48 protein-coding genes and 3 pseudogenes (1 of these 51 running past the window's edge) are annotated in these 55847 nt (G+C 73.4%); 30 read left to right on the top strand and 21 right to left on the bottom strand.

Annotated elements, in window-relative coordinates:
* A protein-coding gene (locus ACFQZ6_RS28215; protein WP_381614337.1) for a helix-turn-helix transcriptional regulator crosses the window boundary here: on the bottom strand, positions 1–695 show its 5' portion. 286 nt of this gene lie to the left of the window's left edge; 695 of the gene's 981 nt are visible here — the first part of the coding sequence; the start codon lies at positions 693–695; the stop codon falls past the left edge of the window.
* Between the two features lie 131 nt (positions 696–826).
* Between ACFQZ6_RS28215 and ACFQZ6_RS28210 the strand changes: the two genes are divergently transcribed.
* A complete protein-coding gene (locus tag ACFQZ6_RS28210) occupies positions 827–1558 on the top strand; it encodes an NIPSNAP family protein (protein WP_381614334.1) in 732 nt (243 codons plus the stop codon).
* Between the two features lie 90 nt (positions 1559–1648).
* Positions 1649–2383 (top strand): class I SAM-dependent methyltransferase, encoded by a 735-nt coding sequence (locus tag ACFQZ6_RS28205; protein ID WP_381614331.1) that lies wholly within the window; start codon positions 1649–1651, stop codon positions 2381–2383.
* Here the strand turns inward: ACFQZ6_RS28205 and ACFQZ6_RS28200 are convergent.
* Positions 2380–3006 carry a VOC family protein gene (locus ACFQZ6_RS28200; protein WP_381614329.1) on the bottom strand — a complete coding sequence of 209 codons (627 nt, stop codon included), beginning with the start codon at positions 3004–3006 and terminating at the stop codon, positions 2380–2382. The two genes, ACFQZ6_RS28205 and ACFQZ6_RS28200, sit on opposite strands and share 4 nt — an antisense overlap.
* A gap of 62 nt (positions 3007–3068) precedes the next feature.
* Here ACFQZ6_RS28200 and ACFQZ6_RS28195 point away from each other — a divergent pair, with 62 nt between their 5' ends.
* Together ACFQZ6_RS28195 and ACFQZ6_RS28190 are read left to right on the top strand one after the other, a co-directional pair.
* The gene (locus ACFQZ6_RS28195) at positions 3069–3764 is read left to right on the top strand and encodes a hypothetical protein (RefSeq protein WP_381614326.1); all 696 of its coding nucleotides are present in this window, start codon (positions 3069–3071) and stop codon (positions 3762–3764) included.
* A 14-nt stretch (positions 3765–3778) separates the two neighbouring features.
* Positions 3779–4432 carry a ThuA domain-containing protein gene (locus ACFQZ6_RS28190; RefSeq protein WP_381614323.1) on the top strand — a complete coding sequence of 218 codons (654 nt, stop codon included), beginning with the start codon at positions 3779–3781 and terminating at the stop codon, positions 4430–4432.
* A gap of 80 nt (positions 4433–4512) precedes the next feature.
* Here the strand turns inward: ACFQZ6_RS28190 and ACFQZ6_RS28185 are convergent, their stop codons facing one another.
* Positions 4513–5559, bottom strand: coding sequence for a LacI family DNA-binding transcriptional regulator (locus tag ACFQZ6_RS28185; RefSeq protein ID WP_381614320.1), 1047 nt, complete (start codon positions 5557–5559; stop codon positions 4513–4515).
* 291 nt (positions 5560–5850) lie between these two features.
* Here ACFQZ6_RS28185 and ACFQZ6_RS28180 point away from each other — a divergent pair, with 291 nt between their 5' ends.
* Positions 5851–7218 carry a DUF4190 domain-containing protein gene (locus ACFQZ6_RS28180; protein WP_381614317.1) on the top strand — a complete coding sequence of 456 codons (1368 nt, stop codon included), beginning with the start codon at positions 5851–5853 and terminating at the stop codon, positions 7216–7218.
* On the opposite strand, the gene ACFQZ6_RS28175 is transcribed toward ACFQZ6_RS28180, so the two are convergent.
* Positions 7191–8204: a hydroxyacid dehydrogenase gene (locus ACFQZ6_RS28175; RefSeq protein ID WP_381614314.1), complete on the bottom strand. Its 1014-nt coding sequence runs from the start codon at positions 8202–8204 to the stop codon at positions 7191–7193. The two genes, ACFQZ6_RS28180 and ACFQZ6_RS28175, sit on opposite strands and share 28 nt — an antisense overlap.
* Before the next feature lie 172 nt (positions 8205–8376).
* Between ACFQZ6_RS28175 and ACFQZ6_RS28170 the strand changes: the two genes are divergently transcribed.
* Positions 8377–9987, top strand: coding sequence for a carboxylesterase/lipase family protein (locus tag ACFQZ6_RS28170; protein WP_381614312.1), 1611 nt, complete (start codon positions 8377–8379; stop codon positions 9985–9987).
* Positions 9988–10115: 128 nt separating this feature from the next.
* Here ACFQZ6_RS28170 and ACFQZ6_RS28165 read toward each other — a convergent pair whose 3' ends face one another.
* From ACFQZ6_RS28165 to ACFQZ6_RS28155, 3 genes are all read right to left on the bottom strand, one after another.
* Complete coding sequence (locus ACFQZ6_RS28165) at positions 10116–10733, bottom strand: hypothetical protein (protein WP_381614310.1); 618 nt, start codon at positions 10731–10733, stop codon at positions 10116–10118.
* Between the two features lie 46 nt (positions 10734–10779).
* Entirely contained in the window at positions 10780–11382 is a 603-nt protein-coding gene (locus ACFQZ6_RS28160; RefSeq protein ID WP_381614308.1) for a matrixin family metalloprotease, read from the bottom strand.
* Between the two features lie 203 nt (positions 11383–11585).
* Positions 11586–13025: an endo-1,4-beta-xylanase gene (locus tag ACFQZ6_RS28155; protein ID WP_381614305.1), complete on the bottom strand. Its 1440-nt coding sequence runs from the start codon at positions 13023–13025 to the stop codon at positions 11586–11588.
* Positions 13026–13322: 297 nt separating this feature from the next.
* Here ACFQZ6_RS28155 and ACFQZ6_RS28150 point away from each other — a divergent pair, with 297 nt between their 5' ends.
* Positions 13323–13721: a VOC family protein gene (locus ACFQZ6_RS28150; RefSeq protein WP_381614303.1), complete on the top strand. Its 399-nt coding sequence runs from the start codon at positions 13323–13325 to the stop codon at positions 13719–13721.
* Here ACFQZ6_RS28150 and ACFQZ6_RS28145 read toward each other — a convergent pair.
* Together ACFQZ6_RS28145 and ACFQZ6_RS28140 are read right to left on the bottom strand one after the other, a co-directional pair.
* Positions 13707–14390, bottom strand: coding sequence for a helix-turn-helix domain-containing protein (locus ACFQZ6_RS28145; RefSeq protein WP_381614300.1), 684 nt, complete (start codon positions 14388–14390; stop codon positions 13707–13709). The two genes, ACFQZ6_RS28150 and ACFQZ6_RS28145, sit on opposite strands and share 15 nt — an antisense overlap.
* Before the next feature lie 10 nt (positions 14391–14400).
* Positions 14401–15339, bottom strand: a complete 939-nt coding sequence (locus ACFQZ6_RS28140) for an AraC family transcriptional regulator (protein WP_381614298.1) — start codon at positions 15337–15339, stop codon at positions 14401–14403.
* 80 nt (positions 15340–15419) lie between these two features.
* Between ACFQZ6_RS28140 and ACFQZ6_RS28135 the strand changes: the two genes are divergently transcribed.
* Complete coding sequence (locus ACFQZ6_RS28135; protein ID WP_381614295.1) at positions 15420–16292, top strand: NmrA family transcriptional regulator; 873 nt, start codon at positions 15420–15422, stop codon at positions 16290–16292.
* A gap of 12 nt (positions 16293–16304) precedes the next feature.
* On the opposite strand, the pseudogene ACFQZ6_RS28130 reads toward ACFQZ6_RS28135, so the two are convergent.
* Positions 16305–17359: pseudogene (locus ACFQZ6_RS28130) on the bottom strand (YihY/virulence factor BrkB family protein).
* 306 nt (positions 17360–17665) lie between these two features.
* Here ACFQZ6_RS28130 and ACFQZ6_RS28125 point away from each other — a divergent pair.
* The 15 genes from ACFQZ6_RS28125 to ACFQZ6_RS28055 all read left to right on the top strand — a co-directional run bounded on the left by ACFQZ6_RS28125 (position 17666) and on the right by ACFQZ6_RS28055 (position 32464).
* The gene (locus tag ACFQZ6_RS28125; protein WP_381614293.1) at positions 17666–19300 is read left to right on the top strand and encodes an acyl-CoA dehydrogenase family protein; all 1635 of its coding nucleotides are present in this window, start codon (positions 17666–17668) and stop codon (positions 19298–19300) included.
* Between the two features lie 281 nt (positions 19301–19581).
* Positions 19582–20865: a GAF domain-containing protein gene (locus tag ACFQZ6_RS28120; RefSeq protein ID WP_381614290.1), complete on the top strand. Its 1284-nt coding sequence runs from the start codon at positions 19582–19584 to the stop codon at positions 20863–20865.
* Positions 20866–21029: 164 nt separating this feature from the next.
* Positions 21030–22325: a hypothetical protein gene (locus tag ACFQZ6_RS28115; RefSeq protein ID WP_381614287.1), complete on the top strand. Its 1296-nt coding sequence runs from the start codon at positions 21030–21032 to the stop codon at positions 22323–22325.
* A 51-nt stretch (positions 22326–22376) separates the two neighbouring features.
* Entirely contained in the window at positions 22377–22949 is a 573-nt protein-coding gene (locus ACFQZ6_RS28110; protein ID WP_381614283.1) for a GNAT family N-acetyltransferase, read from the top strand.
* Positions 22950–23076: 127 nt separating this feature from the next.
* Positions 23077–23160 carry a putative leader peptide gene (locus ACFQZ6_RS28105; protein WP_309486338.1) on the top strand — a complete coding sequence of 28 codons (84 nt, stop codon included), beginning with the start codon at positions 23077–23079 and terminating at the stop codon, positions 23158–23160.
* Between the two features lie 127 nt (positions 23161–23287).
* Positions 23288–24985 (top strand): nitrite/sulfite reductase, encoded by a 1698-nt coding sequence (locus ACFQZ6_RS28100; protein ID WP_381614280.1) that lies wholly within the window; start codon positions 23288–23290, stop codon positions 24983–24985.
* Entirely contained in the window at positions 24982–25164 is a 183-nt protein-coding gene (locus ACFQZ6_RS28095; RefSeq protein WP_381614277.1) for a hypothetical protein, read from the top strand. The genes ACFQZ6_RS28100 and ACFQZ6_RS28095 overlap by 4 nt, the downstream gene beginning before the upstream one ends.
* Positions 25161–25874 carry a phosphoadenylyl-sulfate reductase gene (locus tag ACFQZ6_RS28090; protein WP_381614274.1) on the top strand — a complete coding sequence of 238 codons (714 nt, stop codon included), beginning with the start codon at positions 25161–25163 and terminating at the stop codon, positions 25872–25874. The genes ACFQZ6_RS28095 and ACFQZ6_RS28090 overlap by 4 nt, the downstream gene beginning before the upstream one ends.
* A 65-nt stretch (positions 25875–25939) precedes the next feature.
* Entirely contained in the window at positions 25940–26476 is a 537-nt protein-coding gene (gene cysC / locus ACFQZ6_RS28085; RefSeq protein ID WP_381614271.1) for an adenylyl-sulfate kinase, read from the top strand.
* Positions 26473–27423, top strand: a complete 951-nt coding sequence (cysD, locus tag ACFQZ6_RS28080) for a sulfate adenylyltransferase subunit CysD (RefSeq protein ID WP_381614268.1) — start codon at positions 26473–26475, stop codon at positions 27421–27423. The genes cysC and cysD overlap by 4 nt, the downstream gene beginning before the upstream one ends.
* A 2-nt stretch (positions 27424–27425) precedes the next feature.
* A complete protein-coding gene (locus tag ACFQZ6_RS28075) occupies positions 27426–28760 on the top strand; it encodes a sulfate adenylyltransferase subunit 1 (protein WP_381614265.1) in 1335 nt (444 codons plus the stop codon).
* A 136-nt stretch (positions 28761–28896) separates the two neighbouring features.
* Positions 28897–30000 (top strand): aliphatic sulfonate ABC transporter substrate-binding protein, encoded by a 1104-nt coding sequence (locus ACFQZ6_RS28070; RefSeq protein ID WP_381614262.1) that lies wholly within the window; start codon positions 28897–28899, stop codon positions 29998–30000.
* Positions 30001–30037: 37 nt separating this feature from the next.
* A complete protein-coding gene (locus ACFQZ6_RS28065) occupies positions 30038–30826 on the top strand; it encodes an ABC transporter ATP-binding protein (protein WP_381614259.1) in 789 nt (262 codons plus the stop codon).
* The gene (locus tag ACFQZ6_RS28060) at positions 30813–31706 is read left to right on the top strand and encodes an ABC transporter permease (RefSeq protein WP_381614256.1); all 894 of its coding nucleotides are present in this window, start codon (positions 30813–30815) and stop codon (positions 31704–31706) included. Before ACFQZ6_RS28065 ends, ACFQZ6_RS28060 begins: the two co-directional genes overlap by 14 nt.
* Positions 31707–31714: 8 nt before the next feature.
* Positions 31715–32464, top strand: coding sequence for a sirohydrochlorin chelatase (locus tag ACFQZ6_RS28055; RefSeq protein ID WP_381614253.1), 750 nt, complete (start codon positions 31715–31717; stop codon positions 32462–32464).
* Positions 32465–32471: 7 nt separating this feature from the next.
* Here ACFQZ6_RS28055 and ACFQZ6_RS28050 read toward each other — a convergent pair whose 3' ends face one another.
* Entirely contained in the window at positions 32472–33029 is a 558-nt protein-coding gene (locus tag ACFQZ6_RS28050) for a DUF1697 domain-containing protein (protein ID WP_381614250.1), read from the bottom strand.
* A gap of 286 nt (positions 33030–33315) precedes the next feature.
* On the opposite strand from ACFQZ6_RS28050, the gene ACFQZ6_RS28045 reads away from it, so the two are divergent.
* Together ACFQZ6_RS28045 and ACFQZ6_RS28040 are read left to right on the top strand one after the other, a co-directional pair.
* Complete coding sequence (locus ACFQZ6_RS28045; RefSeq protein ID WP_381614247.1) at positions 33316–35580, top strand: MMPL family transporter; 2265 nt, start codon at positions 33316–33318, stop codon at positions 35578–35580.
* 230 nt (positions 35581–35810) lie between these two features.
* Complete coding sequence (locus ACFQZ6_RS28040) at positions 35811–36083, top strand: hypothetical protein (RefSeq protein ID WP_381614244.1); 273 nt, start codon at positions 35811–35813, stop codon at positions 36081–36083.
* A gap of 23 nt (positions 36084–36106) precedes the next feature.
* Here the strand turns inward: ACFQZ6_RS28040 and ACFQZ6_RS28035 are convergent.
* Positions 36107–37430, bottom strand: a pseudogene (locus ACFQZ6_RS28035) (glycosyltransferase).
* A 23-nt stretch (positions 37431–37453) separates the two neighbouring features.
* Between ACFQZ6_RS28035 and ACFQZ6_RS28030 the strand changes: the two are divergent.
* A complete protein-coding gene (locus ACFQZ6_RS28030) occupies positions 37454–38329 on the top strand; it encodes an aminoglycoside phosphotransferase family protein (protein ID WP_381614242.1) in 876 nt (291 codons plus the stop codon).
* 167 nt (positions 38330–38496) lie between these two features.
* Here the strand turns inward: ACFQZ6_RS28030 and ACFQZ6_RS28025 are convergent, their stop codons facing one another.
* The 4 genes from ACFQZ6_RS28025 to ACFQZ6_RS28010 form a co-directional block, all read right to left on the bottom strand.
* Positions 38497–39219, bottom strand: coding sequence for a 3'-5' exonuclease (locus tag ACFQZ6_RS28025; protein ID WP_381614240.1), 723 nt, complete (start codon positions 39217–39219; stop codon positions 38497–38499).
* 157 nt (positions 39220–39376) lie between these two features.
* A complete protein-coding gene (locus ACFQZ6_RS28020; RefSeq protein ID WP_381614237.1) occupies positions 39377–40624 on the bottom strand; it encodes an SAV2148 family HEPN domain-containing protein in 1248 nt (415 codons plus the stop codon).
* A gap of 103 nt (positions 40625–40727) precedes the next feature.
* Positions 40728–42074, bottom strand: coding sequence for a copper amine oxidase (locus ACFQZ6_RS28015; RefSeq protein ID WP_381614234.1), 1347 nt, complete (start codon positions 42072–42074; stop codon positions 40728–40730).
* Positions 42075–42133: 59 nt separating this feature from the next.
* Positions 42134–42943, bottom strand: a complete 810-nt coding sequence (locus ACFQZ6_RS28010; protein ID WP_381614231.1) for a Tat pathway signal sequence domain protein — start codon at positions 42941–42943, stop codon at positions 42134–42136.
* 184 nt (positions 42944–43127) lie between these two features.
* Between ACFQZ6_RS28010 and glgX the strand changes: the two are divergent.
* The 3 genes and pseudogenes from glgX (at position 43128) to ACFQZ6_RS27995 (ending at position 49125) form a co-directional block, all read left to right on the top strand.
* Positions 43128–45265: pseudogene (gene glgX / locus ACFQZ6_RS28005) on the top strand (glycogen debranching protein GlgX).
* A 92-nt stretch (positions 45266–45357) separates the two neighbouring features.
* On the top strand, positions 45358–47730 hold the full coding sequence (gene treY, locus ACFQZ6_RS28000) for a malto-oligosyltrehalose synthase (RefSeq protein ID WP_381614228.1): 2373 nt from the start codon (positions 45358–45360) through the stop codon (positions 47728–47730).
* A gap of 144 nt (positions 47731–47874) precedes the next feature.
* Entirely contained in the window at positions 47875–49125 is a 1251-nt protein-coding gene (locus tag ACFQZ6_RS27995) for a M14 family zinc carboxypeptidase (RefSeq protein WP_381614225.1), read from the top strand.
* 84 nt (positions 49126–49209) lie between these two features.
* Here the strand turns inward: ACFQZ6_RS27995 and ACFQZ6_RS27990 are convergent, their stop codons facing one another.
* The 3 genes from ACFQZ6_RS27990 to ACFQZ6_RS27980 form a co-directional block, all read right to left on the bottom strand.
* A complete protein-coding gene (locus ACFQZ6_RS27990; RefSeq protein ID WP_381614222.1) occupies positions 49210–49620 on the bottom strand; it encodes an SSI family serine proteinase inhibitor in 411 nt (136 codons plus the stop codon).
* Positions 49617–50966 carry a M14 family zinc carboxypeptidase gene (locus tag ACFQZ6_RS27985; RefSeq protein ID WP_381618697.1) on the bottom strand — a complete coding sequence of 450 codons (1350 nt, stop codon included), beginning with the start codon at positions 50964–50966 and terminating at the stop codon, positions 49617–49619. Before ACFQZ6_RS27985 ends, ACFQZ6_RS27990 begins: the two co-directional genes overlap by 4 nt.
* 163 nt (positions 50967–51129) lie before the next feature.
* Entirely contained in the window at positions 51130–51684 is a 555-nt protein-coding gene (locus tag ACFQZ6_RS27980; protein ID WP_381614219.1) for an FHA domain-containing protein, read from the bottom strand.
* 185 nt (positions 51685–51869) lie between these two features.
* Between ACFQZ6_RS27980 and treZ the strand changes: the two genes are divergently transcribed.
* Positions 51870–53615 carry a malto-oligosyltrehalose trehalohydrolase gene (gene treZ, locus ACFQZ6_RS27975; protein ID WP_381614216.1) on the top strand — a complete coding sequence of 582 codons (1746 nt, stop codon included), beginning with the start codon at positions 51870–51872 and terminating at the stop codon, positions 53613–53615.
* Positions 53616–53687: 72 nt separating this feature from the next.
* On the opposite strand, the gene ACFQZ6_RS27970 is transcribed toward treZ, so the two are convergent.
* On the bottom strand, positions 53688–54632 hold the full coding sequence (locus tag ACFQZ6_RS27970; RefSeq protein ID WP_381614214.1) for an aminoglycoside phosphotransferase family protein: 945 nt from the start codon (positions 54630–54632) through the stop codon (positions 53688–53690).
* 45 nt (positions 54633–54677) lie between these two features.
* Positions 54678–55805 (bottom strand): aminopeptidase P family protein, encoded by a 1128-nt coding sequence (locus ACFQZ6_RS27965; RefSeq protein WP_381614211.1) that lies wholly within the window; start codon positions 55803–55805, stop codon positions 54678–54680.
* Positions 55806–55847 lie beyond the last annotated feature (42 nt).

Raw genomic sequence — 55847 nt, 5'->3', positions numbered from 1 at the left:
GCCTGGAAGTCGTCGACGTACGACGCCCAGTGGGCGCGCAGGTCGAAGTCGTCCGGCCGGTCGAAGTGGTCGTCGGTCAGCCGGGCGTCGAGGACCTGCCCGGCCCGGTAGGTCGCCACTCCGCGGTCGGTGGCGGCGACGACGTACCAGACGCCGGACTTGAGCACCAGACCGTAGGGCCGCAGACGGCGGTCGACCTCCCGCGGCTCCCGCCATCTGCGGTACCGCACCTGAACCGTACGGCGGTTGAGCACCGCGTCGACGAGGAGCGGCAGGCACGGTGTCTCCTCCGGCTCCCGGTACCAGCCGGGGGCGTCCACGTGCAGCACCGCCGCGGTGCGCGCCGCCTCCTCCCGCAGCCCGCCCGGCAGCGCCGCCAGCAGCTTCAGCCGCGCCGCCGCCACGTCCGCCGCGAGCCCCAGGTCGGCGGCGGCTCCGGGCAGCCCGGCGAGGAACAGGGCCCGCGCCTCGCCCTCGGTCAGCCCGGTCAGCCGGGTGCGGTAGCCGTCGACCAGCCGGTACCCGCCGCCCGGTCCCGGCTCCGCGTACAACGGCACCCCGGCCTCCTGGAGCCGCCCGAGGTCCCGGTACACGGTCCGCACGGACACCCCGAGTTCGTCGGCGATCCCCCGCGCGGGAACCCGCCCACGGGCTTGCAGCAACAGCAGCAGCGACAGCAGTCGTCCGGCGGACATGTGGCTCATTCTCCTCGGCTTCTCGCCGGTACTTCTCCGCTTCTCGCCGGAAACGCTGACAGGACCTGTCACAGCCGCCGCATAGCGTTCAGGGCCCGAGCCTGAGTCCGAGTCCAGACAGGAGCCCCTCCGTGTCCGAGGTCCACCGTCCCGCCGTGGTCGAACTGCGCCAGTACACCCTGCGTCCCGGGCGGCGTGACGAACTCGTCGCGTTGTTCGACCGGGAGTTCGTCGAGACGCAGGAGGCGGTCGGGATGACCGTGCTGGGGCAGTTCCGGGACCTGGACGCCCCGGACCGGTTCGTCTGGCTGCGTGGCTTCGCGGACATGACGGCACGGCACGCCGCGCTGACCGCCTTCTACGGCGGCCCGGTGTGGGCCGAGCACGGGCCGCGGGCCAACGCCACCATGGTCGACTCCGACGACGTCCTGCTGTTGCGTCCGCTGGGCGCCGACGGCGGACTCGGAGTCTCGCCTGCGGCACGCCCCGGACCCGACGCCGTCGCGCCGGACCGGCTGGTCGCCGTCACCGTGTGGTCGTTCCCGCCGGGACGGTCGTACGGCCCCGCGCTGGTCCGGGACGGCCTCGTGCCCGCCCTGCGCCGGACCGGGCCCGCGCCCCTCGCCGTGCTCGGCACCGAGTCGGCCCGGAACACCTTCCCCAGGCTGCCCGTCCGCACCGGCGAGAACGTCGTCGCCGTCCTCACCTCGTACCCGGACGACCGGGCCCGCCGCCAGCACGCGGCCGACCTGGCGGCGGACGCCCTGGCGCGGGACGACGTCCTGCCCGCCCTGGAGCGGGAGTCGACGGCGGCCCCCCGCACCCTCCGGCTGGCGCCCACCGGCCGCTCGCTGCTGCGCTGAACACAAGATACGGAAGACGGGAGACGGAAGACGGGAGACGGGAGACGGAATGCGGTTGCCCGCCCGGCGCCCGCTGCCTACCGTCGCCCCATGGTTGACGCGATCTTCGGGCATCCGCGGCTGGCGGCCATCTACGACGTCCTCGACGGGGAACGGGACGACCTCGACGCCTACCTCGGCATGGTGGCGGAGTTCGGAGCGCGCCGGGTGCTCGACATCGGGTGCGGAACCGGGGTGTTCGCCCTGTCCCTCGCGGACCGCGGCGTCGAGGTCGTCGGCGTCGAGCCCGCGCGGGCCTCGCTGGACGTGGCGCGGGGCAAGCCGGGCGCGGAGCGGGTGCGGTGGGTGGACGGGAACGTCACGGCGCTGCCGCCGCTGCGGGTCGACCTCGCGACCCTGACGGGCAACGCCGCCCAGGCCATCGTCGACCACGCCCTGTGGCACACCACCCTGCGCGGGGCGCACCGCGCGTTGCGGCCGGGCGGGCGGCTGGTGTTCGAGACCCGGGACCCGGCGCGGCGCGCCTGGGAGGAGTGGAACCGGGAGGCGACGTACCAGGTCACCGCGGTGCCGGGCGGCGGCACCGTGGAGCACTGGATGGACGTGACGGCGGTGAGCGGGCCGCTGGTGTCCTTCCGCTGGACCCTCGCCTTCGACGACGGTGAGGTGATCGTCTCCGACTCCGTGCTGCGCTTCCGTGAACGCGCGGAGGTCGAAGCCGACTTGACCGCGCGGGGCTTCACGGTGGAGGACGTGCGGGGCGCCCCGGACCGGCCCGGGCGGGAGTTGGTGTTCGTGGCCCGCAAAGATGGCGAGGGTGACTAGTCGAACGTCACCGGGCCGCGCGGCGTGTCCAGCGTGTAGGTCATGCCCTCCGCGCCCTCCGTCAGGGGGAGTTCGGTGCCGAGGGCGGTGAGGATGCGGCGGATCTCCTCGACGGCGGGCGTCGTGGCCGCCAGCTTCAGCAGCGGGGTCGTCGGCAGGCCCGTGGCGGTGGGGTGGGCCGAGGTGCCCCAGTCGATGAGGAACGGCACCAGCCCCGAGGGGTGCGCCGAGCCGGTCAGCCGCCAGCTCAGCAGGGTGCCGCCCGGGGTGCGGCGGCTCATCGGGTGCCCGGGGCCGGGGTCGTAGCCGCGGGCGCGGGCGGCGGCGATCGCGGCGTCCAGGTCGGTCGCGCGGACCGCCCAGCTCACGGTGCGCGGGCCGGTCAGCCCGTCCACGCCGAAGGGGCGCGGGCCGTCCGGGTCGGACTGCTCCGGGTCCGGGCCGATGATCTCCAGGTACGCCGTTCCCCCCAGCCCCACCAGGTAGTTACGGGTGCCGAGCCCGACGTGGACGCCCCCCACGGCGGGCGTCACGCCCGTGCGCTCGGTGAAGTCGGCGACGGTGGCGGCCAGGTCGGGGGTCGCGAGGACGAGGTGGTCCAGGGTCGCGGGCATGGTGTTCATCGGCGCGAGGCTATCGCACACCGCCCCGCTGAATGGAACGTTTGTACGGCAAGATGGGCGCCATGTTCCGTGTCCACCGTGCCCAGCGTGCCCGGCGTGCCCCCCGTGCCCACCGCACCCGGCCCCTGCCCCGTACGTCCGTCACGCCGCTCCTGCTGGTGGCCGCCGCGCTGCTCACCGGCTGCGGCGGCGAGTCAGCGGCCGACGAGGGCGACGCGCCGCCCACCGCCGACGCCCGCGAACTCGCGGACCGCGCGGGCGTGTTGGGCATCGCACCGGAGCACGTGTACGTCACCGACGCCCCCGGCTTCACCCTCGCCCGGCAGTCGGTCGGCGTCTTCGGCGACGACGGCTTCTCCGCCGCGTACTTCTCGCGGCGCACCGGCACCCACTTCACGCTCACCGTGGACCGCGGCTCGATGACCGCCGCGAGCTGTCCCGGGCAGCCGGTCGGCGATCAGACCGGCGGCTCGCCGGTGTGCGCGCGGGACGGCGACGGCTGGTACCGCGACGGTCGCTCCCAACACGAGTACGCCCTGCCCATCGACGGCCACGTGATCCGGCTGAGCGCCGCCGCCGACGTCCCGCGCGCCACCCTGCGCGCCGCCGCCGACGCCGTGCACCGGCCCTCCGACGAGGAACTCGACGCCCTCCTGCCGCCCGCGACCGGCGCCCGGCCCACCGCGCCGGTGGAGCGCGGCGACCTGCCCCCGGAAGGCGACGGCGCCCCCCGCAACGACGTGGACGCTGGCGGATGACAGAGTCAGCGGTCATGGCACCCCGACTGCTCGTCTACACCCGTACGACCGACTACCGGCACGACTCCATCCCCGCCGCCGTCGACGCCCTGCGCGCCCTCGGCGCGTTCGACGTCGACCACACCGAGGACCCCGGGCGGCTCGCGGCCCCGCTCGACGGCTACGCCGCCGTCGTCTTCCTCTCCACCAGCGGCGACGTCCTGACCCCGGCCGGGCGGGCCCGGCTCGCCGGGTACGTGGAGTCCGGCGGCGGGTTCGTCGGCGTGCACGCCGCCGCCTGCACCGAGTACGGGTGGCCGTACTACGGCGACCTCCTCGGCGCCCGCTTCGAGCGCCACCCCGACCTCCAGCCGGGCCGGGTCCTGGTCGAGGACCGCGACCACCCGGCGACCCGGCACCTGCCCGCCGTATGGGACTTCACCGACGAGTGGTACGACTTCCGGGACAGCCCGCGCGACCGGGTGCGGGTCCTGCTGAGCGCCGACGAGTCCTCGTACGACGGTGGCGGGATGGGCGCCGACCACCCGCTGGCGTGGTGCCACACCAGGGGCGGGGGCCGCGTCTTCTACACCGCCCTCGGCCACACCGACGAGGCGTACGCCGACCCCGGCTTCCGCGCCCACCTACGGGGCGGGATCGGCTGGGCGGCCGGGCTCGCGGACGACTGAGGCGGGCGCGTGGGGCCGTAGCCGCCCCGGCGGTGACTGGCCCCTTCGGCCCACGCCTCGCCAACCGCCGCGGTCACTCGTCAACCGCGCGGTGGTGCCGTGCTGTTCCGTTCCACCAGGCGCGTCGACAGTTCCGTGCGGGTGCTCTCCGGGGGGTCGCCGTCCATCAGCCGCACCAGGAGGCGGAGCGCGGTCGCGGCCATCTCCGCGAGCGGCTGGCGGACGGTGGTGAGCGGCGGGGCCGCCCAGCGGGCCTCGGGGAGGTCGTCGAAGCCGACCACGCTGATGTCGTCGGGGACCCGCAGCCCGCGTTCGGCCAGCGCCGCGTAGACGCCGAGCGCCATCCGGTCGGAGCAGGCGAAGACGGCGGTCGGCGGCTCGGGCAGGTCGAGCAGTTCGTGCGTACGGCGGCGGGCCTCGGCCTCGTCGAAACCGGCGTGCAGGACGTACTCCGGGTGGTACCCGATCCCCGCCGACGTCAGCGCCGAGCGGTACCCGGCGATCCGCGCCGCGCCGCACGGTGCGCGCCGGGGACCGGCGACGACGGCGACGCGCCGGTGGCCGAGGGCGAGCAGGTGCTCGGTCGCGGTGACGCCGCCCTGCCAGTTCGCCGCGCCCACCGAGACGACGTCCGGCGGAACCTCACGCACCGGGTCGATCATCACGAACGGGATGCGGTGCTGCTCAAGCCACGCGTACTGCGCCTCGGTCAGCTCGGCCAGGTTGAACAGCACGCCCGCCGAACCGCGCAGGGTGAGCTTGTCCAGCCAGCCGCGCTCCGGACGGCCCGGGCGGGCGCGGGCCAGCCCCGCCGACACCACGATGTCCAGCCCGGCGTCGTAGGCCGCCTGTTCCACGCCCCGCAGCACCGCGCCCGACCAGGAGCTGTCCAGCGAGTGCACGACGACGTCGATCAGCCGCGGCGCCCGGGCCGCGTCGAAGCGGGGTCGGCGGACGTAGCCGAGCCGGTCCAGCGCTTCGGTGACCCGGCGCCGGGTCTCGGGGGCGACGTCCTCCCGGCCGTTGACCACCTTGGACGCCGTGGGCACCGACACCCCGGCCTCGCGGGCGACGACCGCCAGCGTCGGCCCCGCGGCCGGTGCGCTCGGACTCCCCGTACGGACCATCGGGAACCACCTCTCCGGCCCGCCCGAGGGCCATCGGGACAGAAAGCGCTTCCTATCGTGATCTCCACCCTAGGCATGAGGGCAACGTCACGGGAAGACAACGGCACGACCGACGACGGCGGGAGGGCGCCGCGGGACGGCGAGACCGGCGGCTTCGGGGCGTCCGCCCCGAATGTCCCCTCGCTTGACACCGCGTCGCGGAAATGACTACAAACCCCGGGCCGCTGCTAACGGCCCCGTACGGGCGGTTCGCTCGCGCCCCCGTGCCGCCGTCCGGAAGGCCCCGCCGCCATGTCGATGCCCCCGCCCCCGCCGCCGCCTCCGCCGCCGCCGTCGGGGGACGGTGGGCAGCCGCCCCGCTACCCGGGCGGGTGGCAGGACGGGGCGTCGCCGGGGGGCTGGCACGACGGACCCCGCGGCGACTGGTACGGCGGACCGCCCAGCGACGCGTACGACGGACCACCCGGCGACGCGTACGGCGGGCCGCCCGGCGCCGGGCCGGACGGCTGGCCCGGGAGCGGTGCCCCCTACTGGCCCCCGCAGACACCCCCGCCCTTCCCCTCGCCACCACCCACGCCCTTCCCCGCGCCACCACCCCCGCCACCCCTGAACCCCTTCGCCGTCGTCGCCCTGGTGACCTCGTTGCTGTGTCTCGCCCCGCTGGCGTTGGTCTTCGGCGTCGTGGCGTTGCGGCAGATACGGCGGCGCGGGGAGCGCGGCAAGGGGCTGGCGGTCGCGGGGCTCTCCGTCTCCGGCGCCGTACTCCTGCTGGCCGCCGTGGTCGTCCCGACGGTGGACTTCCGGGTGTGGACGCCGCCCGCGCGCGACGACCGCGGCGAGGTCACCGGGGCGGGCTGGACCACGCTCGACCAACTGGCGCCCGGCGACTGCTTCACGCCGGGCGACGCGCTGCCCGAGGAGGGCGCCCCGTCGCTGGTCGACACGTCCGTGCGGGTCGTCCCCTGCGACCAGCCGCACCGCGCGGAGGCGTACGCCTCGTTCACCCTGGACGACGAGCGGGCGTTCCCCGGCCGGGAGCGGATCACGGAGACCGCGAGGCCGCGGTGCGCCGAGCTGTACCTGGACTACTCCGTCGACCCGCTCGCCTTCGGACCGCTCCAGACCTACTTCTTCCACCCCGACCCCAGCGGCTGGCGGGACGGCTGGCGCACGGTCCTGTGCTGGGTCACCCGGCCCGGCGGCGCCGACCTGGACTTCTCCGTACGGCGGGCCGCCGCCGACCTCGACCCCGACCAGCGGACGTTCGTCGCCGCGATGGAGCCGCTCAACGCCGCCGCCGTGCTCCAGCCCGTGCGGGGGCCCCGCGACGACCTCGCCGGTGCCACCGCCTGGGCCGGGCGGATGGCCGAGGCGGTGGCCGAGACCGTCGGCCTGCTGAAGGAGGCCGACCTGCCCGGCGCGGAGGAGCCCGCCGCCCTGCTGGCGGCCGAGCTGGAGGCCGGTCTGCCGTACTGGCGGCGGGCGGCCGAGGCGTCCGACGCCGACGCGTTCCTCGGAGAGCTGCGGTCCGCGCGGGAGCACTCCGGGTCGGCGCACCTCTCCCGCGTCCGCGCGCTGCTGGATCTGCCGACGCCCGCGTCCGGGGGCCAGCGGGCCGCCGGTCAGGCGAGTCAGGCGACGCGCGCGAGGTCGTCGTAGCGCACGGCGTGGGCCGGTGGCAGGCCCGCGGCGAGGCGTTCCAGCTCGGAGACGACGGTCCGGCCGAGCCGCTCCAGCTCGTTGCCGAGGGAGCCCGCGATGTGCGGCGTGAGGAAGACGTTGGGGAGCGTGTAGAGGGGCGAGTCGGCGGGCGGCGGCTCGGGGTCGGTGACGTCGAGGACGGCGGCGAGGCGGCCGGAGACCAGTTCGCCGGTGAGGGCGTCGTGGTCGACGAGGGCGCCCCGTGAGGTGTTGATGAGCACCCCGCCGTCCCGGATCAGGGCGAGCCGTCGGCGGTCCAGCATGTGGCGGGTCTCGGGGAGGTCGGGGGCGTGCAGGCTGACGATGTCGCTGCGGCGCAGCAACTCGTCGAGGGGCAGGGGCTCGGCGCCCAGCGCGGCGGCGTCGGCGGCGGTGACGTGGGGGTCGTACAGCAGGGCCTGGAGGTCGTACGGCCGGAGCAGGTCGAGGAGTCGGCGGCCCACCCGGGAGGCGCCGATGACGCCGACACGGCGGCCGAGGTTGCCGGTGGCGGCGGTCTGGGCCGGGGTCGGGTGGGTGTGCGTGGCGCGGAAGCGCTCCCGGTGCGCGAAGGCGTCCTTCCCGGCCAGCAGGATCATGGCGAGGGTGTACTCGGCGACGGGCACGGCGTTGGCGTCCGCCGCGCTGGAGACGCTGACGCCGTGCCGCCACAGCGCCTCGCCGACCAGGGAGCGGACGGAGCCCGCGGCGTGCAGGACGGCGCGCAGCGCGGGTGCGGCGGTGAGCGCGGCGGCGTCGAGGTGCGGGCAGCCCCAGCCGGTGACCAGCACCTCCGCGTCGGCCAGCGCGGCGGCGGCGCGCGGGTCCGCGAGGTCCTGGACGACGAGGCCGGGGTCGATGTCGGCCGTCTGCCGCAGCCGCGCCATCACGGGCTCGGGGAAGAGCAGCGGGAGGTGCACCGGGTCCATGGCGAACACGGCCTTGGGCAGCGGGGTGCGGGGCATGGGGCTCACCGTAGGCGGGCCGACAGGGGGAGGCAACAGAGCCCGACGGGGCGCGGTGGCGGGCGAGGGAACGTCATACGGAGCCGTACCTGGAAATGCGCCGGAATACCTCCGCCCGGTGTGATGCTCTGAGGTGGACGGTGCACGAGCGCGGCGAAGGGCTGGTGGACGGATGACGGCAGACCTGGCGGACCCGCGGCCCACACCGGTGGTCCGCACCCCGTACGGCGCGGTGCGCGGCCGGTACGAGGACGGTGTCGCCGTGTTCCGGGGCATCCCGTACGCCGCCGCCCCGTTCGGGCCGCGCCGCTTCCGGCCGCCCGTGCCGCCGGAGCCCTGGGACGGGGTGCGGGACGCGGGCGCCTTCGGGCCGACGGCGCCGAAACCGCCGTACTCGGAGGCGTTCGACCGGTACCTCTCCGACCCGGTGGTGCCCGGCGACGACTGTCTGAACCTCAACGTGTGGACGCCGGAACCGGGGTCCGGGGCGCGTCTGCCGGTGCTGGTGTGGCTGCACGGCGGCGCGCTGACGCGGGGGTCGTCCGCCGTCCCGGTGTACGACGGGTGGGCGTTCGCGCGGGACGGGGTGGTGCTGGTGTCCGTCAACTACCGGCTGGGCGTGGAGGGTTACGGCCTGTTCCCGGACGCCCCGGCCAACCCGGGGCTGCGCGACCAGCTCGCCGCGCTGACGTGGGTGCACGAGTCGATCGGGGCGTTCGGCGGCGACCCCGGCCGGGTGACGCTCGCCGGGCAGTCGGCGGGGGCGATCAGCGCGGGCGCCCTGCTCGCGGCGCCGCGGGCGCGGGGGCTGGTGCGGCGGGGGGTGCTGCAGAGCGGGCCGCCCGAGGTGTCGGACCGGGACAAGGTGCGGCGGATGGTGCGCCGGATGGCCGCCCGGCTGAAGGTCCCGGCGACCGCCGAGGCGTTCGCGGCCGTCGACCGGGAGCAGTTGCTGCGCGCGCAGGCCGAGGTGGGGCGGCTGAGCGGCCCGGTGCTGGGCGGGCCCGCCTTCGGGATCGTCGTCGACGGCGACCTGGTGCCCTGCGATCCGCTGGAGGCGCTGACGGAGGGCGGGGCGGCGCCGGGCGTCGACCTGCTGATGGGCTGGACGCGCGACGAGTACCGGCTCTGGCTGGTCCCCGGCGGGCTGCTGGAGCGCGTGGACCGGCTCGGCGCGGTCGCGCTCGCCGGTGCCATGGCCCGCTGCCGCTGCGGTCACGAGGTGCCGCGCGGCTACCGCGCCCTGCGGCCGGACGTCGGTACGGCGGAGATCGTCGGCCAGCTCGTCACCGACCACCTGCTGCGGCTGCCGCTGCACCGGCTGGCCGACGGGCGCGCCGACGCCTCGTACGTGTACGAGTTCGCCTGGCCGTCCCTGCTGCCCGGCCTCGGCGCCTGCCACGGCCTGGAGCTCGGGTTCGTCTTCGACACCGGGGAGGCCCCCGAGTCGGCCAAGCTCGCGGGCCGGGGCGCCCCTCATGAGCTGGCCGAGGCGATGCACGGGTCGTGGGTGCGGTTCGTGACGGACGGCGACCCGGGCTGGCGGCGCTGGGACGCGAGCCACCCCGTGCGGGTCTTCGGTGACGGTGAGCCGCACGTCGCCTACGGTCCACGCGACCGTGAACTCGCCCTGTGGACGGCGGACTCCGGGACCACCGCGCCGCCCGCCTCCACCACGGCGACCGCGGCGGCGGTCGCCGACGCCGAGGGCCCGGCCCGCGCCGCGGAACTGCGGGCGGTCGTCCGCCGCCTGCGCCGCACCACCGGCGACCGGGGGCGGTAGCGGCCTTCGCGCGGGAAACCGACGACGGGGCCCTCGGAACGGTCCGTTGGTCCTCACCGACCCCGAACCGCCGAAAGCCCCGTCTGCACGCGCCGGTCACATCCGCCGAGCGGTAGGAGGAAGCCCTCCTACATCACGGAGTCCACGTCGACGGTGTCCTCCCACTTCGGGTTCATGGCCTTTCCGGGCCAGGTGAACTTCTTGGAACCCGCGGGCCCTGCGGGTACGAGCCGGGCCCTGCTGGTGTAGGAGTTCTTCTCGTCCGTGGCGGGGTCGTCCGCCACCACGATGAGGACGCGGTCGCCGACCTTGGCGTGCTCGACGCCGTTGAAGCGGTAGTCGGCCGTCTCCGCCAGTTCCTCTTCGGTCAGCTCACGTCCGAGCTTGTCCTCGAAGTCGGAACGGACTTGTTCGACCGTGACGATTCCTCCGGGCTCCCGCACCTCGACGGTGGTGGCGCCCTTGGGGTTCCGCTGGCGCCCCACCGACACCGTGAGAACCGTCTCGACGATGTTGGCGGGCGGCGTGACGACGGTCCGGGTGGCGGTGACCGTACCGCTGATCACGTTGGAGGTCAGCGGCTGGCGGGCGAACTCGGCGAAGGTGGGAGCCTCGTAGTCGAGGGTGAGGGCGGCTTCGGCGTTCACGATGTGGTCCGCGGCCCCGGGCGCGGACTGCTCCGCGGCCACGGAGGGGGAGCCGTTCGTCTCGGTGGTCCCGCTGGCGCACGCGGAGAGGGAGAGCACGATCCCGACAGCGACGACGCCCGCGGCAATACGGCTGCGACCGTTCCTAGTAAAGGTAGTTGATGCCATTTCGGTCATCTCCAATCGGGGCGTCGACGGTGGTTCCGGACACGTACGTGTACATCAGGGAACTCGAGTTGCTGTTGTGGGCCAGGCCCATCACGTGTCCGACCTCATGCGCGATGATTCCGTCGCGGTGGCCGCTTGAGCCGCAGCGGGACGCGTCCGCCAGCAGGGGGTCGATGGTGACCTTGCCCCAGACCCAGTCGGTATCGGACGCGCTGACCCGCGAGGTGTCGATGTACCAGTAAGTGACCGCACAGTAGGAGTTGCTCGTGGATGACTGGCGGTAGAAGTCCATCCGGCTCTTGCTCTTGTCAAGAGTGCTGACGTACCAGACCTTGGTGTCCGTGGTGTTGTTCCAGTGGTTCACCCCGTTCTCGATGGCGACGGGGTGAGAGTTGGACGCGGTGGAGTCCAGCCAGTAGTACTGGCCGTTGATCCCGTACTTGAGATTGTGACTGTTGTAGGTGTTGTACGCCTGTGCGGGCGTACCGACAGCCATCACCAGCCCCAGGGCGAGGAGCGGGGCGGCCAACACGGAGAAACGTTTCTTCATCCGTAGGGTTTCGCGGATCTTCCGTCTCATTGAAGTATGTGCACCTTTTGCCGTAGACAAGGGTCTTTTATCAGTACTTGACAGGGAAAACGAGTGATTCCCGACTGGGGAGATCAGAGAAGATGATCTTACATTTGGCGAAGACACGTCAACGCCTTAACGCGGCGAGGCGGTGGAGGCACGGGTGCCTCCACCGCCTCGCCGCGGTCCGCCGCTTGGCTACGGCCGTTCCGTCAGGTGCGGGTCCAGCGCTGGTTGCTGCCGCCGTGGCAGGAGTAGAGCTGGATCAGGGTGCCGTTGGCGGTGCCGTTGCCGACGGCGTCGAGGCAGAGGCCGGACTGGACGCCGACGATGGAGCCGTCGGAGTTGAGGCGCCACTTCTGGTTGTCGCCGCCCCAGCAGCTGTAGATCTGGACGCGGGTGCCGTTGGAGGTGCCCCCGGCGTCCAGGCACTTGCTGCCGTACACCTTCAACTCACCGGCGCTGGTCAGCGTCCACTGCTGGTTGCTGCCGGTGTTGCAGTCCCAGAGCTGGACCTGGGTGCCGTCGGAGGTGCTGGCGTTGGGGACGTCGATGCAGCGGCCCGAGCCGACGCCCTTGATCTGCCCGCTGCCCTCGCCGCCGCCGGGGGGCGTGGTGGAGCCGCCGTTGAGCGCGTTGAGGACGGAGGTGTAGGCGGCCTTCTTGCTGCCGTCGTTGTTGAACAGCAGCGGCGTGTCGCCCGAGCGCCAGGAGTCGCTGTCCCGCACGCCCCAGACGGTGATGCCGAGGCAGCGCGAGACGGCCAGGCAGTCGTTGGTCACGTTGGCGTAGGTCGTGGGCGAGGCACCCTGGATGTCCAGCTCGGTGATGGCCACGTCGACGCCGAGGGCGGCGAAGCTCTGGAGCGTGGTGCGGAAGTTGCTGTTGTACGGGCTGCCGCTGTTGAAGTGCGACTGGAAGCCGACGCAGTCGATCGGGACGCCGCGCTGCTTGAAGTCCCGGACCATGTTGTAGACGCCCTGCGTCTTGGCCCAGGTCCAGTTCTCGATGTTGTAGTCGTTGTAGCAGAGCTTGGCGGCCGGGTCGGCGGCGCGGGCGGTGCGGAAGGCGACCTCGATCCAGTCGTTGCCGGTGCGCTGGAGGTTGGAGTCGCGGCGGGCCCCGGAGCTGCCGTCGGCGAACGCCTCGTTCACCACGTCCCACTGGACGATCTTGCCCTTGTAGTGGGCCATCACGCCGTTGATGTGGTCGATCATCGCCTGGCGCAGGCTGCTGCCGCTGAGGTTCGCCATCCAGCTGGGCTGCTGGGAGTGCCAGGCCAGGGTGTGCCCGCGGACCTGCTTGCCGTTCTGCACGGCCCAGTTGTAGATGCGGTCGGCGTTGGTGAAGTTGAACTGGCCACGCTGGGGTTCGGTGGCGTCGATCTTCATCTCGTTCTCGGCCGTCACCATGTTGAACTCACGGTTCGCGATCGACGTGTACGTCGAGTCGCCCAGCCTGCCAGCGGCGATGGCCGTGCCGAAGTAGCGACCGCTCTGCGCGGCGGCGGCACCGAGGGTGGACTCGGCGGCGTGCGCCTTCGGCGGCGCGGCCAGGGAGCCGACGACGGCGAGGGCGCCGACGACCAGCGCCAGCAGCAAACCACGAATCTTTCGATGGATATGAGATCCAGGAAGGGCATACGAGCCCATGGCTGTGCCTCCGAGGTAGGGGTCACGGAATGACGCGGCTGTGCAGGGAACTGCCGTGCAGCACAGGGGTTTTCGGGGCGACACGACATGGAGTCCGTTCGAGGTCTCGAACTCCGGTCGGTCGCCCAGAGATGGATAATTGAGGGATTGACGGTGGCTCGTCAATACTCGGTACAGAGAAAGTTTCTGATTTCTTTCCGAATGTTTCGAAGCGGCTTGTGAATGACCCCGGGACGACGGGTACCGGCGGCCGATTTCTTCAAGACGGGCCCCGCGGGTCGGCCTAGCGTGGACGGCATGAGTACGCGATTCGATTCCGTGGGACTGGTCGTCTCCGACATGGCCGCGTCCGTCGCCTTCTACCGTCACCTCGGCCTTGAGTTCCCCGACGGGGCGGAGGGGCATCCGCACGTGGAGGCCGAACTGGGCGCTGGGGTGCGGCTGTTGCTGGACAGCGAGGAGAGCGTGCGGTCGTTCCACCCGGGGTGGCGGGCGCCCGGCGGCGGCGGGCGGGCATCGCTGGTGCTGCGCTGCGACGGCCCCGGCGAGGTGGACGCCGTGTACGAGCGGCTCGTGGGCGCCGGGTACCACGGCGAGCTGAAGCCCTGGGACGCCTTCTGGGGACAGCGGTACGCCATCGTGCTGGACCCCGACGGCAACGGGGTGGACCTGTTCGCGCCCCTACCCGGCGAGTAGCTCGCCCAGCGGCAGGCCCGCCAACTCCCGTACCTCGCGGGAGAGGTGGGCCTGGTCCGCGAACCCCGCGCGGGTCGCCGTCTCCGCGAACGGGGTGCCCGCGCGGGCCAGCGACAGGGCGCGGCGAAGGCGCAGGACGCGGGCCAGGGTCTTGGGGCCGTAGCCGAACGCGGCCAGGCTGCGCCGGTGCAACTGGCGGGCGCTCAGGTCCAGTTCGGTGGCCGTCGCGGCGACGGGGCGGCCCCCGGCCAGCGCGGCGACGATCCGCGCGGCCAGCGGGTCGGGCGGGGCGCCCTCCGCCGCGAGGCTGAGCGCGGCGTCCTCCAGGGCCGTCGCCAGGTCATCCCCGGCGTTCACCCGGGCCGTGAGCTGGCGGGCCCTCGCGGTCGGCCACAGGTCGGCGAGCGGCACCCGCTGGTCGCGCAGCACGTGCGCGGGGACGCCGAGGTAGGCCGGTGCCGTACCCGGCCGGAACCGGACGCCCGCCCAGCGGGTCGGCGCGCCGCCGGTGAGGTGGGCGCGCGTGTCGGGGCCCGCGACCAGGAGGGTGCCCTCGTGCCAGAGCAGGTCCATGCAGCCGTCGGGCAGCACGCGTCCCGCGCCGGGGCCGGACGGGGTGTTCGTCCAGACGACGGCGCCGGGCAGCCGGGAGCGGCGTTCCGCGTACACGCCAGCCAGGCTACGCCGCCGCCCGCGCGCGGTGTTCCTGCGGGCTGACGCCGTAGACCCGTTTGAAGGCGCCGGAGAGGGCGAAGGCGCTGCCGTAGCCGACCTGGCGGGCGATGGCCTCCAGGGTGGCGTCGGTGTCGCGGAGTAGGTCGGCGGCGCGGGCCAGCCGCCAGTGCGTCAGGTACGTCATCGGGGGTTCGCCCACCAGGTCGTGGAAGCGGCGGGCCAGGGCCGCCCGGGACACCCCGGCCTGCGCGGCCAGCGCGGCCACCGTCCAGGGGTGCGCCGGGTCGTCCTGGAGGAGCCGCAGCACCGGGCCGACCACGGGGTCGGACAGCGCCCGGTACCAGGCGGGCGGGTGGGCGTCGGGGCGGGCGAACCAGGCCCGCAGCGCCGCGATCACCAGCAGGTCCAGGAGGCGGTCCAGGACGACCTCCTGGCCGGGTTCGTCGCGGGTGACCTCGTCGGCGAGGAGCGGCGACAGCGGGCAGTTCCAGCCGTCGGCGGGCAGGGTGAGCAGCGGCGGCAGGGCGTCGAGGAGGCGCCTGCCGACCTCGCCGGGCCACAGGTAGGTGCCGATCAGCAGCGTGGTGGCGCCGTCGGGGCCATCGCCCCAGGTGCGGACGCCCAGGTCCATCGAGCCGTTCAGGGGGCGGCCGTCGGGGTAACTGCACGCACCGCCCGGCAGGATCACCGCCTGGGGCGCGGTCGCCGGGTCGTCGGCGCAGGTGTACGGGTCCGGGCCGCGCGCGATGGCGAGGTCGCCCGCGCGCAGCAGCCGCCGCTCCCCCGCGTCCGGCACGACCCACATCTCGCCGCTCACCACCACCATCACCGACAGCGGGGCGCGGTCCTCGACGCGCACGCTCCACGGCGGGTCGAAGCACGCCCGGATCATGAAGGCGCCACGCGCGCGTGGGCCCTCCAACAGGCCAGCAAGGGCGTCCATGGCGTCAGCGTAGACGCCCGCTTATGGGAACGAGCCGCTCGACGATGGGCGGGCCCGGGGCCCGCCGGTTGACTGACGGCATGACGAAGAACACGGAGAACCAGACAGTCGTACAGGGCAGGACCCTCGTCGTCACCGGGGCCACCGGGCGTACCGGGCGGCGGGTCGCGGAGGCCGCGAGGGCGGCCGGGTGGCGGGTGCGGGCGGCCTCCCGCGCGCGGGGGTTCGACTGGGACGCCCCGGCGACCTGGGCGGCCACCCTGCGCGGCGCCGACGCCGCGTACCTGGCGCACCCGGCGGACGTCGGCGCCCCGGCGGCCACCGAGGCGATGGGCGCGCTCGCGCGGGAGGCGGTCTCGCTGGGGGTGCGGCGGCTGGTGCTGCTGTCGGCGCGCGGCGAGCGGGAGGCGCTGGCCACGGAGGAGGCGGTACGGGCGTCAGGGGCCGTCGTGACCGTCGTACGGGCCGCGTGGTTCGCGCAGAACTTCAGCGAGGGGCCGCTGGCGGAGGAACTGCGGATGAGCGGGGGGCTGGTGTTCCCCGGGGGCGGGGTGCCGGAGCCGTTCGTCGACGTGCGGGACGTCGCGGAGGTGGCGGTCGCCGTGCTGGCGGACGAAGGCGAGGACGGGGACGGCGGCCGGTACGGCGGTGCGGTGGTCGAGGTGTCGGGGCCGCGCCTGCTGACGTTCGGCGAGGCGGTGGCGGAGGTGGCGCGGGCGGCGGGCCGGGAGCTGACGTACCGGGAGGTGCCCGCGCGGGAGTACGGGGAGCGGCTCGCCGGGTTCGGGGTGCCGGAGGCGGAGGCCGCGTTCCTGGTGGGGATCTTCGAGACCCTCCTCGACGGCCGCAACGCCCGCCTCTCGGACGGTTTGCGCCGGGTGCTGGGCCGCGAGCCGCGCGACTTCGCCGCGTTCGCGGCCGAGGCCGCCGGGGCGGGCGCCTGGAAGGCGTGACCCGCCCCGGGGTCACTCGCCCGACCCGTGCTCGCCCTCCCCCTTGTGCGTGCTCTTGGCGTGGGTGCGGAAGCGGGCCGTGACGTCCTCCGGGGGAGGAAGCGCGACCAGCGTTCGGGGAACTCGGACGGCATGTCGGGGTCGTCCGGGTCGTCGGGCTCGGCGGCCTCGCGGGCGGCTGCCGCGCGGGCGACGTACTCGGCGACCTGGGCCTCGCGGACGCGTTCGTTGGCGGCGCGGGCGGCGGCGGTCGCGGCGGCGGGCCACACGCGGTCGATGGCCGCGTTGACGGCGGCGCCGACGAGCACCGCGAACGCGGACACGCCGATCCACAGCAGCACGGCGACGGCGGCGGCGAGGGAGCCGTAGATCGTGGCGCCCTCCACCGTGTTGGTGAGGTAGATGCGCAGCAGGAAGCTGCCGAGCACCCACATGGCGAGGGCGACGAGGGCGCCCGGCACGTCCTCGATCCACGGTGAGCGCACCGGCACGGACACGTGGTACAGGGTGGTGAGGAAGGCGACGGACAGGACGAGGACGACCGGCCAGTACAGGATCTGCACCACGGTCGTCGACCAGGGCAAAATGCGTACGACGGCGTCCGGCCCGGCGACCATCAGCGGCAGCGCGATGGAGCCGATCAGCAGCGCGGCGACGAACAACGCGAACGCCACCAGGCGGGTCTTGACGATGCCGCGCACGCCGTCGAGGCCGTACATGACGGTGATGGTGTCGATGAAGACGTTCACCGCGCGGGAGCCCGACCACAGGGCGAACAGGAAGCCGATGGAGATGACGTCGGGCCGTCCGCCCTGCATCACGTCGTCGAGGATGGGCTGCGCGATCTGCCGGACGCCCTTGTCGGACAGGACGGTCCTGGACGCCTCCAGGAGGTTGCTCTCCAGGCTGCTGATGCTGTCGGTGCCGGTCCAGTCGTCGACGTAGCCGAGCAGGCCGATCAGGCTGAGCAGCAGCGGCGGCACGGACAGCAGGGTGAAGAACGCGGCCTCGGCGGCCAGGCCGAGGATGCGGTACTCGATGCAGGAGTTGACGGTGTCCTTCAGCAGCAGCCAGGCGGTGCGCCGCTTGGAGACGTTCCGGTAGAGCGCGCGGGCGCGGTGGAGACGCCCCGCGGGGTGCCCGGTGAGGGCGGTCGCTCCCCCGGTGGGGGCGGCGGGGCGGTCGACGGGCCCCGTGGGCCGCCCGGGGGGTCCGGCGGGCCGCTCAGGGGGTTGTTCTCTTGCTGGCTGCACGACCCAAAGGTATCCGCCGCGCGGGCCCCCACTCACCCCTCACCCCCGCCGGACCGGCGAGAACGGCGGACGGCCCGCCCCGTGGGTGCCTTCCGCGTGCCTCGGGGTAGGTTGCGGAACATGGCACGCACCACCCACACCGTGACCAACCAGCCCCCACCGCTCGTCGGGTACGACGTCTACAGCGCCGACCGGGCGCTGGTGGCGGCGGTGGAACGGCACGTCGACCCGGCCGCGCTGGACGAGGCGCGCGCCGAGCTGGCCGCCCTCGGGCGGACCTCCGGGTCGGCGCAGGTGCAGGAGTGGGGGGTGCTGGCGAACGCGAACCCGCCGGAGCTGCGCACCCACGACCGGTACGGCGAGCGGATCGACGAGGTCGAGTTCCACCCGTCCTGGCACCGGCTGCTCGGCAAGGGCGTCTCGGCGGGGCTGACGTCCGCCTGGGCGCGTCCCGGGGGGCATGTGCGGCGGGCGGCGGCGTTCGTGGTGTGGACGCAGGTCGAGGCGGGCAACGGCTGCCCCCTGTCGATGACCCACGCGGCGGTGCCCGCGCTGCGCGCCGACCCGGAGCTGGCCGCCGAGTGGGAGCCGCGGCTGACGTCCACGGTGTACGACCGTGGGCTGCGGCCCGCCCACCTGAAGGCGGGGGCGCTGTTCGGGATGGGCATGACGGAGAAGCAGGGCGGCAGCGACGTCCGCGCCAACACGACGGCCGCGCGGCCCCTCGCCGAGGACGGCGCCTATGAGCTGACCGGGCACAAGTGGTTCTGCTCGGCGCCGATGTCGGACGGGTTCCTGGTGCTGGCGCGGGCGCCGGAGGGCATCACCTGCTTCCTGGTGCCGCGGGTGCTGCCGGACGGCTCCCGCAACACGTTCCTGATCCAGCGGCTCAAGGAAAAGCTGGGCAACCGGTCCAACGCCTCCGCCGAGGTCGAGTTCGACGGGACCTGGGCGCGCCGGGTGGGCGCGGAGGGGCGCGGGGTGCGGACCATCATCGGGATGGTCGCGGCGACCCGCCTCGACTGCGTGCTGGGCTCGGCGGGGCTGATGCGGCAGGCCGTGGCGCAGGCGGTGCACCACTGCTCGTACCGGGAGGCGTTCGGCGGGAGGCTGGCCGACAAGCCGCTGATGCGCAACGTGCTGGCCGACCTGGCGCTGGAGTCGGAGGCGGCGACCACGCTGGCGCTGCGGCTGGCGGCGGCGTACGACGGCGGCACCGAGCAGGACCGGGCGCTGCTCAGGCTGGCGGTCCCGGCCGCGAAGTACTGGGTGACCAAGCGGTGCGCGCCGGTCGCGGTGGAGGCCGCGGAGTGCCTGGGCGGCAACGGGTACGTCGAGGAGTCGGGGCTGCCGCGGCTGGTGCGGGAGTCGCCGCTGAACTCGGTGTGGGAGGGCGCGGGCAACATCCAGGCGCTGGACGTCCTGCGGGCGCTCCAGCGGGAGCCGGAGGCGCTGGACGCGTGCCTTGGGGAGATCGGTCTCGCGCGGGGCGCGGACCACCGGCTGGACGCGGCGATCAAGAACCTGCTGACCGAACTCGCCGATCTTGAGGGCGTGGAGGCGCGGGCGCGGCGGCTGGTGGAGCGGCTGGCGCTGGTGCTCCAGGGGTCGCTGCTGGTGCGGTTCGCGCCGCCGGAGGTCGCCGACGCGTTCTGCGCCTCGCGGCTGGGCGGCGACTGGGGCGCGTCGTTCGGGACGCTGCCGCACACGCTGGACCTGGCGGCGCTGGTGGAGCGGGCGCGCCCGGTGGCGTGAACCGTGCCGTGGGCGGCGCGCGGGGGTGGTGCTGCGCCGACACGGCACCACCCCCGCCCCAGCAGGCCCTAGCAGGCCGCGGACGCCGCACGGGCGACGTTGCTCAAGTTTCAAGCAGTGTTGGCCTGTTATCCAGGGTTGCAAGGGGTTGCAACTTGGTGGCGTCTGTGACCGGACTGTGCCCCTCCGCTGCGCCGGGGCGGCCAGGATGAGACCCGCACCGCACACTCGTACCCCACCCCCCTCGCACCCCGCTGACCCCCGACCGCCGGAGGACCGTCGTGGCCAACCCGCCGTTGTACGTGGAGCGATTCGCCGCCGCCGACACGGCGCGCGCGGCCCGGATGCTCAGCGAGGTGCGGGAGGCCGCGCTGGCGGGGCGGCGCGCGCGGGTGGCGCCCCGCCCGGTCATCGCGGAGTCCTGGGACCGCGTGCTGCGCGTCGGTCTCGACCCCGAGCACGACTTCCGGTCCGGTCTGCTCGACGCGGCGGAGATACGGCGGCGGCGGGCCCGGTCGCCGTTGCGGACGGTGCTGCCGGTGCTGCGGGAGGGGCTGGTGTCGGTCGCGGACGCCGCCCACCACATCATGGTGATCGCGGACGTGGACGGCCGGGTGCTGTGGCGCGAGGGCAGCCCGGCGGTGCTGCGCAAGGCGGACGCGCTGGGGTTCCTGCTCGGCGCGGACTGGCGGGAGAGCGTCGTCGGCACCAACGGCGTGGGCACCCCGGCGGTGGTGGGGCGGCCCGTGCAGGTGTTCGCCGCCGAGCACTTCGTGCGGTCGCAGACGTCGTGGACGTGCGCCGGTGCGCCGATCGTCGATCCGCGCAACGGGCGGATGCTCGGCGTGGTGGACGTGAGCGGGCCGATGGAGACGATGCACCCGGCGACGCTGGCCTGGGTGACGTCGGTGGCCAAGCTGGCCGAGGCGCGGCTGCGGGAGCTGCACCTGGCGTCGCTTGAGCGGCTGCGGGCGGTGGGCGCGCCGGTGCTGGCGCGGCTCGCGGGGCGGGCGCTGGTGGTGGACCGGGACGGCTGGACGGCGGCGGTGACGGGGATGCCGTACCCGCGACGGGTGGCGCTGCCGCGGGAGTTGGCGCCGGGCCGGTGCGCGCTGCCCGCGCTCGGGGGGTGCGCGGTGGAGCCGCTGGCCGGGGGGTGGCTGGTGCGGCCGGTGGACGAGCCGGAGCCGTCGGCGGCGGCGCGGGTGGTGCTCGACCTGTCCCGGCCGCGGCGCTGGACGGTGACGGTGTCCGACGGCACGGGCACCTGGACCCATGAACTGAGCCCCCGGCACGCCGAATTGCTGTTCGTGCTGGCCGAACACCCGGACGGGCGCAGCGCGGCGCAGCTCGCCGCCGACCTGTTCGGGGACCCGGCCCGCACGGTGACGGCCCGCGCGGAGATGTCCCGGGTACGGCGCTACCTCGGGGGCGTCCTGGCCCACCGGCCGTACCGCTTCCGCGACCCGGCCCACGTCGAACTGCGGCTGCCCGACGCGCCCGGCGACCTGCTGCCGCGGTCGACGGCACCGGCGGTGCTGCGCGCCCGGACCGCACGCGCGTGAGCCGGAGGCAGGCGAAGGGGCGCCTCGTACGGGGGCGTTCCTGTGATTTGTGAGGTCTTCGTCCGGTGCCGCCCCTGCCTGCCGTAGCATCCCTGAGGGTCACCCCATCCGCGTCTCGTTCAACGCAGGAACCGGCAGGCGCAGTTGGCACGGCGGGAGGACGAATGACGTATCGCGGCAGACACCGCAGGCGCAGGCGGGGCCGGGCGCTGCGGGCGGCGCTGGCCGGAACCGCGTTCGCGCTGACCGCCGTGGCCACCCTGATCAGCACCTCGCAGGCCACGGTCGCCGACGACCCGGGCGCCCTGAAGCCGCTCACCTCCGCCGCCGACACCGGCCCGCTGCGGCTGACCGAGGACCTGGTGCCGCGCCGCTCCCTGGACCGGCTCGCCGCGTCGATGGGCGACCCGGTCGGCGTCGGCACGGTCCTCGCGGACGCCGACCGCACCCTGGGCGCCGGGGACGACTGCGCCTCCGGGGAGCGCGCGGAGCTGCCCGTGGAACCGGCGGCCACGCGCGCGTACTGCTGGCGCGCCGACGACACCCGGGCGGCGCGGGCCGGTGCGGTCACCACCTCGGGGGACGCCGACGCGGACGGCCGCTGGGGCGCGAACCGGGTGATCCTCTCCGGCTGGACCGGTCCGGCGCACGGCACCGAGCGGGCCCGGGTGGCCTTCGTCGACGCGGGCGACCCGGACCGGCTGGCGTACACCTGGGCGCTGCTGGTCGTGCCGGTCGACGGCGGGCGCGACTACCGCGCGCTCGGCTCCGACGTCTCCGGTCTGGTCTGGTACGAGGACAAGCTGCTGGTCACCGCGGACGGCGGGCGCGCGCTGTACGTCTGCGACCTCGACCGCATCCAGCGCGCCGACGTGGACTCCGGCGCGGTCGGCCGGGTCCCCGGCGGGTTCGCGGCGGACGGCGACCGCTATGTGCTGCCCGCGGTGGGCTCGTACCGGCTGACCGGCGACCCGGACGGGGCGCGGTTCACGGCCGTCTCCCTGGACCGCAGCACCGCGCCGCACGGCCTGGTCGCCAGCGGTCCGGTCGCGGCGGACGGCGACCGGCCCACGGGGCTGTGGCGGTACCCCTTCAGCGGTGACCCGGCGCGCACCGGGCTGCTCGCCACCGCGCCCGACGGCACGGCCGCCGTGGACGCCGCCTACGTGACCCGGATGACCGGGGTGCGGGGCGTGCTCGCGCACCGCGCGCCGGGGACGGTGCGGTCCCGCTGGTACCTGGCGCGGGCCAGCGACGGGCGCGCGGGCCACGGCTCCCTGTGGCGGCAGGACACCGACGGCACCCGCACCGCGCGGTGCGGCGCGGACGAGACGTACCTGTGCTGGAGCGGGTCGGCGGAGTCGCTGTCGCTGTGGGAGGAGACCGGCGAGGTGTGGTCGCAGTCGGGGCGGACGCTGTTCGCGCTGCCGCTGAGCACGATCGACGGCTCCCTGGAGTAGGTCACTGGGGCGGATCGACAGCCCGCCGGAGGAGATGGTTCCCTTTCCGGCATGACGAACATCCCCGTGACCACCTGGTCCCTGGAGCAGACCGCCCCGGGCGACCTGCTGCCCGCCGCCGCGCCCGAGGGCGAGGTGCGGATCGTCCGCGCCGAGGTGCCCTCCCCGGAGTTCAGCCGCTTCCTGTACGCGTCCGTGGGACAGGACATCCGCTGGGTGGACCGGCTCGGCTGGAGCCACGCCCGGTGGCAGGAGTACCTGGCCCGGCCGGGCGTGGAGACCTGGGTCGCCTACGACCGGGGCACTCCGGCCGGGTACGTGGAGCTGGAGCCGCAGGACGACGGGGTCGTGAAGATCGTCTATTTCGGGCTGGTTCCGGCCTTCCGCGGACGGCGGATCGGCGGCCACCTGCTGTCGTACGCCACCGCCCGCGCCTGGGACCTCGCGGACCGCTGGCCGGGTCTCGCGGCGACCAAGCGGGTGTGGCTGCACACGTGCAGCAAGGACGGTGAGCACGCCATGGCCAACTACCAGCGGCGGGGCTTCAAGCTGTTCGACACCACGGTGGCGGAGGAGCCGCAGATCGCCTCCCCCGGCCCGTGGCCGGGCGCCTACCCCGGCTGACCTGCGCCGACAAGGGCGCGGACGCGCCATGTGACGAAGGACATACTTGTCTCGTCAGGCGAGACAAGTATGTCCACATCGCGGACGAAGCTGGACTGTGTCCAGATCGCCATGACACGCTGCCGTCATGTCTGGAACTGGAATCGCCTTGGTGAGTCGACGTCACGTCGATCTCGGCCGCATGTCCAGCGCCATCTGTCCGGCGAGCTGACCGCCCGCAGCACCGCCGACACCCTCGCTTCCAGCCTCCCCGCGCAACGTAGCGCAGGGCACGCACGCACGCGCCCGTATGCGCAGGTCTGAGCCGATTTCCGCCTGTCCCGAAGGACGTATCCACCATGGCCGCCACCCCGCAGAACCCTGCCGCCGCGACTCCCCGCCGCAAGGTGAGCCGTCACCGCGGCGAGGGTCAGTGGGCCGTGGGTCACTTCACCCCGCTCAACGGCAACGAACAGTTCAAGAAGGACGACGACGGTCTCAATGTGCGGACACGCATTGAGACGATCTACTCCAAGCGTGGCTTCGACTCGATCGACCCCAACGACCTGCGCGGCAGGATGCGCTGGTGGGGCCTGTACACCCAGCGCAAGCCCGGCATCGACGGCGGCAAGACGGCCGTCCTGGAGCCGGAGGAGCTGGACGACGAGTACTTCATGATGCGGGTCCGCATCGACGGCGGCCGTCTCACCACCGAGCAGCTCCGCGTCATCGGCGAGATCTCCCAGGAGTTCGCCCGCGGCACCGCCGACATCACCGACCGGCAGAACATCCAGTACCACTGGATCCGGATCGAGGACGTCCCCGAGATCTGGAACCGGCTTGAGGCCGTCGGCCTGTCCACCACCGAGGCGTGCGGCGACACGCCCCGCGTGATCCTCGGCTCCCCGGTCGCGGGCATCGCCGCGGACGAGATCATCGACGGCTCCCCGGCGGTCGAGGAGATCCAGCGCCGGATCATCGGCAACAAGGCGTTCTCGAACCTGCCCCGCAAGTTCAAGTCCGCGATCTCCGGCTCGCCGCTGCTCGACGTGGCCCACGAGATCAACGACGTGGCCTTCGTCGGTGTCGTCCACCCCGAGCACGGCCCCGGCTTCGACCTGTGGGTCGGCGGCGGACTGTCCACCAACCCCAAGATCGGTGTCCGGCTCGGCGCCTGGGTGCCGCTGGACGAGGTCGCGGACGTCTTCGAGGGCGTCATCTCCATCTTCCGCGACTACGGCTACCGGCGGCTGCGCAACCGCGCCCGCCTGAAGTTCCTCGTCGCCGACTGGGGCCCGGAGAAGTTCCGGCAGGTCCTGGAGGACGAGTACCTCAAGCGCCAGCTCGTCGACGGACCCGCCCCCGCGCAGCCCGTGGAGCGCTGGCGCGACCACGTCGGCGTGCACCGGCAGCGCGACGGCCGCTTCTACGTCGGCTTCGCCCCGCGCGTCGGCCGCGTCGACGGCGCCACCCTCACCAAGATCGCCGAACTGGCGGAGGCGCACGGCTCGGGACGGCTGCGCACCACCGTCGAGCAGAAGATGATCGTGCTCGACGTCGAGGAGGACCGCGTCGACTCCCTCGTGGAGGCGCTGGAGGCCCTCGACCTCACCGCCCGGCCGTCCGCGTTCCGGCGCGGCACGATGGCCTGCACCGGCATCGAGTACTGCAAGCTCGCCATCGTCGAGACCAAGGCGCGCGGCGCCCAGCTCATCGACGAACTGGAGCGCCGGATCCCCGACTTCGACGAGCCCCTCACCATCAACCTCAACGGCTGCCCCAACGCCTGCGCCCGCATCCAGGTCGCGGACATCGGTCTCAAGGGCCAGCTCGTCCTCAACGACCAGGGCGAGCAGGTCGAGGGCTACCAGGTGCACCTCGGCGGCGCGCTCGGCCTGGAGGCCGGGTTCGGCCGCAAGGTGCGCGGCCTGAAGGTCACCTCCGACGAGCTGCCCGACTACGTGGAACGGGTCCTCAAGCGCTTCCAGGCGGAGCGCGAGGAGGGCGAGCGGTTCGCCACCTGGGTGGCCCGCGCGTCCGAGGAGTCCCTGTCATGAGCGAGCGGGCGGCCCCCTTCTACTGCCCCTACTGCGGCGACGAGGACCTGCGGCCCGGCGAACAGGGCCACGGCGCCTGGGAGTGCGCGTCCTGCAACCGCGCCTTCCAGCTCAAGTTCCTCGGCCTGCTGGCCAGGGGCCTGCGGCACCAGACCACTCAGGGGGACGACGACATATGACGACGACGGCTCAGGAAGAACGTACGACCGACGATCTGAAGGCGCTCGCCGAGCAGGCGGGCCGCGACCTGGAGGACGCCTCCGCGCTGGAGATCCTCCAGTGGGCCGCGGACACCTTCGGCAGGCGCTTCTGCGTGACCTCCTCCATGGAGGACGCCGTCGTCGCCCACCTCGCCTCGCGGGCCATGCCCGGCGTCGACGTGGTGTTCCTCGACACCGGCTACCACTTCGAGGAGACCATCGGCACCCGCGACGCGGTCGAGGCCGTGATGGACGTCAACGTCATCACCCTCACCCCCCGCCAGACGGTCGCCGAACAGGACGCCGAGTACGGCCCGAAGCTGCACGACCGCGACCCCGACCTGTGCTGCTTCCTGCGCAAGGTCAAGCCGCTGGAGGAAGGGCTGAAGGGCTACCTCGCCTGGGCGACCGGGCTGCGCCGCGACGAGTCGGAGACCCGGGCGAACACCCCGGTCGTCGGCTGGGACGAGAAGCGCCAGAAGGTGAAGATCTCCCCCATCGCCCGCTGGACCCAGGACGACGTGGACGCCTACGTCGCCGAGCACGGCGTCCTCACCAACCCGCTGCTGATGGACGGCTACGCGTCCGTCGGCTGCGCCCCCTGCACCCGCCGCACCCTCGCGGGCGAGGACGCGCGCGCGGGCCGCTGGGCTGGCCGGGCCAAGACCGAGTGCGGGCTGCACGGATGACGGCGAACACCGCGCAGGGGAACAATGCCCCCCACCCGATCCCCGAGACCCATCAGGAGAACCACGTGACCACCGGAGCCACCGTCTGGCTCACGGGTCTGCCGAGCGCGGGCAAGACCACCATCGCGTACGAGCTGGCGGCCCGACTGCGCGAGGAGGGCCACCTCGTCGAGGTGCTCGACGGCGACGAGATCCGCGAGTTCATCTCGGCGGGCCTCGGCTTCAGCCGCGAGGACCGGCACACCAACGTGCAGCGCATCGGCTTCGTCGCCGAACTGCTCGCCCGCAACGGCGTCAAGGCCCTCGTTCCGGTGATCGCGCCGTACGCCGACAGCCGCGACGCCGTGCGCAAGCGCCACGACGTCAACGGCACGCCGTACGTCGAGGTACACGTCGCCACCCCGGTGGAGGTGTGCAGCGAGCGGGACGTCAAGGGCCTGTACGCCAAGCAGGCCGCGGGCGAACTGAGCGGGCTGACGGGGGTAGACGACCCGTACGAGGAGCCCGAAGCGCCCGACCTGCGCATCGAGTCGCAGCACCAGACCGTGCGGGAGTCCGCGGCGTCCGTGTACGCCCTGCTCAGCGAAAGGGGACTGGCATGACGACCGCCGCCAAGCTCGACGAGGGCGAGGGTACGCAGAGTACGCAGACCCCGTACGCCCTCTCCCACCTGGACGCGCTGGAGTCCGAGGCGGTCCACATCTTCCGTGAGGTGGCGGGTGAGTTCGAGAAGCCGGTGATCCTGTTCTCCGGCGGCAAGGACTCCATCGTCATGCTGCACCTGGCGCTCAAGGCGTTCGCGCCCGCGCCGGTGCCGTTCTCCCTGCTGCACGTCGACACGGGGCACAACTTCCCCGAGGTCCTCGACTACCGCGACCGGACCGTCGAGCGGCACGGGCTGCGGCTGCACGTCGCCTCCGTGCAGGACTACATCGACCGGGGGGTGTTGAAGGAGCGGCCGGACGGGACCCGTAACCCGCTCCAGACCCTCCCGCTCACCGAGAAGATCCAGGCGGAGAAGTTCGACGCCGTCTTCGGCGGCGGGCGTCGGGACGAGGAGAAGGCGCGCGCGAAGGAGCGGGTGTTCAGCCTGCGGGACGAGTTCTCGCAGTGGGACCCCCGCCGTCAGCGGCCCGAGCTGTGGAACCTCTACAACGGCCGCCACGCGCCCGGCGAGCACGTCCGCGTCTTCCCGCTGTCCAACTGGACCGAGCTGGACGTCTGGCAGTACATCGCCCGCGAGGGCATCGAACTGCCGGAGATCTACTACGCGCACGAGCGTGAGGTGTTCCAGCGCGACGGCATGTGGCTGACCGCCGGTGAGTGGGGCGGGCCGAAGGCGTCCGAGACGGTGGAGAAGCGGCAGGTGCGCTACCGCACGGTCGGGGACATGTCCTGCACCGGCGCCGTCGACTCCGACGCCGACACGATCGAGAAGGTGATCGCCGAGATCGCCGCCTCCCGCCTCACCGAGCGGGGCGCGACCCGGGCGGACGACAAGCTGTCCGAGGCCGCGATGGAAGACCGCAAGCGCGAGGGGTACTTCTAAGCATGAGCACGATCACGTCCGAGGAACTCTCGGCCACCACCCTGCTGCGGTTCGCCACCGCCGGTTCCGTCGACGACGGCAAGTCCACGCTCGTCGGGCGGCTGCTGCACGACTCCAAGTCGGTCCTGGTGGACCAGTTGGAGGCCGTGGAGCGGGCGTCCGCCTCGCGCGGGCAGGAGGCCCCTGACCTCGCGCTGCTGACGGACGGGCTGCGGGCCGAGCGCGAGCAGGGCATCACCATCGACGTCGCGTACCGGTACTTCGCCACGCCGAAGCGGCGGTTCATCCTCGCCGACACCCCCGGGCACGTGCAGTACACCCGGAACATGGTCACCGGCGCGTCCACGGCCGAGCTGACGGTGATCCTCGTCGACGCCCGCAACGGTGTCGTCGAGCAGACCCGCCGTCATGCCGCGATCGCCGCGCTGCTGCGGGTGCCGCACGTCGTGCTCGCCGTGAACAAGATGGACCTCGTGGGGTACGAGGAGTCCGTGTTCGCCGCGATCGCCGAGGAGTTCACGGCGTACGCGCTCGAACTGGGCGTGCCCGAGGTCACCGCGATCCCGATCTCGGCGCTGGCCGGGGACAACGTGGTGGAGCCGTCGGCGGTCATGGACTGGTACGCCGGTCCGACCGTCCTGGAGCACCTGGAGACCGTGCCGGTCGCCCATGACCTGGCGCACTGCCACGCGCGGCTGCCCGTGCAGTACGTGATCCGCCCGCAGACCGCCGAGCACCCCGACTACCGCGGCTACGCCGGTCAGATCGCGGCGGGCACCTTCCGGGTCGGTGACCCGGTGACGGTGCTGCCGTCCGGCCGGACGACGAAGGTCAGCGGGATCGACCTGCTCGGCCAGCCGGTCGACGCCGCCTGGACGCCGCAGTCGGTGACCCTCCTCCTGGAGGACGACATCGACATCTCCCGCGGCGACCTGATCGTGCCGACGAAGGACGCGCCCGCCACCACGCAGGACGTCGAGGCGACGGTGTGCCACGTGGCCGACCAGCCGCTGACGGTGGGGCACCGGGTGCTGATCAAGCACGGCACCCGCACGGTGAAGGCGATCGTCAAGGACATCCCGTCCCGGCTCACCCTGGACGACCTGTCGCTGCACCCGCACCCGGGGCACCTGGTCGCCAACGACATCGGCCGGGTGAAGATCCGTACCGCCGAGCCGCTGCCGGTCGACTCCTACGCCGACTCGCGGCGCACGGGCTCGTTCATCCTGATCGACCCCAGCGACGGCACCACCCTCACCGCCGGAATGGTCGGTGAGTCCTTCGCCTCCCCGGAGCCCGTCAAGGACGACGGCGAGGACGACGGGTGGGACTTCTGAGCATGAACCCCGAACTCTGTTCGGGGGGACGCCCACCCGAGGGCGCCGCTCCCCGCATCCCGTACCGCCGCCGATCCCCCGGCCACGGCCTCCTCGCAGGGGCGTGACAGCCGGGCCACCGAGAGGAACACCTCCCGTGCCTGCCACCCCCGCCCTGCGTCGCGCCCTCGCGGTGCTGGCCGTGCTGCCGCTGCTGGCGCTCGCCGCCGCCTGCGGCTACGGCTCCCAGGCCGTGGAGGACACCGAGGGCGCCGTCGCCGGGGCGGCCAAGGTCGACGGCCTGGACTCGGTGCGGATCGGCTACTTCGGCAACCTCACCCACGCGACCGCGCTGGTCGGCCGCCAACAGGGGCTGTTCCAGCAGGAGCTGGGCGGTACGGAGGCGGAGTACGCCACCTTCAACGCCGGTCCCTCGGAGATCGAGGCGCTGAACTCGGGCTCCGTCGACATCGGCTGGATCGGCCCGTCCCCGGCGGTCAACGGCTACGTCAAGGCGGGCGGCAAGAACCTGCGGATCGTCTCGGGGTCGGCGTCGGGTGGCGTGAAGCTCGTCGTCGACCCGGAGAAGATCCGCTCCCTGAAGGACGTCAAGGGCAAGCGGATCGCCACCCCGCAGCTCGGCAACACCCAGGACGTGGCCTTCCTCAACTGGATAGCCGAGCAGGGCTGGAAGGTCGACGCGGAGAGCGGCAAGGGCGACGTGTCCGTGGTCCGCTCCGACAACAAGGTCACGCCCGACCTGTACCGCTCCGGGTCCGTGGACGGGGCCTGGGTGCCGGAGCCGACCGCGTCCAAGCTGGTCGCGGAGGGCGCGAAGGTGCTGCTCGACGAGGCCGGCCTGTGGCCGGACAAGAGGTTCGTGATCACCAACGTGATCGTGTCGCAGAGCTTCCTCAAGGAGCACCCGAAGGCGGTGGAGGCCGTCCTGCGGGCGTCGGTGAAGACGAACCGGTGGATCGTCGCCCATCCCGAGGAGGCGAAGGCCGCCGCCAACGCCCAGCTCGCCCGGGACACCGGCAAGGCGCTGCCCGCCGAGGTGCTCGACCCGGCGTGGAAGTCGATCGCCTTCCTCGACGACCCGCTGGCCGCCACCCTCGACGCCCAGGCCGACCACGCCGTCAAGGCCGGACTCCTCGAACAGCCCGACCTCGACGGCATCTACGACCTCGCCCCGCTGAACAAGGTCCTGAAGGCCGAGGGCGAACCGACCGTCGACGACGCCGGACTCGGCGCCAAGTAACCCCGCAACCCCCGTGAGAACCCAGGAGGTGACGACCATGGCAACCGCCCTCGCCAAGGCCGCCGACACGGACACGTCCGTGGAGCCCGCCGCACGCATCGACCACGTGTCGAAGTCCTTCGCGGGCCCGGCCGGGCAGCAGCTCGTCCTCGACGACATCTCCCTCGACGTCGCCCCGGGCGAGTTCGTCACCCTCCTGGGCGCCTCCGGCTGCGGCAAGTCCACCCTGCTCAACCTCGTGGCGGGCCTGGACAAGCCGACCACCGGCACCATCACCACCGACGGCCGCCCCGCGCTGATGTTCCAGGAACACGCCCTGTTCCCCTGGCTCACCGCGGGCAAGAACATCGAACTCGCCCTCAGACTGCGCGGCGTACCGAAGGCCGAGCGGCGCGAGCGGGCCGAGGCACTCCTCGAACTGGTCCGCCTCCAGGGCGCCCACGGCAAGCGCGTCCACGAACTCTCCGGCGGGATGCGCCAGCGCGTCGCCATGGCCCGCGCCCTCGCCCAGGACAGCAAGCTCCTCCTCATGGACGAGCCGTTCGCCGCGCTGGACGCCATCACCCGTGACGTCCTGCACGACGAACTCACCCGCATCTGGCGCGAGACGGGACTGTCGGTGCTGTTCGTCACGCACAACGTGCGCGAGGCGGTGAAGCTGGCGCAGCGCGTGGTGCTGCTGTCGTCCCGGCCGGGGCGGGTCGCCCGGGAGTGGACCGTCGGCATCCCGCAGCCCCGCCGCATCGAGGACACCGCCGTCGCCGAACTGTCCGCCGCGATCACCGAAGAACTCCGTGGGGAGATCCGCCGCCATGGCCAGCACTGACACCACCCCAGCCAGGGACGGCAACGACCTCGCCGGACTGGAGGCGGGCCTCGACGCCCTCGACACCGTCCAGGTCCGGCGCACCCCGCTGCGGGACACCCTCGTGCGGAAGGTGCTGCCGCCGGTCCTCGCCGTCCTGCTGGTGCTGGCCCTCTGGCAGCTCCTGGTGACCTCCGGCGCCGCCGACGACCCGAGCAAGCTGCCCGCGCCGTCCGACGTGTGGGCCGAGCTGCGCACGGCCTGGCTCCAGGGCACCCTGCACGAGTACATCTGGACCTCCGTCTCCCGCGGCCTGCTCGGCTTCCTGATGGCGCTGGCCATCGGCACCCCGCTCGGCCTGCTGGTGGCCCGCGTGAGGTTCGTCCGGGCGGCCATCGGCCCGGTGCTGTCCGGCCTCCAGTCGCTGCCCTCGGTCGCCTGGGTGCCGCCCGCCGTGATCTGGCTCGGCCTGAACAACCAGATGATGTACGCCGTCATCCTGCTCGGCGCGGTCCCCTCCATCGCCAACGGCCTGGTCGCGGGCGTCGACCAGATCCCGCCCCTGTACCTGCGCGCCGGACGCACCCTCGGCGCCACCGGCCTCAAGGGCACCTGGCACATCGTGCTGCCCGCCGCGCTGCCCGGCTACGTCGCGGGGCTGAAGCAGGGCTGGGCGTTCGCCTGGCGCTCCCTGATGGCCGCCGAGATCATCGCCTCCTCGCCCGACCTCGGCGTCGGCCTCGGGCAGTTGCTGGAGAACGGCCGCAACAACAGCAGCATGTCCATGGTCTTCCTCGCCATCCTCCTCATCCTCGTCGTCGGCATCGCCATCGACCTGCTGATCTTCAGCCCGCTGGAGCGGCGGGTGCTGCGCGGCCGTGGTCTGCTGGTGAGGAGCTGAGACATCCCATGAACGCACCGGTCCTCCTCGTCATCGCCCACGGCAGCCGCGATCCCCGGCACGCCGCGACCGTGCACGCCCTGGTGCGGCGGGTGCGCTCGCTGCGGCCCGGACTGCGGGTGGAGACCGGTTTCCTGGACTTCAACATCCCCTCCGTGCAGGGCGTGCTGGAGTCCCTGGCGGCCGAGGGCGTGCGGGACGTCGTAGCCCTGCCGCTGCTGCTGACGCGGGCCTTCCACGCCAAGGCCGACATTCCAGCGGTCCTCCAGAAGTCGCCACGACAATTGCGGATCCGTCAGGCCGATGTCCTCGGCCCGTCACCGCTGCTCCTGGGCGCGCTGGAGCGGCGGCTGTACGAGGCCGGGCTGACGCCTGGCGACAAGTCCTCGACCGGGGTCGTCCTGGCCTCGGCGGGGTCCACCGACCCGGAGGCGATCGCGGTGATCGCAGCAATCGCGCGGGAGTGGCGGCACACCGGTTGGTGCGCCGTGCGACCTGCGTTCGCCTCCGCTGGTTATCCCGCGGGGTTCCCCCGCACCGAGGACGCGGTACGGGAACTGCGGGCGCTGGGCTGCTCCCGCGTCGCCGTCGCCCCGTACGTCCTGGCCCCCGGCTTCCTGCCGGACCGCATCGCCCGCGGCGCCACGGACGCGGACGTCCTCGCCGACGTACTGGGCCCGGCGCCGGAGGTGGCACGGGTGCTGCTGGAGCGGTACGAGGCGGCGCGCCGACCGGGCCTGGCGGCGATCGGCGCCTGAGGGCCGGTCACGCGGGAGGCGCGGTCATCTCCACCAGCTTGCGTACGGTGTTCCAGTTGCGGCTGGTGGCGATGAGGCCCTTGGTGAGGCGGGGTCTGGCGAGTTGTTCGGCGAGCTTGGAGCGGCCGAGGCCGTCGGGGACGTAGAGGTAGAGGGCGCGGTCCCCGAGGCGGAACTCCTCGGGCAGGTAGGCGCCCTGGTCGATCTCCGCGAAGCGGTCGGGGCCGACGGGGGCCGAGAAGTAGGTGACGTGGAGTTGCCTGGCCTCCAGGTCGGCGGCCGGGAAGGGGCAGGCGTCGGCGACCGCCGCGAGGTAGGCGTGGTCGCGGACGAGGACGTCGACGCGGAAGCCGAAGTGCTCCTCGACGGCCCCGGTGAGTTCCGCGGCGAGGGAGTCCTCGTCGCCGTGGTCGGCGGTGAAGACGGCCTGGCCGCTCTGGAGGTAGGTGCGTACGGCGTCGTAGCCGTCGAGGCGCTCCATCAGGCCGCGCAGCTCGGCCATCGGCACCTTCTTGCCGCCGACGTTGATCCCGCGCAGCAGCGCCGCATAGGTCTTCTTGGTCACCCCCACACCCTAGGACGGCCGCCGTGCCCCGTGGGGGCGGGCACGACATCCGCCCTGGTGTGGGGGGTCACGGGAACCCTACCCCCGAGATCACTCCCCGAGACGCCGGATAGATGTAAGGGGCCGTTGTCCTCCCCAGAGGGGAGGGCCGGGGGGCCGTCGGGAGGACGGCGGGGCCTCCCGCTTTCACCAGGCAGTACGACGAGATGGCTTTATACGACCCATACCTTCAATAGCGAAAGGTGGCGGCAGGGGGCTGCCACCGCGCGACGAGGGGCATCCCGTCATGGGGAACGGAGAAACACGCGTGCGGGGGTTCGCCGCGCGGGCTGGCGGCTGGAGCGCCCGGCACCGATGGGCGGCGGTGGGCATCTGGGTGCTCTTCGTCGTCCTGGCGATGGGGCTGGGGTCGGCGGCGGGCCGGGTCGACGTCAAGGACAGCGACCAACTGAAGGGCGAGACCCACACCGCCGCGAAGATCATCGAGGACGCCGGGATCGAGGAACCGGCCAGCGAGACGGTGCTGATCCAGGCCAAGGACGCCGGGGTCAAGGCCACCGACCCGGAGTTCCGCGCCGCGGTCGACGCGGTGGTCAAGGCGGTCGGCGCCACGGACGCCGCCACCGACATCCAGTCGCCGTACGACACTCAGACGATCTCCGCGGACGGGCGCAGCGCGCTGGTGCAGTTCGACATACGAGGCGAGTCGGACACCGCGGGTGAGCGGGTCGAGCCGGTGCTGAAGGCCGTCGAGGGCGTCCAGAAGGACCACGCGTCGCTGCGGATCGAGGAGATCGGCGGCGCCAGCATGATGAAGACGTTCGACGACGCCTTCGGGGACGACTTCCAGAAGGCCGAGTACTCCGCCGTACCGGTGGCCCTCGGCATCCTCCTGATCGCGTTCGGCGCGCTGGTGGCGGCGCTGCTGCCGGTGCTGCTCGCGGTGACGGCGATCATGGCGACGATGGGTCTGATGGGCATCGTCAGCCATGTGATGCCGATGAGCGACACCGCCAACTCCGTGATGCTGCTGGTCGGTCTGGCCGTCGGCGTCGACTACTGCCTGTTCTACCTGCGCCGTGAGCGTGAGGAGCGCGAGGCGGGCCGGGACGCGCAGACCGCGCTGCGGATCGCCGCCGCGACCAGCGGCCGGGCCGTCGTCGTCTCCGGTGTCACGGTGTGCGTGGCGATGGCGGGCATGTTGTTCACCGGGCTCGCCGAGTTCGAGGCGATGGGCCTGGCCTCGCTGATGGTCGTCGCGGTCGCGATGGTCGGCTCGGTGACCGTGCTGCCCGCGCTGCTGTCGCTGCTGGGCGAGCGGGTGGAGAAGGGCCGCATCCCGTTCCTGCGCCGCCGCAGCCGCAAGGGTTCCGGCTCCAGCGGCGAGAGCCGTTTCTGGGGCGCCGTGCTGAAGGGCGTGCTCGCCCGTCCGGTGCTCGCCGTGGTCGTCGCGGCCGGTGCGCTGCTGGCGATCGCCGCGCCCGCGGTCGGCATGAAGACGCAGAACCTCACCCTGGACCAGGAGTTCGGTGACTCGCTGTCCATCGTGCAGACGTACAACCGCGTCAACGACGCCTTCCCCGGCGGCTCCGACCCCGCCGAGGTGATCGTCAAGGCCGATGACATCAACGCCCCCGAGGTGCGGTCGGCGCTCGCGGACTTCCAGGAGCGGGCGGTCAGTTCGGGTGCCTCCCAGGGCCCGGTCGAGATCAAGCTGCACGAGGAGCAGAACGTCGCCTTCGTCTACGTCCCGCTGGTCGGCGGCTCCGACCTGGACAAGGCGGGCGAGAGCCTGGACAAGCTGCGCGACGACGTGCGGCCCGCAACCCTCGGCCGGGTCGACGGGGTGGACGCGCCGATCACCGGACAGGTCGCCGGTTCGAAGGACTTCAACGACCAGCTCGTCGGCTCCGTCGTCCCGGTCTTCGTCTTCGTGGTGGTCTTCGCCTTCCTGCTGATGCTGCTGTCCTTCCGCTCCCTGACCGTCGCGATCACGTCCATCGTGCTGAACCTGCTCTCCGTGGGCGCGGCGTACGGCATCCTCGTCGCCGTCTTCCAGCACGGCTGGGGCGCGTCGCTGGTGGGCGCGGAGGGTGTGGGCGCCATCGTGAGCTGGCTGCCACTGTTCCTCTTCGTGATCCTGTTCGGCCTGTCCATGGACTACCACGTGTTCGTGGTCTCCCGGATCCGTGAGGCACGTCTGCGGGGCCGCACGACGAAGGACGCCATCGCGCACGGCGTGGTCACCACGGCGGGCGTCGTCACCAGCGCCGCCGTCATCATGGTCGCCGTCTTCGCGATCTTCGGGACGCTGTCCATGCAGTCCATGAAGCAGATGGGCGTGGGCCTCGCCGCGGCGGTCCTGATCGACGCGACGATCATCCGTGGCGTCCTGCTCCCGGCGGTCATGGCCCTCCTCGGCGAACGCAACTGGTACCTGCCGAAGTGGCTGCACCGCCTGCCGGACCTGACCCACGACGAGTCCGCCGACGCGGTGGCGGGGACCCTGCCTCCGGCGGTGGAGGAGGAAGGGGAACGGGTCGGCGTCTGACCTGGGCTGACCTGGACTGACCTGGTCTGATCTGACCTGGGTGACACGGTGCCTCCCTCGGCCCTTCGGGGCCGGGGGAGGCATCCGGCTTGTGCGGGCTCAGCGCTTCTCCTGAAACCCTCTGAAATTCACTTCTTCGTATAAATTAGAGATCAACGACCGGCATCCCGTCCTCCACGCGTGGTCCCCCAGCCCGCGGCAACCACCCCCGCTGTGAAGGGCCTTCCTCGATGAGTACGCCTGGCAGACGCGCGTCCGCCTCCTGTGCCGCCCGATGGACCGGCCGCCTGCTGTGCTGGAGCCTCGCCGCTGGCATGGCCACCGCCGCCACCGACCTCCTCCTCGCCCCGCGGGCCGGTTGGTGGCCCGCGGTCTGGCCCCTGCCCTGGTACCTCACCGGCCTCGCCGCCCTCACCTGGGCCGTCCTGCGCGCCCGGGAGAAGGCCGCCCAGCGGCCCCCGGAGGAGGACACCCACCCGGACCACTGGGACCAGGCGGCGTAGGCCCGGCACCGCCACGGACCGGGTCAGCCCGGCAGTTCGCGCTCGATGAGGTCCGCGGCCCGCCGGGTGCCTCCCTCCTTGGCCATCTCGGCCTGAATGTCCTTCAGCCTGCGGGCGGTGGCCGGGTCGTCGACCAGGGCGAGCGCGGCCTCGCGCAGGGCGTGCGCCGTCGCCTCCTCCTTGGGGAGGTAGCGGGCGACGCCCAGCCCCTGGAGCATCTCCGCGTTGCCGAACTGGTCCACCGCCTGCGGTACGGCGATCATCGGCGTGGCGGTGGCCAGGCCCTCCTGGCTCCCTCCCGCCCCGGCGTGCGTGACGAACAGGTCGGCCTGCCGGAGCACGGCGAGCTGGGGGACCCAGGAGCGCACGTCCACGCTCGCGGGCACGTCGCCCAGCTCGGCGGGGTCGACATGTCGACCGACCTGGAGCACGGTGTGCCAGCCCGGCAGCTCGCCGAAGGCCCGCACGCACTCCCGGTAGAAGCCGGGCTGCTTGGTGAACGCCGACCCGAGCGAGACCAGCACCACCTTCTCGGCGTCGGCGGGCCGGACCCACTCCCCCTCGGCGGCGCGGTCGCCCTGGCAGGCGCCGACGAAGGTGTGGACGCGCTCGTCGACCCGGTCGGCGTTCGGCTGGAGCGCCTTCGGGATCAGCACCAGGGAGCGGTCGGGGCGGCCGGCGAAGGCGTCGGGGTGCAGGGTGATCCCGTTCTCCTCCAGCCAGCCGTGGAAGCGGGCGTAGTAGGCCCGGCCCCGTTCGGTCTTCCTCGGCTCCTCCCACATCGGCTCGGCGACCTCCTGCTCGTACCCCTCCCAGGCGACCAGGTTGGGAGAGAGGGAGATCGCGGGCACGCCCCAGCGGTGGGCGAGGACGCGGGCCGGATAGGACGTGATGTCGTGCAGCACGAGGTCGGGTTCGTCGCCCTCGTACGCGGCGACGAGCTGCGGCAGTGCCTGGATCGCGTCGTCGAGGAACGGCTCCACGTTGTCCAGCAGCGTCGAGCCCCACGCCTCCGGGTCGGCGTCGGGGCCGGGCAGCGTCGAGTGCCAGGTCCGTACCTCGGCGCCGGTCCGTGCGACCTTCTCGGCGAACGCGGGCGGGATCGCGTACGTCACCCGGTGCCCGCGCGCCACCAGCTCGCGGATCACCTCCAGGCTGGGGTTCACATGGCCGTGGGCGGCGATGGAGAACATGGCGATGTGGGCGGGACGGGCGGGGTGGGTGGGGGTTGTCATGGGGACGACGGTAGGCGAGACGAGACGTCTCGTGCAATCTAATTCGGGCGAGGCGCCCCGACCCCCCTCCCCACCTGCGGGACTGCGAGACTGACCGGCGACGTGTGACCACAGACCCCGGAGGCGAGGCGGACGATGGACGAGGCACGCGCGCGGTACGCGCTCACCGCGGCGAAGGTGCTGCCCGGCGCGGCGGCGCGGGAGGCCCGGCTGCTCGCCCTGGGCGAGAACGCCGTGTTCGCCGCCGGTGACCTGGTCGTGAAGGTGGGCCGGGACGCCGAACTCCTGGACCGGGCGCGCCGCGAGCTGCGCGTCGCCCACTGGCTCGCCGGGGCGGGCGTCCCCGCGGTGCGGGCTGCGGCCGACGAGGCGTCGCTCGTCGAGGGCCACCCGGTGACGGTGTGGCACCGGCTGCCGGACGCCGTACGGGAGGCGGAGCCTCGGGACCTCGCGGAGTTGCTGCGGCTGGTGCACGCGCTGCCCACGCCGTCGGATCCCGCCCTGGCACTGCCGCCCCGCAACCTGCTGAGCGGCGTCGAGCGGTGGCTGCGCCTCGCCGGTGCCGCGATCGACCCCGCGGACGCCGCCTATCTGCGCGACCGCCGCGACGGCTTCGCGGCGGCCGCGGCGGCGCTGACCCCCCACCTCGCGCCGGGCCCGATCCACGGCGACGCGCTGCCCCGCAACGTCCACGTCGGTCCGGACGGCCCCGTCCTGGTCGACCTGGAGACCTTCTCCGCCGACCTGCGCGAACACGACCTGGTGGTGATGGCGCTCTCCCGTGACCGCTACGGCCTGCCCGCCGCGGCCTACGACTCCTTCACCGCGGCCTACGGCTGGGACGTCCGCGACTGGGACGGCTGCGCCGTGCTGCGCGGGGCCCGGGAGACCGCGAGCTGCGCCTGGGTCGCCCAGCACGCGCCGGGCAACCCCAAGGCGCTGGCGGAGTTCCGGCGCCGGGTGGCGTCACTGCGGGACGGGGACGGATCGGTGCGCTGGTACCCCTTCTGAGGTGGCCCTCCTGATCTGCCTCCTGATCTGCCTTCTGGTCTGCCTTCTGGTCTGCCTTCTGGTCTGCCTTCTGGTCTGCCTTCTGGTCTGCCTTCTGGTCTGCCTTCTGGTCTGCCTTCTGGTCTGCCTTCTGGTTTCACGGCATCCGTCCGGCGCCTGAAGGGCGCTCAGGCCCGTTCGCCCACCAGCTCCCGCACCGGCCACGTCCCGTCGACCACCGCGCCCGGGTCGCCCTTGCGGCGCAGGAAGTCCTGGAAGTCCGCCGCCCACCGCGCGTACCACTCGATCTGGCGGCGGTGCAGCTCCGCCGGGCCGAGGGCGGCGACCTTGGGGTGGCGGGTGGCTATCGCGCAGGCCAGACGGGCGGCGGCGAGGGCGTCGGCGGTGGCGTCGTGGGCGGTGTCCAGGGTGACGCCGTACTCGGCGCAGACCGCTTCGAGGTTGCGCTTGCCGCGGCGGTAGCGGTCCACCTGGCGGTCGATGGTGTACGGGTCGACGACGGGCGCGGGGTCCACGCCCCCCAGGCGGTCGCGCAGGGACGGCAGGGCGTGGCGGCGCAGTTCCGCGGCGAGCAGGGTCAGGTCGAAGGCCGCGTTGTAGGCGACGACCGGGACGCCCGTCTTCCAGTAGCCCACGAGGACGTCGGCGATGGCGTCGGCGACCTGGTCGGCGGGGCGGCCCTCGGTGGCCGCGCGCTCGTTGCTGATGCCGTGCACGGCGACCGCGTCGGCCGGGATCTCCACTCCCGGGTCCGCGAGCCATTCCCGGCGCCCCAGGGCCTGTCCGCCCCGCACCTCGATCACGGCTCCCGTGACGATGCGCGCCTCGTGCGGGTCGGTACCCGTCGTCTCCAGGTCGAAGCCGATCAGCAGCTCCTGGTGCCAGCCCATGGTGGCCCCCCTTCTTGGTGGTGCTCTCCCCCAGTGATCTCCACCTTCCCATGCGCCACTGACAATCGGAGGATCGCCTTCCGATCAGCCGCGGAGAAGCGCCGGGGAGGCCCCTGGAAAACGCCGGGCGCGCACCGGGCGCGCACCGGCGGAACATTCAGGACACAGGGCGGGAATCCGCCCACGTCACCTCGAACTCCTCCCGGTACGTGGCGAACAGTCCCACCTCTCCCGTGTCGTGCTGGTCGCCCGGTCTGACCACCTTGCTGCCGCCGCGCAGGACCAGCACCGGCGCCTCCATCCCTCGGGAGCGGCGCAGATAGGACTGCACGACCGCGATGCCGTCGGAGCCGTCGCCGTCGACCAGGTAGGCGGTGGCGCGCGGGGTCTCGTCGTAGACCTGGATCTGGAAGGCGTCCGGGTCGCGCAGCCGGGCGCGGACGCGGCGCATGTGGAGGATGTTCATCTCCACCGCGCGGCTCAGTTCGCCCCGTTTGATGCCGAGTTCGCGTTCGCGGCGCTTGACCGCGCTGGAGGCCGGGTTGAGGAACAGCAGGCGGACCCGGCAGCCCGCCTCCGCGAGGCGGACCAGGCGGCGGCCGGAGAAGTTCTGCACGAGCAGGTTGAGGCCGATGCCGAAGGCGTCGATGCGGCGGGCGCCCCCGAAGATGTCCTCGGCGGGGAACTGCCGCAGCAGCCGCACCCGGTCCGGGTGGACGGCGACGACGTCGGCGTACCGGTCGCCCACCAGGTCCTCCACGGCGTCCACCGGCAGTCGGCGCGCGGAGGGCACGTCGCTGCCCGCGCCGAGGATCTCCAGGAGCCGGGCGGAGGCGCGTTCCGCCTGGGCGAGGACGGCCTCGGACAGGGCCCGGTTGCGGGAGACGACGTTGCGGGTGACCTCCAGCTCGTCCAGGGCGAGTTCGACGTCGCGGCGGTCGTCGACGTACGGCTCGAAGCACGGCCAGTGCTGCACCATCAGCTCGCGCAACTGGGGCAGGGTGAGGAAGCTGAGGACGTTGTCGTCGGCCGGGTCGAGCAGGTAGCCCTTGCGGCGGCTGACCTCGCGGACCGCGACCGCGCGCTGCACCCACTCCTGTCCGGCCGGTCCGGCCGCGGCGACCACCCACTCGTCGCCGTGGACGGGTTCGTAGATCGGGCGCAGTATGGCGGCCACGACCGCGCGCAGCCGCTGTTCGACGAGGTTGAGCCAGATGTAGGCCCGGCCCGCGCGCTGGGCGCGGGTGTGCACTTCGTGCCAGGCTTCGGCGTCCCAGTCCAGCTCCGGGCCGATGGAGTGGGTCTCCATCGGCCGGGCCAGCGACACCGTGCCGGGCGGGACGTCTGTGGAGTGACCCTCGTGACCCTCGTCACCAGGGGGCAGCTCCAGCCCTCCCGAGCCCACCCGCGCACCGCCTTCCGCTCCCCCGGGCACTCCCCGTCTCAACGATCAAGGAAGGGTACTCCGGGAGCGGTCGGCGGTGCAGCAGGATGCGCAGGGTCGTTGCTCAACTACCGTTTTCGGGAGCCCCGTTCTGGTCGGCCAGCTCCGCGGGAGTGAGCGGATTCATAGCGGTGACGTCGCGCGGGGTGAGCGTGAAGCCCTGCCAGTGGACCGGCATGGGCTGCTGGTCCTCGTCGCGGGCGACGTGGTGGAAGCCGACGTTCACCCAGACCACGGGCCGCTTGAGCTGCTGTCCGTCGACCCACTTGTCCACGGACCTGCCGTGTCCGGCGGGGCAGGCGCCCAGGTTGTCGCTGGCGAACTGCTCGCACTTGTCGTACTCGGTGAAGTAGACGTCGTGCCGGGTGTAGGCGCGGCCGGGGTACTTGGCGGACGGGCCGGGGACGATCTCGTACGACCGCTTGTGGCCGTCCTTGTTCTTGCCGGTGGCGCTGACGACGCGCCACCAGCGCATGTTCTTGGCGTCCCCGGCGAGTTCGTTGGTGACCTTGGTGCGGGTGGTGGTGTTGCGGGGGCCCTCGCCGCCGCGCGCGGGCGGGGTGACCTTGGAGTCGTACTGTTCGACGCGGCCCTTGGAGGAGCCGTCCAGGGCGAAGTTGAGCTTCCAGAAGACGTTGTGGCTGTGGCTGGTGGCGTAGTCCTTGGCGCCCTCGCCGAGCGGCCAGCCGTGGCCGTCCCCGGCGTCGTAGTCGAACGGGGAGAGGGAGCCGGTGGCGCCGACGTTCATGGAGATGGTGCCGTCGTCCTGGAACCGCCACTCGGTGATGTACTCGTACCAGCCGGTCTGGTTGACGGTGTAGACCAGCAGGTCCTTGCCCTGCTTCTGGAAGACCTTGTTCGCGGCGTCGCCCTGCATCCGGTAGGCGTGCCCGCGCGAGCGGGTGGTGGTGCACAGGCCCTTGACCTGCGCGCGGCTGGGGTCCCAGGCGTTGGGGACCTTGACCGTCTTCAGGGTGCCGCCGGGGCATTCGGCTGGCTTCAGTTCCATCAGGCCCTGGGCGAAGCCCGCCTGGGTGAGGTCCTGGTACTCGTTCTGGCCGTCGTCGTAGGGGACGTGTATCTGGCTGAGTCTCGCGGCGGAGAGGACCTTGATGGGGCTGGTCTCGCCGGGCGGCTGGTAGGAGACGTCCGCCAGGACGAGTCCGGCGTCCTTGTGGTAGCGCCAGCACATGCGCCAGGTGGTGCCGGTGCTGAGTTTCTGTTCGATGCGGTGGGCCTCGCTGCACTCGGCGGCCGCGGTGGGTGCCGCGGCGGGGCCCTGCGCGGGGCGGGCGGCGGCCGGTCCGGCGCCGGTGGTGGCACCGGCGGCGAGGGCGGCCAGGGCGAGGGCCGTACCGGCGGCGCGGGTACGGGCGCGGGTGTCCTTCTTGAGCATGACGAACTTGGGCATGACGAAGTGACTCCTATAAGGAGTGAGTTGGAAAAGTGGACCGGGTCGGAGGGGCCACGTCAGTCGCGGTTCAGCCTCGCGACGCGGTGCGCGCTCAGGTCGATGACGAAGTCCCGGGCGTCGATCCACGGGCCGTTGCGCACCTTCGGGAACAGCCGTACGCAGCGGTGCGTGCCGCAGTCGTCGAGGACGGCGGGCTGGGCGCCCGGCGTGGCCTTGTAGACCATGGCGTTCAGCAGGAGCTGGTCCGGTGAGGTGAGTTCCTTGCCGGTGGCGTCCCGGTAGTCGGCCCGCAGGCCCGCGCCCAGCGGGTCGGCGATCAGCAGCCGGGCGGCCTCGGTGTTCTCCTCCCGGGTCGCCGGTGGCTGGACGCCCCGCTGGCTGGCGCTGTGCTCGACGTCGCCCGTGTCGAGGTTGACGGTGCGGGTGACGAGGGTGTCGTCGGCGTAGTCGTAGAACGTGACGTCGGCGCGCCGGGGCGCGTCCTGGGTGTCGAGTTCGCCGGGTTCCGGTTCGGCGAGTTCGACGCCGAGGCGCTGGGGGCCGCGGTCCCCTTCGACGTCCTCCGCGGCGGTGCGGAGCTGGCGGTTCAGGGCGAGGTCCACGACGCGTTCGGTCTCGTCCTCGGTCAGCGGGTCGCCGCCCGTGCCCGTCTCGCCCTCCGGTGGCGCTTCCTCGACGACGGCTGGAGGCGCCGCCGCCTGTCCCTGGCCGGGGACCGAAGCCCCGGCCGTCTGGCCGCCCGTGGCGGTGTCGTCGGCGTCCGCCTGGCCCGGCAGCGTGACGGCGGCCATCACGGCGGTCCCGGCCACCGCGATGGCCGCTCCGGCCACTATCTTCCCGAGATGGCGGTGCAGTGCTCTGCGCACATCTTCCCCCTACTCCTCGTTGGTCTGACGGGAGTACGTGATCTCGCCCCATGGTCTGGGCATACGGCGTATGCGTGGGGCGTCCGGTAAGAGGGGCGCGGGACAGGGGTGGTTCCCTCACTTTGGGGGAGACTCGAAGCCAAGGCGCCACCCGGGGCGCGGCACACCTGGAAGAGTCGTATCCATGCAGGTCTGGCCTGGAGAGGCATATCCACTCGGCGCCACGTACGACGGCGCCGGGACCAACTTCGCGGTCTTCACGGAGAGCGCGGACCGAGTAGAGCTGTGTCTGCTGCACGACGACGGCTCGGAGACGGCGGTGGAACTGCGCGAGAGCGACGCGTTCGTGCGGCACGCGTACCTGCCGGGCGTCATGCCGGGGCAGCGGTACGGCTACCGCGTGCACGGCCCGTACGCCCCCGAGCGCGGGCTGCGCTGCAACTCCGCGAAGCTGCTGCTCGATCCGTACGCGCGTGCGATCAGCGGGGAGATCCAGTGGGGCGAGGAGGTCTACGGGTACCACTTCGGCGCCCCCGACCGGCGCAACGACCTGGACTCGGCCCCGCACACCATGACGTCCGTCGTGGTGAACCCGTACTTCGACTGGGGCGACGACCGGCGGCCCCGTACCGAGTACCACGAGACGGTGATCTACGAGGCGCACGTCAAGGGCCTGACGATGCGCCACCCGGGGCTGCCGCAGGAGCTGCGCGGCACCTACGCGGCGCTCGCGCACCCGGCGGTCATCGAGCACCTCACCGGGCTCGGGGTGACGGCGCTGGAGCTGATGCCCGTACACCAGTTCGTCAACGACCACCGGCTGGTCGACATGGGCCTGGCCAACTACTGGGGTTACAACACCATCGGCTTCTTCGCCCCGCACAACGCCTACGCCTCCTGGGGCGACCGCGGGCAGCAGGTGCTGGAGTTCAAGTCGGCGGTGCGCGCGCTGCACGAGGCGGGCATCGAGGTCATCCTCGACGTGGTCTACAACCACACCGCCGAGGGCAACCACCTGGGCCCGACGCTGTCGTTCCGGGGCCTGGACAACCCGCAGTACTACCGGCTCGCCGACGACCCGCGCTACTACATGGACACCACCGGCACCGGCAACTCGCTGCTGATGCGCTCCCCGCACGTGCTCCAGCTCATCATGGACTCGCTGCGCTACTGGGTCACCGAGATGCACGTCGACGGGTTCCGCTTCGACCTCGCCGCCACCCTGGCGCGCCAGTTCCACGAGGTGGACCGGCTGTCGTCGTTCTTCGACCTGGTGCAGCAGGACCCGGTGGTCTCCCAGGTGAAGCTGATCGCCGAGCCGTGGGACGTGGGCGAGGGCGGCTACCAGGTGGGCAACTTCCCGCCGCTGTGGACCGAGTGGAACGGCAAGTACCGCGACACCGTACGGGACCTGTGGCGGGGCGAGCCGCGGGCGCTCGCGGAGTTCGCCTCCCGGCTGACCGGCTCCTCCGACCTCTACCAGGACGACGGGCGGCGGCCGCTGGCCTCGATCAACTTCGTCACCTGCCACGACGGCTTCACCCTGCACGACCTGGTCTCCTACAACGACAAGCACAACCAGGCCAACGGCGAGGACAACCGCGACGGCGAGAGCCACAACCGGTCCTGGAACTGCGGCGTGGAGGGCGACACCGACGACCCGGCCGTGCTGGAGCTGCGCGCCCGCCAGATGCGCAACTTCCTCGCCACGCTGATGCTGTCCCAGGGCGTGCCGATGATCAGCCACGGGGACGAGTTCGCGCGCACCCAGCGCGGCAACAACAACGCCTACTGCCAGGACAGCGAGCTGGCGTGGGTGCGGTGGCCGTCGCCCGACGAGGCGGAGTCCCCGGACGGGATCGACGTGCCGGGGCTGCGGGACTTCGTGCGGGCGATGGTGTGGCTGCGCAAGGACCACCCGGTCCTCAGGCGGCGCCGGTTCTTCCACGGGCGTCCGGTGGAGGGCACCCACGACGAGCTGTCCGACATCGCCTGGTTCACCCCGGAGGGCAAGGAGATGACCCAGCGGGACTGGGAGTCGGCGCGGGCGTCGGCGCTGACGGTGTTCCTCAACGGCAACGCGATCTCCGAGCCCGACCGCGCGGGGAGCGCATCACCGACGACTCCTTCCTGATGATGTTCAACGCCGCGCCCCGGCCGCTGGAGTTCGTGGTGCCGGTCAACCACGGCCGCCAGTGGCAGGTCGTCGTCGACACCGCCCGCACGGACGGGGTGCCGCCGGGCACGGGTCCGAAGGTGGCCGCCGGGGACCGGCTGACGCTGGTGGACCGGAGCCTGACGGTGCTCCAGCGGCCCGCGTGAGGCGCCCCCGCGAGGCGCTCGCGTGGGCCAGTGGAGGGGGTGCACGCCGGGGTGATGACACGAAAGGCGGCGGGACGGGTACGTGACATTCCATGACCCCTGAGCGACATGACCCCGCCGTTCCCACGGCCACCTACCGGCTCCAGCTCCGGCCGGAGTTCCCGTTCGCGGCGGCCTCGGCGGCCGTGCCCTACCTGGCCTCGCTCGGCGTGTCGCACCTGCACCTGTCGCCGGTCCTGGAGGCCGTGCCCGGCTCGGGGCACGGCTATGACGTCGTCGACCACGCGCGCGTGCGGGGCGAGCTGGGCGGCGAGGACGGGCTGCGGGCGCTGGCGGCCACCGCGCGGGAGCACGGCCTCGGTCTGGTGGTGGACATCGTGCCCAACCACATGGCGATGGCCCCGCGCCACAACCCCGCCCTGTGGGAGGTGCTGCGGGAGGGCCCGAAGTCGCCGTACGCGCGGTGGTTCGACATCGACTGGGAGGCGCAGGGCGGGCAGGTGCTGCTGCCGGTGCTCGGCGGGCCGCTCGGCGCGGAGATCGGCGCCCTGCGCGTCGACGGGGACGTCCTGCGCTACCACGACCACGCCTTCCCGCTGCGCGAGGGCACCGAGGACCTGCCGCTGCCGCAGCTCCTTGACGCGCAGTGGTACCGGCCGGTGTGGTGGCGGCTGGCGCGCACCGAGCTGAACTACCGGCGGTTCTTCAGCATCTCCGAGCTGATCGGGGTGCGGGTGGAGGACCCCGAGGTCTTCGACGCCACCCACGCCAAGATCCTCCAGCTACTGCGCGAGGGCGTCGTCGACGGGCTGCGGATCGACCACCCCGACGGGCTCGCCGACCCGGACGCCTACCTGCAGCGGCTGCACGAGGCGACCGGCGGGCGGTGGACGGTCGTGGAGAAGATCCTCTCCGACGGGGAGCGGCTGCCCGCCGCCTGGCCCGTCGCGGGCACCACCGGCTACGACGCCCTGCGGCACGTCGACGGGGTGTTCACGGACCCCGCGGGCGCCGGGGAACTCCTCGGCCAGTACCGGCGCTTCGCGGCCCCGCAGACCGACCGGGGCGGGCACTGGGAGGCGACGGTGCGGCGGGCGGCGTACCGGGTGCTGGAGCACGAGCTGGCCGCCGAGGTGGACCGGCTCACGCGGGTGGCGGGCAGGCTCTGCGCCACCTCGCCCGACCCCGCCCTGCGCGACAGGGCGCCGTGGGCGCTGCACGCGGCGCTGCGGGAGCTGCTGGTCCGCCTTGAGGTGTACCGGCCGTACCCCTCCGTCGACGCGGCGACCGTCCTGACGGAGGAGGCGGCGGCGGAGGCGCGGCTGGCGTTCGTGGTGCCCGAGGAGGCGGGCGCGGTGGACGTCGTACGGGGGCTTCTGCTGGGGCGCTACGGGGAGGGGCCCGCGCAGACGGAGCTGCGCACCCGGTTCGCGCAGACCGCGTCCGCGCTGCGGGCGAAGTCCGTGGAGGACACGGCGTTCTACCGGTACGTGCCGCTGCTGTCGGCGACGGAGGTGGGCGGGAACCCAGGGCGGCCCGCCGTCTCGCCGGAGGAGTTCCACGCGTACTGCGCGCGCGTGCAGCGCGACTGGCCGCTGACCGGGACGGTGGCCTCCACGCACGACACCAAGCGCAGCGCCGACGTGCGGGCCGCGCTGGCGGTGCTGACGGAGTGCCCCGGGCGGTGGGCCGACGTGCTGGCGGAGGTGACCCGCGCGGGTGACGGCGTCCCCGACGCGCAGCTCGCGTGGGCGGCCTGGCAGACGGTGTTCGGGCTCGGCGGGCCCGCGGCGCCGGACCGGGTCCAGCGGGCGCTGCTGAAGCACGTGCGGGAGGCGGGGCTGTTCACGAGCTGGACCGAGCAGGAGCCGCCGTACGAGGACGCGGTGGCGGCGTTCGTCGCGGCGGGCCCGTGCGGTCCGGCGGGCGCCCACGTGACGGCGCTGCGGGAGGCGCTGGAGCCGTACGTGCGGGCCAACGTGCTGGGGACGGCCCTGGTGCACCTGACGATGCCGGGGGTGCCGGACCTGTACCAGGGCACGGAGGGCGAGTACCGGGCGCTGGTCGACCCGGACAACCGGCGGCCGGTGTCCTTCCCGCCGGGTGACACCGGCGTGAAGGGCGCGGTGACACGGGCCGCGCTGGGGCTGCGCGGGCGGCGGCCCGACCTGTTCGGCGACGCGGCGACGTACGCGCCGCTCGCCGCCGAGGGGCCCGCCGCGGCCCACTGTCTCGCCTTCGTCCGCTCCGGGGCGGCCCTCACGGCGGTGACCCGGCTCTCGCTGCGGCTGGCGGAGGCGGGTGGCTGGGGCGACACCGTGCTGCCGCTGCCGCCGGGCCGCTGGACGGACACGCTGACGCCGGGCCGCGCGTTCACCGGGCACGCGCGCGTGGCGGAGCTGTTCGAGGAGCTGCCGGTGGCGTTGCTGGAGCGGGCGGACGGCTCGGACGACGCGCAGGACTGAGGAGGGGCACCCCAAGGGCGCGGGTCCGCTGGTGAGGCGCCGTGTGCGCCTCAAAGCGCCCCGGGGCGGCGCCCCGGCGTGTCATTGACAGCGCACGGCGGGCGTGGGGTACTGCGGAAGCGAAGCCGGGTGGGCCGGACGGGGGTGAGTCTTCTGCTGGAGCCGCGCTACCCCTGTGTACCCCAACTCATCGCGTCCGCCCGCCTGTTGGCCGCCCAGCAGCCGGACCTGTGCGCCTTCCGACAGGTCGGCGCCTCCCGCGCGGGCAGACCCCTGCACCTGCTGTCGGTGGGGCGCGCCCGGCGGGCCGTGCTGGTCGTCGCGGGGGCGCACGCGAACGAGCCGACCGGCGGCCCCGCCCTCCTCGCCCTGGCCGAGCGGGTGCTGCACGAGCGGGGCCTGCGGACCGGGACGTCCTGGCACTTCCTGCTGTGCGCCGACCCCGACGGGGCGAGCCTGCACCGCACCCCGGCGCCCCGCAGCCTGCTCGACTACCACCTCGGCTTCTACCGCCCCGTCAGCGCCGAGCAGCCGGAGTGGTCCCCCTCCGTGCTCCCGCCCGACCGGCTGCCGCCCGAGACCCGCGCCCTGACCGCCCTCATAGACGAGCTGCGCCCCTACCTCCAGGTCACCCTGCACGGCACCGACCTGGGCGGGAGCTGGGTGCAGCTCACCAAGGACGTGCCCGGCCTAGCGGAACCGTTCGCCAGGTCGGCGGCCCGGCTGCGCATCCCGGTGGAGACCGGCGCATCGGACGCCGCGCACTGGCCGGTGTCCGGGCCCGGCGTGCACGTCATGCCGGAGGCGGACCCGCGCGTGCCGTACCCGAGCCTCCCGGACGACGCCCGGCACAGCACCTGGTGCCACGTGCACCGGTACGGCGGTCTGACCGCCGTCGTCGAGGTGCCGATGTGGGCGAGCGACCTGGTCAACGACCCCGCCCCGCACCCGGCCCCGGCGCTGGCGCTGCGGCAGTTGGCGCGCAGGCTGCGCCGGGACGCGCGGGAGGTGGAGCGGGTGCTCAGCGAGGCGGGGACCCGGCTCGACGCCCTGGAGGGGCCGCTGCCACGGGCCGCCCGCTGGGCGCTCGACCTGGTGCCGGGGCTGGTCTCCGACTGGACGCACACGCCGCCCACCGGGCACTCCGTGGCCTACGTCGGCAGCGTGGACGCCTTCGCGCGGCGGCTGCCGCTGCGGGCGGCGGCGATGCTGCTGCGGGTGCTGCGCCGCACCGAGGACCGCGCGGCCCCGCGCCTGGAGCGGCTGGTGACGACGTGGAGCGACGCCTTCGCCGAGCGCTTCCAGGCCCGCTGGGTGCCGCTGGAGCACCAGGTGGAGCACCAGTCCGCCACGGTCGTCGCGACGGCCCTCCGGGCGCGTGAGCGGGCCGGGTGACGGCCCCACGCGCGAGCGGGCCGGGCCACCGCCCGGCAGCCGCCGCGCGGACCGCCGCCCTCGATCCACCCCAGGCCACCGCGCTCAGGCCGCCCCCAGCGCGAACACCGCCCCCGTACGCGCCGCCAGCTCGCACGGGTTGGCGAACGTCTCCCGGTACGAGACCGGGCGGCCGTGCCAGCGCCCCCGGGCCTGCGCGGTCACCGGCGCGTAGACCATCGCGCAGTAGCCGTCGCGCAGCGGGATGCGGCCGATGTCGCCGTCCGCCGCGGCGAGTTGCCCGCACGCCTCGGCGGCGCGCCCGTGGCCCTGCGGTGGGTCGCACAGCAGCAGCGTGCCGCGCGTGTCGCCGGACCGTGCGGCGCCCTGGGTGAGCGTCAGGTAGAGCCAGTCGCCCGCGAGGTGGCCCGGGGGCGCCGCGCCGAGGGTGAGGAGGGCGGCGGCGGCCAGCAGGGCGCCGCGCACCGCGCGCGCCGTGGTGGTGGTGTACGTCATTCCTCGTGCATCGGCACGGCGGGCTCCGAGCCCCACCCCGGCTCACCCGTTCGGGACCCGTCGGGAGCGCCCCGTACGGCCAGTTCGAACGCGGCGAGCACCACCCGACTCTGGTACTCGACCTGGCGCGTGAGGGGAATCCAGCGGGCGCCGCAGCCGTCGTGGAGGTCGGCGCACCACCGGTCGAGCAGCCGGTCGAGCTCGGGCCGTACGGCGGCGCCGTCCCGCCCGGCGGCACGGGCGAGCTGGTGCAGCAGTCCCGCGGTGCGCAGCGCGAGCCGCCGTCCGGCGATGTGCAGGGCGGTCAGGTGGGCGGTGCTCAGCGGCGGCAGTGGATGGGCGCGGTCGGCGGTGTCGGGGTCCCAGGCGTCGGCGAGGCCGGGGCAGACGAGCAGGTAGTCGTCGACGGGGGCGAGCAGCCGGGCGGCGTCCGCGGTGCTGGCGGTGTGCGGGCGGAGCCGCTTGAGGATTCGTTTCAGCAACCGGGTGTCATGGCGCAGGGTGCCGCTGACCACGCGCAGCGCCGCGTCCGGGTCGGCGGGCGGCGCGGCGTCCTCGACGGCGGGCACGCCCCACATCGGCGCCTCGACGACGGCCGTGACGGTGCCGTAGCGGTGCGGGTGGTACCAGGTCGACTCGACGGCGGCCTCGGTGATGGCGGCGGCCAGGCCGCTCGGGCGCGGCGGCGGTATGCGGTAGACGGCGGGGCCGAGGGTGGGCCAGTACAGGGTGTCGTAGGCGCCCAGCTCGCGCGGGATGCCGAGGCGGGCCGCGGCGCGGGCGATCCGGGCGGCGAGGCCCGGCAGGTCGCGGGTCAGCTCGACGAAGCCGCCGCCGACGTCGACGCCGTGCAGGGAGCACTGGAAGAAGGGTTTCAGTTCGTCCTGGAGCGCGAGCAGCGCCCGGGTCTCCGGCAGCGCCGCGGCGTCCGCGCCGTGCGGCAGCCACTCGGGCTGCTCCAGGAAGGCGGGCCGGTAGAACTCCCGGAAGTAGTCGTCGAGGACGTACGGCCCCGCCAGCCAGCCCTCGTTGCGGCGCAGCCCGTCGGGGTCGAGGCACAGCAGCAGGTCCCAGGTGGCGTCGGCGCCCTCGGTGAGCCCGGGGTCGGCGAGCGCCCGCTCGGCGAGCCGCAGCGCGGTCGCCCCGCCGACCGGCTCGTTGGCGTGCGGTCCGGCGACGACGAGGGCGTGGCGGCTGCCGTGTCCGACGCTCAGCAGCCACAGGGGCGTGCCCGCGCGGGAGGTGCCCACACGGCGCAGCCGGGCGTCACGCGGATGCCGGGTGACGAGTACGGCCGCTTGCTCGCCCAGCTCGTCGACGCTCGGGTAGCGGAGGAGTGGCGGCAGGGCACACCTCCGTGAAGTGGTGCCGTCGGTTCACCTGGTGTGGGTGGTGTACGCACAGTCAGTCACGACTTGGGGTGTACGTCAACACCACCACGATCCGCCCTACTTGGCCCGCGACACCGCCACGACCCGCCCTCCCTGGGCCGCGGGGAACCGTTCCGCCTCAGTCCGCGGCGAGCCGGAACAGCATCTGGCCGAAGCCGATCTGGTCGCCCTCGCGGACGACGGCGGCGCCGATGACGCGCCGTCCGTTGACCGTCGTGCCGTTGGTGGAGCCGAGGTCGCGCAGCACCCACAGGCCGCCCTGGCGGCTGAGTTCGGCGTGCACGCGCGAGACGGTCTCGTGCGTGAGCCGCAGGCCGTTGACGGGGTCGCGGCCTATGCGCAGCGGGTGGCAGGCGCCGGGGTGCGGCAGCAGCAGCTTGGGCAGCCGCTCGGACTGCCAGGCCCGGCGCAGCCGCTCGGTGAACCCGGAGACGGCCTCGACGGTGCCGAACACCAGCCGGGAGACCCGGCCGCCCTCGCTGGGCAGGTCGGCGGTGAGCGCGGCCAGCTCGTCGGAGCGGCGGGCGGCGAGCGCGAGTTCCATGCGCCGGATGAAGGTGTCGTGCGACAGACGGCCCATCGCGACGCCGTCACGCAGCACCTTCAGCGCTTTGTCGCGTTCCGCGTCGGACGGCCGCGCGAGGGGCGTGGGGAACTCGAAGGACGACGTCACGCTGGTGATTGTCGGTCAGTGAACTCCCGGTGTCCAGAAAACCGGGGACCGGCCCACCACGCGCGCGTGCGGGACCCGTACCTGACGACACCGGGTGCAAAAGAAATGATCCGCGGGCGGGCTGATCTCGTTTCAAGCACCATGGACTGGCTACATCACGGTGAGCAGACGAAGGGGAACCGTCCGTGCAGTTCGAGGTGTGGGCACCGCAGGCAAGCCGGGTCACGCTCCAGTGTGAGGGCGTCACCCGCGCGATGCGACCGGATCCGGAGCGGGCGGGGTGGTGGACCGTCGAGGCGGAGGCGCGGGACGGCACCCGGTACGGCTTCGCGGTGGACGACGGCCCCGTGCGGCCCGACCCGCGCTCCCGGCGGCAGCCGGACGGCCCGGACGGGCTGAGCGCCGTCGTCGACCAGGAGCGCTACGCCTGGCGTGCCGAGTGGCCCGGCCGCCCGCTGCCGGGCGCCGTGCTGTACGAGCTGCACGTGGGCACGTACACGCGCGAGGGCACGTTCGACGCGGCGGCCGAGCGGCTCGGCCACCTCGCGGAACTGGGCGTCACGCACGTGGAGCTGATGCCGGTGTGCCCGTTCCCCGGGCGGCACGGCTGGGGGTACGAGGGGGTGTCGCTGTGGGCCGTGCACGAGCCGTACGGCGGCCCCGAGGGGCTGAAGCGGTTCGTGGACCGGGCGCACGCGCTGGGGCTCGGGGTGGTCCTGGACGTCGTACACAACCACCTGGGCCCGTCCGGGAACTACCTGCCGTACTTCGGGCCGTACTTCACCGACACCCACCACACGCCGTGGGGTTCGGCCGTCAACCTGGACGCGCCCGGCTCGGACGAGGTCCGCGCGTACCTCGTCGACAGCGCGCTGGCGTGGCTGCGGGACTACCGGCTTGACGGGCTGCGCCTGGACGCGGTGCACGCGCTGGTCGACACGCGCGCGTGCCACTTCCTGGAGGAGCTGTCGACGGCGGTGGACACGCTCGCCGCCGAGTCGGGCAGGCCGCTGTTCCTCGTCGCCGAGACCGATCTGAACGACCCGCGGCTGATCGCGCCCCGCGAGGAGCACGGCATGGGGCTGCACGCGCAGTGGAGCGACGACTTCCACCACGCCCTGCACGCGGCGCTGACGGGTGAGTCGCAGGGCTACTACGCCGACTTCGCGCGGGCCCCGCTCGCCGCGCTCGCCAAGACCCTCACCGGCGGGTACTTCCACGACGGGACGTACTCGTCGTTCCGTGGGCGGCGCCACGGGCGTCCGCTGGACCGGGCGCGGGTGGCGGGGCACCGGCTGCTCGGCTACAGCCAGACCCACGACCAGGTCGGCAACCGCGCGCAGGGCGACCGGCTGGCCGCGCTGGCCTCCCCCGGGCTGCTGGCGTGCGCGGCGGCGGTGACGCTGACGGGGCCGTTCACGCCGATGCTGTTCATGGGCGAGGAGTGGGCGGCGTCCACCCCCTGGCAGTTCTTCACCGACCACACCGACCCGGAGCTGGCGGAGGCGGTCCGGCGGGGCAGGCGGCGGGAGTTCGCCGCGCACGGCTGGGCCGAGGAGGACGTGCCCGACCCGCAGGACCCGGCCACCCGGGACCGGTCCTGCCTGGACTGGTCCGAGCCGGAGCGGGAGCCCCACGCGCGCGTGCTGGCCTGGTACCGCCAGCTCATCGCCCTCCGCCACGAGCAGCCCGACCTGACCGACCCCGACCTCGGGGACATCAAGGTGGCCTACGACGAGCGGGCCCGCTGGCTCGCCTACCGGCGCGGGGACGTGTGCGTGGCCGTCAACCTCGGGAAGGAACCGGCGGTGATCCCGCTCGGCTCCCGCCCGGCACGGGTGCTCGCGGCGTGGGAGCCGGTGGGCGCGCCGGACGCGGAGGGCGGGCTGCACGTGCCCGCGGAGTCGTGCGTGGTGCTCACCCAGCCGTAGGCGGCTCCACGGGGCGCGCCCGCCCAGCCGTGTCCATCCGCGCAGGGCGCGCCCGGCCGGTCGTACGGGCCTTCACAGGGCGTCGTCCGCGTCCTCGGTCGGGAGGTCCGTGACGCGTTCCAGGAGGATGGCCTCCCAGGCCCGGCGCAGCCGTGTCCGCAGCAGTGGCGGTGGGGTCGTGCCGCGTCCGGCGAGCCGGTCGGCGAGGCGCAGCACCGCGTCGCAGCGGGCCAGCCACAGGCCGCGCAGGCAGGGCCGGGCGCCGTACCCGGCGAGGGTGGCCGCGCGGACGGCGGCGGGGGCGCCCACGGCGCGGGCCAGCCCGGCGATGTCCTCCGCCGGGTCCCCGACGATCGCGTCGGTCCAGCCGAGGACGCCGCGCACCCGGCCGTCGGCGCTGACCACGAGGTGGTCGTCGGCGAGCGCGTGGTGGACCAGGACGGCGGAGCCGGGCTGCGCGGCGAGCTGTACGGCGGCGGGCGGGGTGAGCTGGTGCAGCCGGGCCGGGTCGAACTCGTCGGCGTCGGCCAGCCGCTCCGCGGCCCGTACGGCGGCCCGGCGCAGCCCCTCCAGGGAGCGCGGGGCGACCCGGGCCACGCCGAGCTGCTCCGCCTGCCGCACCGGCACCTCGCGCAGCCCGGTGAGCAGCCCCGCGAGGTCGGCCTCTCCGACCGCGGACACCTCGTGCCCCTCGGCGGAGCCGCCCGCGACCCTGCCGTCCAGCGTGTACGTCAGTCCGGGCGCCCACTCGCCGTGCGCGACGCTGGTCGGCACGGCGACCGGCAGGTGCGGCCGGACCAGTTCGCGCAGCCGCAGCTCGCGGCGCTGGCGGGCGGCGGCGTCCCGGTCGGGGGCGAGCCGCAGCACCTGGCGGCTGCCGACCCACCACGTGGAGTACGCGCCGCCCGCGGCGACCGGCCGGACGTCCGGCCCGCCGGTCGCCGTCCCGGTCTCCCCGAGCAGGGCGTGCAGCAGTCGGCGGACGGTGTCCGCGGTGGGCGTCGGTGTCTGGGTCATGGTCGCGCCGTTGCCGTTGGGGGACGTGCGGGTTCGCGGGGACGGTCAGTCCACTACCACCATCTCGCGCGTGGTGTCGTTCAGGCGACGTCCGCCGTCCTCGGTGACGGTGACGATGTCCTCGATGCGCACCCCGAAGCGGCCGGGCAGGTAGACGCCGGGCTCGACCGAGAAGCACATGCCGGGCACCAGGGGCAGCTCCTCGCCCTCGATCATGTACGGCGGTTCGTGGGTGGTGACGCCGATGCCGTGGCCGGTGCGGTGGATGAAGTACTCGCCGTACCCGGCGTCGCTGATGACCGCGCGGGCGGCCCGGTCGACCTCCTGGCAGGCGACACCGGGCCTGACCGCCCGGAAACCGGCCTCCTGGGCCTCCCGTACGAGGTCGTGGACCCGGCGTTCCTCGTCGCTGGGCTCCCCGACGTGGACGGTGCGGGAGGTGTCGGAGCCGTAGCCGTCGCGCAGCCCGCCGAAGTCCAGGACGACCATGTCGCCGTGCCGGATCACGCGGTCGGCGGCCTCGTGGTGCGGGTTGGCGCCGTTCGGTCCCGAGGCGACGATGGTGAAGTCGACCTGGTCGTGGCCGAACCGGCGCAGCAGGTCCGCGAGGTCGGCGGCGACCTCGGACTCCCGACGGCCGCTGAAGGGAACCTTCCGGATCTCCTCGAACGTCGCGTCGGCGGCCGCTCCCGCGGCTGCCATCAGGTCCAGTTCCGCGGCGTCCTTGACGGCGCGCAGCATGGGCAGCGCCGTGGTGAGGGCGGCGTAGGAGGTGCCCGGCACGGCCTGCTGGAGGGCCAGCAGGTGCAGCGCCCAGGCGTTGTCGCTGATGCCGAACCGGCCGCCCGCGCCGAGCAGGTCGGCGGTGGCCGCGTAGGGGTCGACGCCGTCGGTCCAGTCGCGCAGGGTCAGCGCGGGCGCGCCCGCCGCCTTGGCCGCGTCGGGGGCCTCCAGGGCGGGCACGACGAGCGTGGGGGTGCGCCCGGCGGCGAGCACCAGCAGGGTGAGCCGCTCGGTGACGGCGGGCGGCGCGTACCCGGTGAGCCACACCAGGTCGGGGCCCGGGGCGACCAGCAGGCCCGCGAGTCCCACGTCGGTGGCGGCCCGCGCGGCACGCTCCATGCGGGCCCGGTAGGTGTCGGCGCTGAAGGGCGCGGGCGCGGTGCCGGTCATCCGGGCCTCCGTGGGTCGGTCGGGAGAGCTACGAGCAGCATC

This window comes from Streptomyces flavalbus (assembly GCF_042674625.1).
GTDB classification, from domain to species: Bacteria; Actinomycetota; Actinomycetes; order Streptomycetales; family Streptomycetaceae; genus Streptomyces; species Streptomyces flavalbus.
Note: the sequence above shows the minus strand (reverse complement) of the source record. Positions and strands in the feature narration are given on the sequence as shown.

Excerpts from the sequence above, each read along its gene's own strand:
- ACFQZ6_RS28175 (WP_381614314.1), bottom strand. The coding sequence starts at position 8,204 with ATGCCCCGCACCCCGCTGCCCAAGGCCGTGTTCGCCATGGACCCGGTG.
- ACFQZ6_RS27990 (WP_381614222.1), bottom strand. The coding sequence starts at position 49,620 with ATGACGTACACCACCACCACGGCGCGCGCGGTGCGCGGCGCCCTGCTG.
- cysD (WP_381614268.1), top strand. The coding sequence starts at position 26,473 with ATGACGACCGCCGCCAAGCTCGACGAGGGCGAGGGTACGCAGAGTACG.
- ACFQZ6_RS28100 (WP_381614280.1), top strand. The coding sequence starts at position 23,288 with ATGGCCGCCACCCCGCAGAACCCTGCCGCCGCGACTCCCCGCCGCAAG.
- ACFQZ6_RS28095 (WP_381614277.1), top strand. The coding sequence starts at position 24,982 with ATGAGCGAGCGGGCGGCCCCCTTCTACTGCCCCTACTGCGGCGACGAG.
- ACFQZ6_RS28045 (WP_381614247.1), top strand. The coding sequence starts at position 33,316 with ATGGGGAACGGAGAAACACGCGTGCGGGGGTTCGCCGCGCGGGCTGGC.
- ACFQZ6_RS28150 (WP_381614303.1), top strand. The coding sequence starts at position 13,323 with ATGAGTACGCGATTCGATTCCGTGGGACTGGTCGTCTCCGACATGGCC.
- ACFQZ6_RS28205 (WP_381614331.1), top strand. The coding sequence starts at position 1,649 with ATGGTTGACGCGATCTTCGGGCATCCGCGGCTGGCGGCCATCTACGAC.
- ACFQZ6_RS28040 (WP_381614244.1), top strand. The coding sequence starts at position 35,811 with ATGAGTACGCCTGGCAGACGCGCGTCCGCCTCCTGTGCCGCCCGATGG.
- ACFQZ6_RS28015 (WP_381614234.1), bottom strand. The coding sequence starts at position 42,074 with ATGCCCAAGTTCGTCATGCTCAAGAAGGACACCCGCGCCCGTACCCGC.
- ACFQZ6_RS28075 (WP_381614265.1), top strand. The coding sequence starts at position 27,426 with ATGAGCACGATCACGTCCGAGGAACTCTCGGCCACCACCCTGCTGCGG.
- ACFQZ6_RS28185 (WP_381614320.1), bottom strand. The coding sequence starts at position 5,559 with ATGGTCCGTACGGGGAGTCCGAGCGCACCGGCCGCGGGGCCGACGCTG.
- ACFQZ6_RS28025 (WP_381614240.1), bottom strand. The coding sequence starts at position 39,219 with ATGGGCTGGCACCAGGAGCTGCTGATCGGCTTCGACCTGGAGACGACG.
- ACFQZ6_RS27970 (WP_381614214.1), bottom strand. The coding sequence starts at position 54,632 with ATGACCCAGACACCGACGCCCACCGCGGACACCGTCCGCCGACTGCTG.
- ACFQZ6_RS28125 (WP_381614293.1), top strand. The coding sequence starts at position 17,666 with ATGGCACGCACCACCCACACCGTGACCAACCAGCCCCCACCGCTCGTC.
- ACFQZ6_RS28105 (WP_309486338.1), top strand. The coding sequence starts at position 23,077 with ATGTCTGGAACTGGAATCGCCTTGGTGAGTCGACGTCACGTCGATCTC.
- ACFQZ6_RS28135 (WP_381614295.1), top strand. The coding sequence starts at position 15,420 with ATGACGAAGAACACGGAGAACCAGACAGTCGTACAGGGCAGGACCCTC.
- ACFQZ6_RS28200 (WP_381614329.1), bottom strand. The coding sequence starts at position 3,006 with ATGAACACCATGCCCGCGACCCTGGACCACCTCGTCCTCGCGACCCCC.
- ACFQZ6_RS28060 (WP_381614256.1), top strand. The coding sequence starts at position 30,813 with ATGGCCAGCACTGACACCACCCCAGCCAGGGACGGCAACGACCTCGCC.
- ACFQZ6_RS28160 (WP_381614308.1), bottom strand. The coding sequence starts at position 11,382 with ATGAGACGGAAGATCCGCGAAACCCTACGGATGAAGAAACGTTTCTCC.
- treY (WP_381614228.1), top strand. The coding sequence starts at position 45,358 with ATGACCCCTGAGCGACATGACCCCGCCGTTCCCACGGCCACCTACCGG.
- ACFQZ6_RS28140 (WP_381614298.1), bottom strand. The coding sequence starts at position 15,339 with ATGGACGCCCTTGCTGGCCTGTTGGAGGGCCCACGCGCGCGTGGCGCC.
- ACFQZ6_RS28195 (WP_381614326.1), top strand. The coding sequence starts at position 3,069 with ATGTTCCGTGTCCACCGTGCCCAGCGTGCCCGGCGTGCCCCCCGTGCC.
- ACFQZ6_RS27965 (WP_381614211.1), bottom strand. The coding sequence starts at position 55,805 with ATGACCGGCACCGCGCCCGCGCCCTTCAGCGCCGACACCTACCGGGCC.
- ACFQZ6_RS28110 (WP_381614283.1), top strand. The coding sequence starts at position 22,377 with ATGACGAACATCCCCGTGACCACCTGGTCCCTGGAGCAGACCGCCCCG.
- ACFQZ6_RS28030 (WP_381614242.1), top strand. The coding sequence starts at position 37,454 with ATGGACGAGGCACGCGCGCGGTACGCGCTCACCGCGGCGAAGGTGCTG.
- ACFQZ6_RS28065 (WP_381614259.1), top strand. The coding sequence starts at position 30,038 with ATGGCAACCGCCCTCGCCAAGGCCGCCGACACGGACACGTCCGTGGAG.
- ACFQZ6_RS28170 (WP_381614312.1), top strand. The coding sequence starts at position 8,377 with ATGACGGCAGACCTGGCGGACCCGCGGCCCACACCGGTGGTCCGCACC.
- ACFQZ6_RS28115 (WP_381614287.1), top strand. The coding sequence starts at position 21,030 with ATGACGTATCGCGGCAGACACCGCAGGCGCAGGCGGGGCCGGGCGCTG.
- ACFQZ6_RS28190 (WP_381614323.1), top strand. The coding sequence starts at position 3,779 with ATGGCACCCCGACTGCTCGTCTACACCCGTACGACCGACTACCGGCAC.
- ACFQZ6_RS28180 (WP_381614317.1), top strand. The coding sequence starts at position 5,851 with ATGTCGATGCCCCCGCCCCCGCCGCCGCCTCCGCCGCCGCCGTCGGGG.
- ACFQZ6_RS28155 (WP_381614305.1), bottom strand. The coding sequence starts at position 13,025 with ATGGGCTCGTATGCCCTTCCTGGATCTCATATCCATCGAAAGATTCGT.
- ACFQZ6_RS28090 (WP_381614274.1), top strand. The coding sequence starts at position 25,161 with ATGACGACGACGGCTCAGGAAGAACGTACGACCGACGATCTGAAGGCG.
- ACFQZ6_RS28055 (WP_381614253.1), top strand. The coding sequence starts at position 31,715 with ATGAACGCACCGGTCCTCCTCGTCATCGCCCACGGCAGCCGCGATCCC.